This is a genomic window from Bosea sp. Tri-49 (assembly GCF_003952665.1).
Classification (GTDB): domain Bacteria; phylum Pseudomonadota; class Alphaproteobacteria; order Rhizobiales; family Beijerinckiaceae; genus Allobosea.
Genome location: NZ_CP017946.1, coordinates 4,341,544 through 4,396,474, shown reverse-complemented (window position 1 = coordinate 4,396,474; position 54,931 = coordinate 4,341,544). Strand labels below are relative to the sequence as shown.

Below are 54,931 nucleotides of genomic sequence, written 5' to 3'. Positions count from 1 at the left end.
CGAAGGCCTTGAAGACGACGTCGCCGCGCGGCAGCAGATAGCCCATCTCGCCATATTGCAGCGGCTCGTCCGGGTTGATCGCGCACAGACCCGGCTTGCTCTTCTCCTGAACCTTTGTCTCGATCGATTCGGCGATCATGATGTCGGCCTTGCCGGCCAGGATCTGGTCGAAGATCGTGACGTTGTCGGGGTAGACCTCGATCTTGGCCTGCTTGAAGTTGGCGCGGACGAAACGCTCATTGGTACCGCCGGGATTGACGATGACGCGGATCTCCGGCTTGTCGATATCGGCGACGGTCTGGAACTTCGCTTTGTCGGCGCAGCGCGCGATCGGCGCCTTGCCGTTGATCAAATAGGGCGCGGAGAAGAAGGCGCGCTTCTGCCGGTCGAGCGTCACCGAGATGCCGCCCATGGCGATGTCGCATTTGCCGCCGGTGAAATCGTTCATCAGATCGGACCATTTCGTCTGCACGAACTTGGCTTCGACGCCGATGGCCTTCGCCAGCGATTTCGCCAGCTCGATGTCGATGCCTTCGAAGCTGCCGTCCTTGGCCAGCGTGAACGGCTTGTAGTCGCCGGTGGTGCAGACCTGCAGCGCGCCGCGGCTCTGGATCGCCTCGAGCTGGCTGGCGGGGGCCTGCGCCAGTGCGGCGGCGGTGAGGCCGAGCCCGGCAGCGGCGCTCAGCGCCGCGAGCTTCAGGACCTTGAAGGACGATGTGATCGTCATGGAAATCCCCCTCGATTTTGCTTATGGCGCGCAAGAGAGCAGGGATCGTGCCGGCGATCAATCCGGCCGGCGCGTGCCGCGTTTGCGTGCAGTGCAGCGGCAGCGCTATATGCGCCCGATCGCTTTGTCGTTCCGCTCCGGGCAGGCCCGCCGATGACCCTGAAGACCCGCATCATCCCCTGCCTCGACGTCAAGGACGGCCGTGTCGTCAAGGGCGTGCAGTTCCTCGATCTCGTCGATGCCGGCGATCCGGTCGAGGCGGCCAAGGCCTATGACGCGGCTGGCGCCGACGAGCTCTGCTTCCTCGACATCACCGCCAGCAGCGAGGACCGCGGCATCCTGTTCGACGTGGTGACGCGCACCGCCGAAGCCTGCTTCATGCCGCTCACCGTCGGCGGCGGTGTGCGCTCAATCGAGGATATCAGGCAATTGCTGCTGGCCGGGGCCGACAAGGTCTCGATCATGACCGAGGCTGTGAAGCGCCGCGAGTTCGTGCGCGAAGCGGCGCAGAAATACGGCGCGCAATGCATCGTCGTCGCGATCGACGCCAAGCAGGTTTCGCCCGAGCGCTGGGAAGTCTTCACCCATGGCGGGCGCAACCCGACCGGGCTCGACGCCATCGTCTATGCCCGCGAGGTCGCCTCATTGGGAGCAGGCGAGATCCTGCTGACCTCGATGGATCGCGACGGCGCCAAGACCGGCTTCGATCTCGATCTCACCCGTCGCGTCGCCGATGCGGTCTCGATCCCGGTCGTCGCCTCGGGCGGCGTCGGCACGCTCGACCATCTCGTCGAAGGCGTGCGCGAGGGGCGCGCCTCGGCCGTGCTCGCGGCCTCGATCTTCCATTTCGGCACTTTCACCATTCCGCAGGCCAAGGCGCATATGGCGGCTGCCGGGCTGGCGATGCGGCTGGATTGACGTGATGACGGCTTTCTCGCTGACCGATCTCGAACGCATCGTCGCCGAGCGCGCGAGCGCCTCGCCGGAGGAATCCTGGACGGCGAAGCTCCTCGCCGCCGGTCCTGAGCGCGCCGCCAAGAAGCTCGGCGAGGAAGCCGTCGAGGCGGTGATCGCCGCTGTGAAGGGCGATCGCGACGAGCTGATCGCCGAGAGCGCCGATCTGCTCTATCATCTTTTGGTCGTGCTCAAGGCCCGTGATGTTGCATTGCGGGACGTCTTGAGCCAGCTTGAGGCCCGTACCGCGCGTTCCGGCCTGGCCGAGAAGGCGGCGCGGCCCCGTTGAAGTCGAGGCGAGTGTCGCGTTGAACCTCGAAGCCTGGAAGACGGGGGGCATCATGGATCAGCGTCCGATCACGGCGCCATCCGCCCCCGATCTGGTCTCGCCCTATCGCACCTTCTCGCGCGACGAGTGGGCGCATCTGCGCGCCGATACGCCGTTGACGCTCTCGGTCGACGATCTGACGAGGCTGCAATCGATCAACGATCCGATCTCGCTCGACGAGATCGTCGCGATCTATCTGCCGCTCTCGCGCCTGCTTTCGCTCTACGTCGCCGCGACGCAAGGGCTGTTTAAGGCGACGCAGCGCTTCCTGATGGCCGAGGCCGAGGTCAAGGTTCCCTATGTCATCGGCGTCGCCGGCTCGGTCGCGGTCGGCAAGTCGACCACGGCACGCGTGCTCCAGGCTCTGCTCTCGCGCTGGCCGAACACCCCCAAGGTCGAGCTCGTCACCACCGACGGCTTCCTTCTGCCCAATGCCGAGCTCGAGCGCCGCGGCCTGATGCAGCGCAAGGGTTTTCCGGAGAGCTATGACAGCGCCGCGATCCTGCGTTTTCTCTCCGAGGTGAAGGCCGGCAAGCGCGCCGTCAGCGCTCCGGTCTATTCGCATCTGGTCTATGACGTGGTGCCGGGCGAGCAGGTCACGGTCGAGCGGCCAGACATCCTGATCCTCGAAGGTCTGAACGTGCTGCAGCCGAGCCGGATGCCGCGCGACGGCACGATCATCCCGTTCGTCTCGGACTTCTTCGACTTCTCGGTCTATCTCGACGCCGACGAGAACGACCTGCACCGCTGGTACGTCAACCGCTTCATGACGCTGCGCCAGACTGCCTTCCGCGATCCGCGCTCCTTCTTCCGCAAATATGCCGAGATCGGCGAGGAGGAGGCGCTCTCGATCGCCGAGCGGCTCTGGACTGGCATCAATCTGCCCAATCTGCGCGAGAACATCGTGCCGACCCGCCAGCGCGCGGGCCTGATCCTGACAAAGGGCGCCAGCCACCGCATCCAACAGGTGGCGCTGAGGCGGTTGTAGCGCGGGCGTGAAATCGCCGGTTCTGACATCGCCATGACGACCTATGTCGCCCTCCTGCACTCGATCGTGCTCGGCCCCGGCAAGCGCCTGGTGATGGTGGACCTGAAGGCCATGGCGGCCGAGCTCGGCTTTGGCGACCCGCGCACCTGGGTCGCCACCGGCAATCTGATCTTCGAGGGCGACGATGCGCCCCTCCCAGCGATCGAGAGCCGATTGGAAGCGGCTTTCCACGCCCGTTTCGGCAAGCATGTCGATATCATCTTGCGTAGGGCGCAGGACTGGCGGCGGCTCACCGCCCAAAATCCCTTCCCGCACGGGAACGGCGCCGATGTCGGTATCCGCGTCATGCGAAAGCCACTTGGCCCGGACACCTTGGCCATGCTCGGCAGGATCGCCACGCCCGATATTGCGCTCGCCCTCGCCGACGGTGATCTATGGATCGATTTCAGCGGCAAACCGAGTGAAACGAAGCTGCTCTCGCATCTGACGACCAAGAAGCTCGGCATCGGCACGCTGCGCAATGCCAATACCGTCAATGCCCTTGCCGCGATGCTCGATTGATGCCCCTCGATCTTTCCGCCCTCGGCCTGATGGCCGGCGCCGCCTTCGTCGCTGCGACGCTGCTGCCGGCGCAGTCGGAGGCCGTCTTCGTCGGGCTGCTGGTGGCGAAGACCGTCGATCCGACGCTGCTCTTCATCGTCGCTTCGCTCGCCAATACGGCGGGGTCGGTCGTCAACTGGTGGCTCGGCCGGCTGATCGCGACGGGCGGCGTCGAGCGCCTGCCGGCGCGGCTGCGCCCGGATCCGGTGCGCTTCGCCAAGGCGCAGGGCTGGTTCGCCCGCTTCGGCTGGCCTTCGTTGCTCTTCGCCTGGCTGCCGATCGGTGGCGACCCGCTCACCTTCGTCGCAGGGTCGCTGAACTATCCGCTTCTGCGTTTCGTCCTGCTGGTGTTCGCCGGCAAAGCAGCCCGCTATGCCCTGCTCTGGGCCGGTTGGGCGGCTGCGTCATAAGCATTTGCGCACCTTCGCCTATCGGGCTACCAGCAAAGCCCATTCTGATGGAGACCAGATCATGAGCATCAAGCGCATTGCCCCCGGCCCCCGCATGTCGAAGGCCGTCGTGCATGGCAATACGGTCTATCTCGCCGGTCAGGTCGCCGACAAGGCGGCCGGCAAGAGCGTCGGCGAGCAGACCAAGGACATCCTCTCGATCATCGACGGGCTCCTTGCCGAGGCCGGCACCGACAAGTCGAAGCTGCTGATGGTCAATATCTGGCTCTCCGACATCTCGACCTTCGCCGAGATGAACGCTGTCTGGGATTCTTGGGTCTCGGCTGGCAACACGCCCGGCCGCGCCACGGTCGAGGCCAAGCTTGCCGGCCCGCAGTACACCGTCGAGATCGCGGTCATCGCCGCGGTCTGACCACGATTGCGCAGGGGTGGCGGGCTCGAAACGTGAATCCGGAACTCGCCACCATCCTGGCCCGTGTCTCGCAGCGCGAGGGCGTCCCCCCCGCGCTGCTGCTCGGCGTTCTCGCCTCGATGGCAGCGCCCGGCAAGACCGATTTCAGCCGCATCGAGCACGATCTCATCCGCAAGGCCGGCGACTACAAGGCCTTGCATGCCCGCCTGCTGAAGCCGTCCGGCGTCGATCCGGAACTCGACCGCCTGCGCACGGAGGCGGCGCGTCTGCTCGCCGAAGGGCGCCTTGCGGAGATGGATCGCATCCTGGCTCAGGCCGAGCAGCGAAACCTCGACGGCACGATCGCACTCGACAAGATGTCGAAGGAGCGGCTCCTGGCCGCCGCGGCTGGCCGCGGCGATCGCGCTGCCGCCGCGATCCTGCAGCTCAACCCGAAGGCCTATGGCGAGGCGGCGGAGCGCTTCGCGGAAGCGGCTCTGATCGCAGCTTCGGCCGACGCCGAGAGCGGGCGCGGCTATGCCTGGATGCAGGCCGATGCGCTGGCGCGCAAGGGCGCCGACTTTTCCGACAGGACCGCTTTCGTCGCGGCGATCGAGCAATTGCGCGGCATGCTCGCAAAGCTCGACAATTTCGATGAAACCGTGCCTTGGGCCGAGACGCAACTCAGGTTGGCGCGCTCGCTGACCGGCCTCTCGCATTTCGACGATGGCGGCAGGCTGCTGCGGCAGGTGGTCGAGATATATCGCATCACCCTCGACGATCTGACCCGCGCCAAGGCGCCGCGGCTCTGGGCCACCTTGCAGACCAGGCTCGGCGAGGCCTTGCTGCGCCTTGGCGAGACCGAGGACGATGCGACGCTGCTCGATGAGAGCGTCGCCGCCTTTCGCGCCGGGCTGTCCGGCCTGACGCGTGCGGATATGCCGCGCGAATGGGCGAGGCTGCAATGGGAGCTCGGCAAGGCGCATGTCGCGCTCGGCTTGCGCGCCAGCGGCGTCGCCGCATTCGAAGCGGCCGTGAACTGCTTCAAGCTCGTGCTCGAAGACCGTCCCCGCGAGAGCGTTCCGCTCGATTGGGCCGAGGTGCAGGATCGGATCGGCGCTGCGCTGGCTGGCCTCGCCGCGTATTATCGCGAGCCGGTCGTGCTGGAGGAGGCGATCGCTGCCTTCGACGCCGCACTGGAGGTCCGGCGTCGCGAGATCGTGCCCTCGCTCTGGGCACAAAGCGCGGCCAATCGGGCCGAGGCGCGGCTGGAGCTCGCAGACCGCACGCGCGAGCGCGCCGAGGCCGAGAAAGCGACCACGGAGCTCGTCATGGCGATCGAGACGCTGCGCGGTCATGGCCTCGCCGCCGAAGCCAAGCGACGCGAACCGAAGCTGCTGCGGGCCGCAGCCTTGGTCGAAGCCCTTCGGAAGGCCTGATCAGGCCGGAATCCGCAGCGCTGCGAGCCGCTCCAGCGCCTTGTCCAGCGTCGCGTCGTGCTTGGCGAAACAGAAGCGCACGACATTGCGTACCGCGCCCTCGGCATAGAAGGCGCTGACCGGGATCGCGGCCACGCCGTGCTCGCTTACCAGCCGCTGGCAGAAGGCGACGTCGTCGCTTTCGCCGAGCGGGCCGATGTCGACATTGAGGAAATAGGTGCCGGCACTCGGCAGCACGCTGAAGCCGAGATCTGTCAGGCCGGACGCGAAGCGGTCACGCGAGCGCTGGAAATCGGCGCGCATCCCCTCAAAATAGGCGTCGTTCTTGCCCAAGCCATAGGCGACGGCCGCCTGCAGGCTCGGCGGTGTCGTGAAGGTGATGTACTGGTGCGCCTTGGCCAGCACGCGCATCAGCTCGGGCGCCGCCATCACCATGCCGACCTTCCAGCCGGTCAGCGAGAAGATCTTGCCGGCCGACGAAATCTTGACCGTGCGCTCGCGCATGCCCGGTCGGCTCATCAGCGGCGCGTGGCGGTGCCCGTCGAAGACGACATGCTCCCAGACATCGTCGCAGATCGCGACCGCGTCGTGCCGCACGCAGAAATCGGCGAGCAGATCGAGATCGGCCGCGCTGAAATTGGTCGCGGTCGGGTTGAGCGGGTTGTTGAACAGCACCACCTTGGTCTTCGGCGAGAAGGCCCGCGCCAGCGCGTCTTCGCTGAGCCCGAAGGCGGGCGGTGTCAGCGTCACGAATTTCGGGACGCCGCCGGCGCGGCGGACCAGCGGCAGATAGGCGTCGTACATCGGCTCGAACAGCACGACCTCGTCGCCGGGGGAGACCAGCGCCATCAGCGCGCCGGCGATCGCCTCGGTCGCGCCGGAGGTGATCATCACCTCGGTTTCCGGATCGAGTTCGAGGCTCTGCCAATGGCGAAAATGCGTGGCTGTCGCCTGGCGCAGCTCCGGCAGGCCCATCATTGGCGGATACTGGTTCCAGCCATCGAGCACGGCCTCCGCCGCCTTGCGACGCACATCCTCCGGGCCGGGATCGTCGGGAAAGCCCTGGCCGAGATTGACGGCCTGGTGCTCGCGCGCGCGCCGCGACATTGTTTCGAAGATCGTCGTCGGAAGGGCGGAGAAGATCGGATTCATCGCGGCACTTCGGCTGGCTCAGGAACGGTGGGAGGCCGCCATAGCACGCGCAACGGCCGCGCGCATCGTCTCCGAAAAGCGATAGAATCTGCGGAGTGATGAATATTGACATTCGTCAGCAGTCAGTATTCTCTACCCCTCAGCCGGTTCACGCCAGCTTCTGCTGCTTCTTCGCCCCTTTGGAGCAGTGGGACGCTGACGTGGATCGGTGAGCTTTTTCTGAGGCTGGAACAGCATCAGCCGTTTCCGGCCATGCCTGAAGCGCGCTAGGCAGGGCCCATGCGTTCCTCCCGCCCAACCCCTGCGCTAATGCTGCTCGGCACCGGCTCCAATGTCGGCAAATCGCTGCTCGTCGCCGGCCTGTGCCGGCTCTTCGCCGATCGCGGCCTGAAGGTGCGTCCGTTCAAGCCGCAGAACATGTCGAACAACGCTGCCGCCACCGCGCATGGTGAGATCGGCCGGGCCCAGGCGCTGCAAGCGCGGGCGGCCCGGGTCGCGCCACATGTCGACATGAATCCGGTGCTGCTCAAGCCCGAGAGCGAGCGCGGCAGCCAGATCATCCTGCAGGGCCGCGTCGCCGGCCATCTCTCCTCGGGCGATTTCAGCCGGCGCGGCGATTTCATGCCCAAGGTGCTGGAGAGCTTCGCGCGGCTGAGCGACGGCGCCGACCTGATCCTGGTCGAGGGGGCGGGCTCGCCGGCGGAAACCAATCTGCGCGCTCGTGACATCGCCAATCTCGGTTTCGCGCGGGCGGCGGGCGTTCCAGCCGTGCTGATCGGTGACATCGACCGCGGCGGCGTCATAGCGAGCCTGATCGGCACGCATGCCGTGCTCGATGCAGACGATCGCGCCATGATCCGCGGCTTCGCGATCAATCGCTTTCGCGGCGATGTCGGACTATTCACGCCGGCGCTCGACACGATCACCATGGCTACCGGCTGGCCGAGCTTCGGCGTCGTACCCTGGTTCGCCGATGCCGTGCGCCTGCCGGCCGAAGACGGGCTCGATCTGATGCGCGACACGCCCGTTCGCGAGGGCGCGTTGAAGGTTGCGGTTCCGGTCCTGCCCGGCATCGCCAATTTCGACGATCTCGACCCTCTGAAGCTCGAGCCGGGCGTCGAGTTCGTCTTCGTCGGCCCCGGCGCGCCCATCCCGGGCGATGCCACCCTGGTGATCCTGCCAGGTTCGAAGACGACGCTGCGCGACCTCGCCCGACTGCGAGAGGAAGGCTGGGATATCGACATCCTCGCCCATCGCCGTCGCGGCGGCCATGTGCTCGGCCTTTGCGGCGGCTACCAGATGCTCGGCAAGACCGTGCGCGACCCGCTTGGCCTGGAAGGGCCGGCCGGGTCAGCTCCCGGCCTCGGCCTGCTCGATATCGAGACCGAGCTGACGCCGGACAAGACCGTGCGGGAGGTTGCGGTCGAGCATCCCGACAGTGGCACTATCGGCCGCGCTTACGAGATCCATCTCGGCACCAGCGACGGGCCGGACAGGGCACGGGCGCCGTTTCGCGTCGACGGTAGGCCGGAAGGCGCCCGCAGTGCCGACGGCCGGGTGGTCGGGACCTATCTCCATGGCGTCCTGACATCGGACCCGCTGCGACGTGCCTGGCTCGAAAATCTGGCGGGGAAATCGCTCGCGGCCGGAGAGGCCTACGAGCCCGCGGTCGAGGCGGCGCTCGACCGGCTGGCCGAGCATCTGGAGCGCCATCTCGACACGGAAGCGTTGCTCGAACTGGCCCGGTCGCGATCCCAATGTTGAAGGGCGGTTGGCGAAAAATTGTCAGGAGCGCACAAATAAAGCTTTGCCGTTCAATTTGTTGACGACTGACGAAATTCGTCATACTCAACAATGGCGTCCGCAGACGGCCTATGGGAACAAGTCACCAGACCGGGAAGTTGCCCCTGGCATGAGCACAATAGAGCGCGATACACGGCACGACATCATCGACGTCGCCGAGCGGTTCTTCCGCCAGATCGGCTACCAGAAGACCACTGTCGCCGACATCGCCAAATCGCTGCGCATGAGCCCGGCGAACGTCTATCGTTTCTTCGACTCCAAGAAGGCGATCAACGAGGCTGTCGCCGAGCGCTCGATGACCGAGCTCGAGGCGACCGTTGCCGCGATCGCGGCTGAAAAGCGCCCTGCCGCCGAGCGTTTGCGCGACATTCTGGCTGCGACCTGCCGCATCAACACGGCTCGTTATCTTGACAATCACCGCCTGCACGAGATGGTCGCCTGCGCCATGGAAGAGAGCTGGGACGTCATCCGTGGCCATATCGAGCGCTATGACGCCATCCTGCGCGCCGTCGTCGCCGACGGCATTGCCAAGGGCGAGTTCACCGCCCGTGATCCGATCACGGCGACCCATTGCGTGCGCATGGCGATGCTGCGCTTCTGTCACCCGCTTCTGCTCGGTCAGTGCGCCGAATTGCCGGGTCCGAGCATCGAAGAGATGATCGACTTCATCCTCGCGGGACTAGGTGCGAGCCGCCCTGCGGTCTGAGCGAGCGCTTCCAGCTGCGTTGACAAGGCGGCGAGGGAGCGAGATACCCCGCCGCACATGCTGACCCTCTCCAAACAGAGCGCCAAGAAGCTCGCCGTCATCGTTCATGACCTGGCGATGACCGCACTCGCGATCGTCTTCGTCTTCGCCGTGCGCTTCGACGGCTGGCTGTTCGACGAGCGGATGCGGCAATTGCCGACGATCCTGCCCTTCTTTGTCGCCTATGCCGGAGCGGTTTACTGGTTTTTCCAGCTCTATCGCTCGAAATGGCGCTTCGCCTCGCTGCCGGACCTGTCGAACATCGTCCGGGCGGTCACGGTTCTGACCCTGACCTTGCTGGTCGTTGACTACGTGCTCGTCGCGCCGAACCTCTACGGCTATTTCTTCTTCGGCAAGATCACGATCGTCCTTTATTGGCTGGTCCAGATCGCGCTGCTCGGTGGCCCGCGCCTGGCCTATCGTTATTTCAGATACTCCCGCACCAAGCACCAGGCGGCGCGCGAAGCGACGCTGCCAGCCCTGCTCCTGGGCCGTGGCGTCGATATCGAGATGGTGATCCGCGCCATGGAATCGGGGACCATGGGCAAGATGCGTCCTGCCGGTATTCTCTCGCCGCGCAGCGACGATCTCGGGCAATCCATTCGGGGCGTGCCGGTGCTCGGCCTGCTCTCGCAGATGGAGATCGTTGCGACCGACGCCAGTGAGCGCGGCGAGCCGTTCCGCCGCATCGTCGCAACACCGAGCGCCCTGGCGCCGGAGGCCGAGCCGGATAAGTGGCTGGCGAAGACGCGCAAACTCGCCATCCCGATTTCGCGCCTCGATACGCTCGGCGAGAGCATACGTGGCAGCGAGCTGGCGCCGCTCGAGATCGAGGATTTGCTGGTGCGCCCTTCGGTCAAGATCGACCGCGAGCGGCTCGAAGGCCTACTCAAGGGCAAGCGCGTCATCGTCACCGGTGGCGGCGGCTCGATCGGTTCCGAGATTTGCCTGCGTTGTGCCGCCTTCGGCGCGACGGAGCTGCTCGTCGTCGAGAATTCCGAGCCGGCGCTGTTTCACGTCACCGAGGCGCTGGCGGTGCAGGACTTGCCGATGCGGGTCACCGGTGCACTTGCCGATGTCCGCGATGAAGCCCGCATCGGCCCGCTGTTCAAGGCGTTCGCGCCCGACATCGTGATCCATGCCGCGGCCTTGAAGCATGTGCCCTATCTCGAAGCCGATTGGGGCGAAGGCATCAAGACCAATATCTTCGGCTCGGTCGCCGCCATCGAGGCGTCGATCGCCGCCGGCGCCGGCATCTTCGTGATGATCTCGACCGACAAGGCGATCGAGCCGGTCTCGATGCTGGGCGCAACCAAGCGCTTCGCCGAGATGTATGCCCAGGCTCGCGACGCGGAATTTGCCGCCGGCAATCGTGGAACGCGTCTCGTTGCGGTTCGCTTCGGTAACGTGCTTGGATCGGTCGGCTCGGTCGTGCCGAAATTCAAGGCGCAGATCGAACGCGGCGGGCCGGTCACCGTGACCAGCCCGGACATGATTCGCTACTTCATGACCATCCGCGAGGCCTGCGACCTGGTGTTGACCGCAGCCTCGCACGCGCCCGAGCACGAGGCGCAGGATGAACGCGCTGCCGTCTATGTGCTGAAGATGGGCCAGCCGCTCAAGATCATCGATCTCGCCGAGCGGATGATCCGCCTCGCCGGCTATGAGCCCGGCGTCGACATCGAGGTCGCGATCACCGGCGTCAGGCCAGGCGAGCGTCTGAACGAGATTCTCTTCGCCAAGGATGAGCCGATGGCCGAGACCGGGCTGGACGGCGTCATGGCGGCCAAGCCAATCTTCGCCGGCCGCGCCCGCTTGCAGAGCTGGCTCGACGAGCTGGAGCGGGCGCTCGCGGCGCAGGACCGACTCGGCGCCGAGGCAGTGCTCGAAGCGGCGATCCCGGACTTCAGCCGGCGCCAGCCGGGTCCGCCGCCAATCGCGCCAGAGCAGCCTTCGTCTCCGAAGGCGGTCGCCAGCCAGCGCTGAGCAAAGCGGTGGGCGAGGCGACGAGCCCGTTCGCCAAGCGCTCATAGGCATCTGCACGCCCGGCGAGTTGCGCTGCCAGCGCGAGCAGAGGCGGCGGAACCGCGATCAGCCCAGGCCCGCGTCCAAGGCCGGCCCGCATCGCGGCGAGCATCTCGGCGACCGACAGAGGCTCCGGATCAGCGGCGATGTAGCTGCGCCTTGCCGGGCAGGCTTCGCTCAGTGCGAAGGCGACCGCCTCGGCGAGATTCTCGACTGCCAGCAGCGAGCGCTTGGCCGAAAGCGCGCCAAGCGGCAGCGGCAGGGGAAGGTTCGCCAGCCTTAGCAGCGCCGCCATATTGGCCTTCACACCCGGCCCGTAGACCAGCACCGGCCGCAGCGCGACCCAGTCGATGTCGAGCCCGGCGAGGCCTTGTTCGGCTGCGAGCTTGGAGCGGCCATAGGCATCGGTCGGTGCCAGCGGATCAACTTCACTCAGCGGCTGATTGCTGATCGGCCCGCTCTGCGCCCGGATCGAGGACAGGAAGACGAAGCGCCGGACGCCTGCCGTTTGCGCCGCCTGCGCCAGCGCCAGCGTTGCGTCGGTGTTGACCGCCCGGTAGCGCTCTTCGGGGATCGTGCCATCTGCGTGGGCTAATCCGGCGCTGTGGACGACGAGATCGACGCCGCCGAGCAGAGGCCGCCAGTCGATCGGCGCGCCGAGATCGCCGATGGTGACATGCTCCATGCCGGAAGCGCCGATAGCTGCATAACGGCCGGCCGTGCGCAGCCGATAGCCGCGGGCGGCAAGGTCATGCAGGAGGTGACGGCCCACGAAGCCGGTCGCGCCGGTGAGCAGGATGCGTTCGCCACTCACGGCCGCGCCCGCTTGCGCGAGAAGCGGTAAAGCAGGCTGGTGGTCAGCACCAAGGCCGCCAGCAAGCAGGCGAGCTGGACCCAGAATCCAGATACGGTGATGCTGATCGCCGCAAGTGCAACCAGGCCGAGATTGAGCAAGAAGACCTGCGTGACGATCTCGATGACCCGAAAGCCGTTATCGGTCGCCTGCTGGTAGAAATGCGAGCGGTGCGCCTGCCAGACCTTCTCGCCACGCGCGAGGCGGCGCAGCAGCGTGATCGTCGAGTCCATGACGTGGTAGAGCGGCAGGATCAGCGCTGCGGTCAGCGCGCCGGTGCCGGCGAGGCGGTAGAGCAGATAGGCGCCGAGCAGTCCTAGCGGCAGCGCTCCGACATCGCCGAGGAAGATGCGCGCCACAGGCTTGTTGAATGGAGCGAAGCCGAGCAGCCCGCCAAACAGCGCCGCGGCGAGGAGGCTGGTGGCGGGGTCGATGACGCCATAACTCCCCCCGAGCGCGAGCGCGCCGGTCAGTGGTACCAGCCCCGCGAGCGTGATCCAGTCGATCCCGTCCATGAAGTTGAGGAGATTGACGAACCAGACGCCGGCGATCAAAGCGAGACCGCGTTCGGCCCAAAGCGGTAGCACTTCCGGCAGCAGGCGCACCTCAGGCGCGGCGTAGAAGACGACGATCCCGACACAGAGAAATTGCAGCGGCAGGCGCAGGCCGGGCGAGAGCGGCCTGATATCGTCCCAGGCGCCGACGAGCGCTAGCAGGGTGGTCGCCGCCATCACCAGGATGAGGCCTTGCTTTGCGCTCGCTTCCATCGGGATGAGGGCCAGCGCGAGCCCCAGTTCCAGGAAAGCACCGGCGAGCACGGCGATGCCGCCACCCTGCGGCGTCGGCGTGCGGTGGCTGGAGCGCGCATTCGGCCGCGCCAGCGCATAGCGCATCATCAGGGGCCGCAAAACCAGGCACAGCGCAAAGGCGAGGCCGGCGGAGAGGGCGATCAGCAGAATGGGAGCGAAGGGTTCCAAGGCGCGCGGACCATAGCCATACGGAGCCTTGCTGCAAGCGGCACTTGCATCGGCGAGCACAAAAAGAGAACATGGCGGGCATGGTCGTCGCCGATTCCGTCCTCAATCCGACGCCGGCTCGGCCGGAGATCACCCGTGCCGTCTGCCGCGGCGCCTCGCGTCATCTGCGCGAGCGCGGCTACGCCATCGTCAAGGAGATGACCTTCGCCAACGGCAGGCGCGGCGATATTGTTGCGCTCTCGCCCTCCGGCGAGCTCCTCGTCGTCGAGGTCAAGTCCGGGATCGAGGACTTCCGGGTCGACGGCAAATGGCCTGATTATCGCGATTATTGCGACGGCTTCCTCTTCGCGGTCGCGCCCGAATTTCCGTTGGAGATCCTGCCCGAGGATGTCGGCCTGATCGTCGCCGATGCCTTTGGCGGCGAGATGTTGCGCGAGCCGCCGCGCCATCAACTGGCGCCGGCACGCCGTAAGATGCTGACCATCGCCTTCGCCAGGCTTGCGGCGGGGCGCTTGGCGCTGCTGGAGGACCCTGGAGCCTAGCTCGCTGCGCGCTGCGGCAGGTTCAACGCCTTCGGGCCGATATTCAGGCTGATCTGCAGGCTGTCAGCGATGCGATGGGCGCGGTCGATGAACAGGAACTTGGCCGGGCCGGTGCAGAGCTCGGCGACCGTCGCCTCGAAGAGCGAAAGCCAGCGCTCGAAGTGCTGTATCTCGAGCGGGAGCGGCATATGGACCTGCTGCGGCTTGCCGCGATAGCGCCCGCTCATCAGCGTCACCGACGACCAGAAGTCCAGAGCTTGGCGAGATGCGGTCCCCAGTCCTCACCGAGCTTGGCGAGGAAGATCGGGCCGATCAGCGGGTCCTGCCGGACGCGGCCGTAGAAGGCCTCGACAAGCTCTGCGATCAGCTCTTCCGAAATCCGCTCCGGCAGCGGACTCCCTCTCATCGCGGGGCGCGCTTTGCCAGGATGCGCTGGAGGGTGCGCCGGTGCATTCCGAGCCGGCGCGCCGTCTCGGAGACATTGCGGCTGCAGAGTTCATAGACGCGCTGGATATGTTCCCAGCGGACGCGATCAGCCGACATCGGGTTCTCAGGCGGCACCGGGCGTGCATTCGGCCCGGCGGCCAGTGCCGAATGGATCTCATCGGCATCGGCGGGCTTGGCCAGGAAGTCGAAGGCGCCGAGCTTCACTGCGCTCACCGCGGTCGCGATATTGCCGTAGCCGGTCAGGACGACGCCACGTGCATCCGGGCGCTTTTCCTTGAGGCGGGCGATCACGTCGAGCCCATTGCCGTCGCCGAGGCGCAAGTCGATCACGGCGAAGGCTGGTGCTTCCTCCTCGACGGCCGCGAGCCCGGCCTGGACGGATTCGGCGATCCGCACCGAATAGCCCCGCCCTTCCATGGCGCGGGCGAGGCGATTCAGGAACGGCTTGTCATCGTCGACGAGCAGGAGGGACATATCCCTGCCGGCATTGTCGGTGAGTTCGCCTGTCGTCGGCGCCGTGTCCATCGCCATCATCTCCTCCGGGCGGACCTGCCCGGCTCACTATCCACTGTACCGATTGCGCGACGCGTTGAAACGCCGCAACGCCTCATTCTGTCGCATATGGGGCCAAAAGCTCCGGGTTTGAAGGTCCAGCCGGTCGATCGTCGCGCTCGAAGACCGCGCGCAGCCAGGTGATCCGGATGCTGGCGCCGGTCGCCGGCAGCGGCAAATTGGAGAATTCGAGCGTCGCGCCGCTGCGCTCCAGCAGTGTCTTGGCGATGAACAGGCCCAGCCCGAGGCCGCCGCCGGCGCGTGATTCCTTGTCATGCGAGCGCGAGAGATAGGGGTCGCCAGCTCGCATCAGCACTTCCGGCGTGAAGCCTGGGCCGTCATCGGCGATAGTCAGGATGACCGCCCCTTCCGTCCACTGCGCCGTGATCGTCACCTTGGAGCGGGCGAAGTCGACGGCATTGTCGACGATGTTTCCGAGCCCATAGTTCATGCCGGGATTGCGTCGGCAGACCGGCTCCGGCTTTTCGCCGATGAGTGCGATCTCGAAGGGCACGCCGAAGGGCCGCTGCGGCCCGGCCGCCTCCTCGATCAGCAGGCTGAGCGAGAGCTGGTCGAGCGGGCCGGCATCGTCGTCCTGCAACGAGGCGAGCTTGCCCAAAATGCCGCGGCAGCGCTCGACCTGCTCGCGCAGCAAGGTGATGTCTTCCGCCATCTCGCCCTCGGCCGGGGCGAGCCGCGACAGCTCGCGGGCGACCAGCGCTATCGTCGCGAGTGGCGTGCCGAGTTCGTGCGCAGCCGCGGCCGCGAGCCCGTCCAGCTGGGAAAGGTGCTGCTCGCGCGCCAGCACCAGCTCGGTTGCGGCCAGCGCTTCCGAGAGGTCGCGCGCCTCCTTGGCGACACGCCAGGCATAGATGCCGGTGAAGCCGAGCCCGAGCAGCAGCGCGATCCAATTGCCGACCTGATATTGCGGCGGCAGCACCGGCCGCCCCGTCCCGGCCCAGGGCAAAGGCCAGTGCAGAATGGTGAGCAGTGTCGCCAATCCGGCGGCGAGCAGACCCAGCGCCAGCGTGTGCCGCGGCGGCAGCGCCGTCGCCGAGATCATCACCGGTGCCAGGAACAGGATCGCGAACGGATTTTGCAGGCCGCCCGTGAGGTAGAGCAGCGCCGCGAGTTGGAGGATGTCGAAGCCGAGCAACGCCGTCGCCGCGCCCTCGCGCAGCCTGTGGCTCAGCGGAAAGCGGATGCGCAGCGCGATGTTGAGCCAGGCCGAGACCGCGATGACCAGGAAGCACCAGCCGAAGGGCAGGGAAAAGCCGAGGCCGAAATGGACGCCGGCGACGGCGACGCTCTGGCCGGCGATCGCCAGCCAGCGCAAACGCACCAGTGTGTCGAGCCGCAGATGCCGCGGCATGCCTCCGGGGGCGGATGGAATGAGGTCGGCGATCGTCACGGCGCGCAATCTTCGTAAAGCGCCTGGCGCATGGGGAGTAAGAAGCTGTGGCTAATCGGCATCACAAGGAAATCTTAGCCCTTTGAACGATTGAATGAGAACAAATTCCACTTAGGCTGCGTTCTCTGTTGCGGTGCATCGTGAATGCGGCGCTGCGAAAGAGCGAAAGGGCCACCATGTCGTTCGCCTATCACGCCTATGAAGCGGTTCATATGATGGTCAGCCCGGCGCGGGCTTTGTCCGACGCCATGCAGCTCGCCTTCAAGAACCCGGCGAATCCGCTGACCTATACCCCGTTCGGCCGCTCGGTCGCCGCCTCCTGCGAACTGTTCGAACGCAGCACGCGCCGTTATGGCAAGCCGGCCTTCGGGCTCGACGAGACGACCATGAACGGCGTCAAGGTGGCGGTCGAGGAGCGGGTCGTCTGGCAGCGCCCCTTCTGCAACCTGATCAATTTCGACCGCAAGATCGAAGGCCGGCGCAAGCCGCAGCCCAAGATCCTGCTGGTCGCGCCTATGTCCGGCCACTACGCGACCCTGCTGCGCGGCACCGTCGAGACCTTGCTGCCCGACCACGAGGTCTACATCACCGACTGGATCGACGCGCGCCTCGTGCCGCTCGCGGCCGGTAGCTTCGATCTCGACGATTATATCGACTACGTCATCGCCATGCTGCAGAAGCTCGGTCCGGACACCCATGTCATGGCCGTCTGCCAGCCTTCCGTGCCGGTGCTCGCCGCGATCGCACGCATGGAGGCCGAGGGCGATCCGTCTTCGCCGCGCTCGATGACCCTGATGGGCGGTCCGATCGACACTCGCCGCTCGCCGACCGCGGTCAACCAGCTCGCCATGGAGCGCGGTACCGACTGGTTCCGCCGCAACTGCATCACCCGCGTGCCCTTCCCGCATCTCGGTGCTTTCCGCGAGGTCTATCCCGGCTTCATGCAGCTCTCGGGTTTCATGGCGATGAACTTCGATCGCCATCTCACCGCGCATTACGACATGTACAAGCATCTCATCGAGGGCGACGGTGATTCGGCTGAGAAGCACCGCGATTTCTATGACGAGTATCTCGCCGTCATGGACCTGACCGCCGAGTTCTACCTGCAGACCGTCGACACCGTCTTCGTCAAGCACGCTTTGCCCAAGGGCGAGATGATGCATCGCGGCAAGCCGGTCGATCTCAAGGCCATTCGCGGCGTCGCGCTGATGACGGTCGAGGGCGAGAACGACGACATCTCCGGCGTCGGCCAGACCAAGGCGGCGCACGATCTGTGCGCCAACATCCCTGCCGACATGCGAGTCGAGTATATGCAGAAGGGCGTCGGCCATTACGGCGTCTTCAACGGCTCGCGCTTCCGTTCGGAGATTGCGCCGCGCATCTCCGACTTCATGCTGACGCTCGACATGAAGGCGGCCAAGGAACGCCGCAGCGAGACCGCGGAGACGGCGCGCAAGGCGCTGAAGGTCGCGAGCTGAGTTAAGCTCGCCCTCTTCCGCTCCCGCTGCGAATCCCGCACAATCGCCGGGATGCGGTTCTCCCTGTTCAGGCGCAAGCCCGATCCCGACCGGATCGAGGTCGGCCATGCCGGCCTTCTCTATCCGGTCACCGTCAGGCGGCGCTCGACGGCGCGGCGGCTGACGCTGCGCGTCTCGCAGGCGACCGGTGAGATCACCCTGACGTTGCCCGAGCGCGTCGACTTCGCGACCGGCCGCATCTTCGCCGAGAAGCATGGCGGCTGGATCGCGGCGCGCCTCGCCAAGCGCCCGCAGGGCGTGCCGTTCGAGCCCGGCGCCGTCGTGCCGCTACGTGGAGTGCCGCACCGCATCGTGCACTGGACCAGAGTGCGTGGGCTGACCCGCGCCGCGCTCTCGGCCGAGGGCGAGCCGATCATTGCGGTCTGCGGCGAGGCGGGCCATGTCGCGCGCCGGGTCAAGGACTTCCTGCGCCGCGAGGCCCTCGCCGATCTCGAGAAATCGGTGCGCGCACATACCGCCGTGCTCGGCATCCCGGCGCGCAAGATCACGCTGCGCGACACCACCAGCCGCTGGGGCTCATGCTCCTCGAAAGGGCATCTCAGCTTCTCCTGGCGGCTGATCCTGGCTCCGGCTTCGGTGCTCGACTATCTCGCCGCCCATGAGGTCGCCCATCTCAAGGAGATGAACCATTCGCATCGCTTCTGGGCGCTGACGCACAAGCTCTGCCCGCGCACTGACGATGCGGAGGCCTGGCTCAAGCGCCATGGTGCGAGCCTGCACGGCTATGGCTGATCGCCCGCCGTCATTGCGCCTGGCAGGACACCGCGCCCTTTGGCGCTGAGCCCCGCGCGAAGATCACGAAGCTCGCCGCCGCGAGCAGCCAGACGCCGATCCCGCCATAGAGCATGACCGCCCCGAAGCCGTCAGCGAGCGCCTGACGCGCCAGCGCTGTCGAGAGCCCGGTCTCGGGAGAGACCGGCGTGCCAGCCGCTACCTTTTCCGCCAGATCGCGCAATGTAGCCGCATCGATGCTGGCTGTGAGCCTGGTCGTGAGCGAAGCGCGCACGCCTTCGACGAGGATGAAGCCCATCAGCGCGATGTTGATGGCGAGTGAGATCATCCGGGCACTGAGATCGATGCCGGAGGCCATGCCGGCGCGCTCGGCGGGCACGGCAGCGGTCGAGGTGTTGGTGACCGGGGTGTTGGCGAGGCCGATGCCGATGCCGGAGAGAAGGCAGCCCGGCAGCATGGTCAGCCAGCTCGGAGCGGCGACGGAGGTGCCGAGCTTCATTGCCATGAAGCCGAGCCCTATGGTGAAGAGCCCTGCGGGGATGACGACGCCCGCCCGATAGCGCCGCGCCAGCTGCTCGGCCAATGGCGGCACCGCCAAGGTCGGCAGCGTATAAGCGAGCAGCACGAGCCCTGCAGTGAGGCCGTCATAGCCAAGCCCGGCCTCAAACCAGATCGGCAGATAGATCATGAACGGCCAATAGCTGACGTTCATCGCCGCGGCGCCGATGATCGCGCCGGAGAAGGCGCGAATCCGGAAGACCGAGACATCGATCATCGGCCGACTGACCGTTCGCTCGATCAGGAGGAAGGCAATGAAACTCGCCGCCGCGATGGCAAGGATGGTCAAGGCCAGCGGGCTGGTGAAGCCGAGATCGGGGCCTTGTGTGATGAAATAGGCCAGGCAGAACACCGACAATGACAGCGTCGTGATGCCGCCGATATCGAGGCGCTCCGCGTCGGGGTCGCGTGATTCCCGGATCGAAGCCAGCGCCAGGAGCGCCGTCCCGACAGCAATAGGCGTATGGACGAGAAAGACCCATTGCCAGCCCGAGAGCGCGACGATGGCACTGCCGATGATCGGCCCGAAGCCGAGGCCGATGCCGAAGACGACCCCCCAGACGCTGAAGGCCATCGCCCGTTCGGCCGGCTCGCGGAACTGCTGCGACAGGATGGCGACACTGCAGATGAGACCCGCCCCGCCGCTCAGGCCCTGAAATATGCGGGCGACGATGAGCACCGTTGCGTTGGGCGCGAGGCCGCAGGCCAGCGAAGCGATGGCAAAGGCCATGATTGCGATCAGGAAGACCCGCTTGCGGCCGTAGCGATCGGCCAATGTGCCGGCCGCCATCAGCACGCCCGTCACCGCGATGGTGTAGGCGTTCATGATCCACTGCATCTCCTTGAAGTCGGCCGGCAGTGCCTTTTCGAGTGTCGGCAGGATCGCCGGCACACTGGAGATCTCGAGGCCGAACATCAGCGCCGTCAGGCAGGCGGCAATGAGGGCCGGCATGCCGCGCGAGCGCGACGCTGGTAGCGTTTGGGGGATGTCCATAATGTCGGGTCTTTCCTGTCGGCGGGCGCGCAAGCAGCCCTGCGGCGAGTTGCGGGCAAGCTAGCGGGCGCTTGGCAACAACAGAACCGAATGCATTGCTATTTCAGCAATAATGATTTGATATGGCTGTTGCCATGACACTCGACATCGATGCCGTCAGAGCCTTCGTTGCGATTGCGGAGCAGCGCAGTTTCACCCGCGCCGCTACGGCGCTGGGCAGCCATCAGGCCGCTGTCAGCCTCAGGCTGAAGCGGCTGGAGGAGCGTCTCGGCCACCGCTTGATTGAGCGGACGCCGCGGCTCGTGCGCCTATCGGCGCAGGGGGCGATGTTCCTCGACGAAGCTCGCGCCTTCCTCGCCGCGCACGATCGCGCGTTGTTGGCGCTTAGCAATGCGCGCCGCCGTTTCTGTCTTGGCATCGCCGCGCATGTCTTCGGGCCGGAGGTGCCGACGCTGCTGGCGCGGCTCAACGCGCACGACCCCGGCCTGATGATCGAGGTGCAGCTCGGTCATTCCCGCGCCTTGCTCGAGGCCTTCGACAAGGGCGAGCTCGATGCGGCGATCGTCCGCCGCGACGATGATCGCCGGCCGGCCGAGGTCCTGGCGCCGGAATTGTTCGGCTGGTTCGCCGCTCCGGATTTCGAGTACCGCCAGGGCGAGCCGCTGCGGCTCGCGACGCTCTCGTCGACCTGTGGCGTGCGCGACATTGCCACCAAGGCGCTCGACGCCGCCGGCATCCCCTGGGTCGAGGTCTTCATCGGTGGCGGTTCGATCGCGGTCGATGCGGCGGTCGCCGCGGGCCTGGCCGTCTCGGCCTTCTCCTGTCGGCTCGCTCCCGCCGGCACGGTCGAGGTCAGCCGCCGTTTCGGCCTGCCTGACCTGCCGGCATCGGAGATCGTTATGGTCTCGACTCTCACCGACGCCAGATCGCGTGCGGCCCTGCGCACGCTCGCTGCCGCGTTCCGCGAGCATCGGCCGATCGTTTGCTGAGGGCCTGAGCCTCAGTTCCGTGCGTTCGGCACGCCCGTGCGGATGACGCGGGAGAATTCGGGGCTGTCGGGCGGAAGCGCGCGGGCCTTGTCACCGATCCGGCCGAGCTTGACGAGCTCGTCGAGCGGCAGGTCCTGGCGTATCGCCCCGATATCCTTGAGATAGCCTGCCAGGTAGCCCGAAAGCAGCACGCGAGGGTCCAGGGGCAGCGAGAACTTCCAGCCGGGCGCGACCTGACCGACGAGGTGGTAGACGACTGTGGTACAGTTCGTCGTCAGCGTGTTGTACCAGCGCGGCTTCTGCGCCAGCTCGTTGATATCCGTGGCATAGGCGAGCAGCAGGTCGCGCGCCTGCTGCGGCGTGGCGGCCAGTCGGAACAGGCGGGTGTCCTCGCCACGCGCCTGGGTCCTGAGGCCGATCAGGTCGCGCTCGTCGGCAGCGACATAGGCCATCTCATAGCTGCGGAAGAAGCCGGCCAGCGCCGACCATTCCTCGCCCTGCTCGCGCCGGACCTCGATCGACATCGTCAGCGGTTGGCTGTCGGCGAAGGTGAAGCTCACCAGGAGATGCGCGATCGCCTCGCCCGACCAGTAGGACAGGAAGAGATCGGCACCCTGGATCCGTGACAGGTCGTAGCTGCGGGTTTCCCAGCGCTGGTCGTAGTCGCTCTCGGTGCGCCAGGTGAAATGACGCAGATTGGTCACCGTCAGGCGTCCGTCCGCCACGCTCATCTGCGGCAGGCGCGCCAGCTCGGGGATCCAGTTGCGCTCATGCGAGGGCTTGAGGCTGCCCCACCAGCCGAGCAGACCGACGAAGAGCACGGCGAAGGCGAGCGGCAGGCGCGGCGCGCCGGTCCAGAGCCCGACGGCGCCGGCGAGCCCGGCGAGGCCAAAGCCTATTGCAGCAGCGATGCCGGTCGCTCCCGGCAACCGGAAGGCGAGCAGCCCGGCGCCCCAGCTGGCAGCGCCGAGAACGACGAGGGTCAGGAGAAGCTGGAGCAAGACGAGAAGGAGGCGGCGCATCGCCGCCTCCCATAGCACGCTTCTGCGCCGATTGCGCTCAAGCCGCGAGCGAGCTCGTCGGCGCCGCCGCCTTCACCGCGTCGTCGACATGAGGCTCGAACTTCGCGAAATTCTCCGCGAACATGCCGATCAGCTTCTTCGCTGTCTCGGCGAAGGCGGCTTTGTCAGCCCAAGTCTTGACCGGGTAGAGGATGTGCGGCTCGACGCCGGGCACCGAAGTGGGAACGGCGAAACCGAAATACGGATCCCGGCGGAAATCGGCGCGGTTGAGCGAACCGTCGAGCGCCGCGGTCAAAAGCCGCCGCGTGACGCGGATCGGCATGCGCCGGCCGGTGCCATAGCCGCCGCCGGTCCAGCCGGTGTTCACCAGCCAGCAGTCGACATGGTGCTTGGCGATGAAGTCACGCAGCAAGTTGGCGTATTCCGACGGGTGGCGCGGCAGGAAGGGCGAGCCGAAGCAGGTCGAGAACTCCGGCTGGACGCCGACGAGCCCGCGCTCGGTGCCGGCGACCTTGGCGGTGTAGCCGGAGAGGAAGTGATACATCGCCTCGGCCGGGGTCAGCTTGGCGATCGGCGGCATCACGCCGAAAGCGTCGGCGGTCAGCATCACGATGTTCTTCGGCGTGCCGGCACGGCCCGAGCGCGAGGCGTTCGGGATGGCGTCGAGCGGATAGGCCGAACGGGTGTTTTCGGTCTTGCTCTCATCGTCGAAATCGACCTCGCGCGAGATCGGATCCATGACGATGTTCTCGAGCACGGTGCCGAAGCGCTGCGACGCCGCATAGATCTGTGGCTCGGCCTCGGCCGAGAGGCGGATCGTCTTGGCGTAGCAGCCGCCCTCGAAGTTGAAAATGCCGTCCTTCGACCAGCCATGCTCGTCGTCGCCGATCAGGGTGCGGTCGGGATCGGCCGAGAGGGTGGTCTTGCCGGTGCCGGAGAGGCCGAAGAAGATCGCCGGATCATTCTTGGAGCCGACATTGGCTGAGCAGTGCATCGGCACCACGCCCTTGGCCGGCAGCGTGTAGTTCAGATAGGTGAAGACCGATTTCTTCATCTCGCCGGCATAGGCAGAGCCGCCGATCAGCACGATCTTGCGGGAGAAGTCGATCGCGATGACAGTCTCGCTGCGGCAGCCATGGCGCTTCGGAGCCGCCCTGAAGCTCGGCAGGTCGACGATCGTCAGCTCGGGCACGTAACCCGCGATCTCGCCGGCCTCGGGCCGGATCAGGAGGTTGCGGATGAAGAGCGAGTGCCAGGCGAGTTCGGTAAAGACCCGTGCCTTCACCCGGTGAGCCGGATCGGCGCCGCCATAGAGGTCTTGTGCGAACAGCTCCTTGCCTTCGGCATGCTTTAGGAAGTCGCCGAGCAGGGTCTCGAACTGCTCCGACGAGATCGCGCCGTTGTTCTCCCACCAAACGCTCTTCTCGGTCAGCGCGTCCTTGACGACGAACTTGTCCTTGGGCGAGCGGCCGGTATGGGTGCCGGTATCGGCGCAGAGCGCGCCGCCGCGGGCGAGCTGTGATTCGCCGCGCCGCAGCGATTCCTCGTAGAGGCGCGCCGCCTCGAAGTTCCAGTAGACGGCCTTAAGCCCACGGAAGCCGAATTTATCGGCGCCGCTATTCGGGTTGACGTGACCGATGGTCTCCACTGGCAATTCCTCCTGCCGAGAAGCCGCCGCCTGACAATGCCGGCGTCGTGATTGGAGTGGGGTACGCCCCACTATGGGCCCGATGGGCCGGTGAAGTGGAGCGCTCTTTAGGCGGATGACGACGCCGGCTCAAGTCATGACGATAGCCCGGGCATGAGGATCGCGAACCTAAATCGTTTGAAAATTCAGCTGTGGTGAATGGCCGCGTTCAGGTCGCGCTACGTGCCCTCCCGGCGAGCGTCACGAGTGTCTTGCGGAGTGCGTCCGGTGTGGTCACTGGCTCGTCGAAAGGAAGACGCAGCGCCCTGTCGCCGAGCATCAGGTCGGCGCCATCCGGGTCGACGCCGGAGAGGCGCCAGGCTCCGTCCTCGCCGCCGAGGAGCTTGGTGGCGTAGAGTTCGATCGCCTCGGCATGGTCCTCGTTCATATGCTCGACCGCGCCTTCCTCGGCTTCGATCAGGGCCCCAGCCTGCGAGCAGTCGCTGAGCACGTCGCTGGCCTCGAGCTCATAGGCGCGACCGAAACCGCCATTGAGGCTGGCGCGCTGGAGCCTGAGCGCGAAGAAAGAGAAATCGGGGAAATCGACATAGAGCGAGGCTTTCGGCTGGCGCGCCAGGAAGCGGCGCCGCACGCGCTGGCCGAACTCTGTCTCGCGCTCGATCGTCTCGGCCGTGGCGATGAGCGTGATCCGCGCATGGGCGAGCGGGTCGCCCTTGCCGCCGGGCGCGATCAGGAGCGAGCAGCGCGGATCGGCGATGAGATTGCCCGTGTGCCCCGACAGCGAGGAGACCAGGATCAGTGGCGTCCCGTCGATATCTGTCGCCAGGCTGGTCAGGCTGGCGAAGGGGTGTCCGTCCGGCGTCAGCGTCGCAAGGGAAGCCGAGCGTGCGCTGCGCAGCAGTCCTCGTGCAAGTCCGCGCGCACTGGCATCGGTCGGCCTGATCGGATCGGTCGCCATGGCACTTTTCGCTGTCTTAAGTGTTTTCGAAGGCGAGACGTAGCGAAACCGCCTTGGCTTGGCTAGATTGCAGCCATGCTTTGGCCGCTCTCGCGCGAGAGTGACCCTTTTGATTGCAACGCCAGAACACAAAGAGCTGGAAAAGCTTATGCCAACCATTGCGCTGGTCGACGACGACCGCAACATCCTGACCTCGGTTTCGATCGCATTGGAAGCCGAGGGCTATCGCATCCAGACCTATACGGATGGCGCCTCCGCCCTCGACGGGCTGAAGCAGAATCCGCCCGACCTCGCCATCTTCGACATCAAGATGCCGCGCATGGACGGGATGGAGCTGCTGCGCCGCCTGCGTCAAAAATCCGACCTGCCGGTGATCTTCCTGACTTCCAAGGACGAGGAGATCGACGAGCTCTTCGGCCTGAAGATGGGTGCCGACGACTTCATCCGGAAGCCGTTCTCGCAGCGCCTGCTGGTCGAGCGCGTCAAGGCGATCCTGCGCCGCGCCGGCGGCAAGGACGCGAGCGCGCCTGCCCGCTCGGAGGACGCCAAGGCGCTGGAACGCGGCTTGCTGCGCATGGATCCGGAGCGGCACACCTGTACCTGGAAGGGCGAGCCGGTGACGCTGACCGTCACCGAATTCCTGATCCTGCAGTCGCTGGCGCAGCGGCCGGGCGTGGTCAAGAGCCGCAACGCGCTGATGGACGCGGCCTATGACGACGAGGTCTATGTCGACGATCGCACCATCGACAGCCACATCAAGCGCCTGCGCAAAAAATTCAATCAGGTCGATGTCGAGTTCGACATGATCGAGACGCTCTATGGCGTCGGCTACCGCTTCAAGGAAGGCTGAGACGCGCCCCGGCGCGGCCCAAGACCGCGTTTGCGCGGGCGCCGGGACAGGATATGAGCCGTTCATGGCTACGATCGAACAGGAAGGGGCTCGCGCTGGCGGGCCGCGGACGGGGCTGACGCTGCGCCGCCGCGCCGCGCTGTTCGGTCGCCGTGTCTGGCGCGCCATCTCCGGTCGGGCCGCCTCGAGCCTGACCCGGCGCATCGTCGTCCTCAATCTCGCCGGCCTCGTCGCCCTCCTCGTCGGGTTCCTTTATCTCAACCAGTTCCGCGAGGGCCTGATCGAGGCGCGCGTGCAGAGCCTGCTGACGCAGGGCGAGATCATCGCCGGGGCCATCGCCGCCTCCGCTACGGTCGAGACCGACACGATCGCGATCGATCCGGACAAGCTCTTGCAGATGCAGGCTGGCGAGAGCGGCGCCATCGCCGAGGACCCTCTGGATTTCTCGATCAACCCGGAAAAGGTCGCCCCGCTTCTGCGTCGGCTGGTGACGCCGACCAAGACGCGCGCCCGCATCTACGACAAGGACGGAATGCTGACGCTCGATTCGCGCAATCTCTATTCGCGCGGCGACATTTTGCGGCTCGACCTGCCGCGCATCGGCGAGAGTGACGAGCCGCCGCTGCTCGAGCGCACCTGGAACCTGTTCCGCAACCGGCTCGGCCGTGCCGATGTGCCGGCCTACGACGATTTCGCCAATGCCAACGGCAGATCCTACACCGAGGTCGCCCGCGCGCTGGCCGGCTCGCCGGCCAGCGTGGTGCGGGTCAACACCCGCGGCGAGACGATCGTCTCGGTCGCCGTGCCGGTGCAGCGCTTCCGGGCCGTGCGTGGCGCGCTGCTGCTCTCGACGCAAGGCGGCGACATCGACGCTGTCATCGCGTCCGAGCGCTATGCCATCTTCCAGGTCTTCGTGGTCGCGGCCGGCGTGATGATCGTGCTCTCGGTGCTGCTTGCCGGCACCATCGCCGAACCGATCCGCAAGCTGGCCGATGCAGCCCAGCGCGTCCGCCGCGGGGTCAAGTCGCGCGAGGAGGTCCCGGATTTCTCAAGTCGCCATGACGAAATCGGCCATCTCTCCGGCTCGTTCCGCGAGATGACCCAGGCACTGTACAATCGCATGGAGGCGATCGAGCGCTTCGCCGCCGATGTCGCTCATGAACTCAAGAACCCGCTGACCTCGCTACGCAGTGCCGTCGAGACCTTGCCACTTGCAAAGAACGACGACTCGCGCAGCCGTCTGCTCGCGGTGATCCGCCACGATGTGAAACGGCTCGATCGGTTGATCACCGACATCTCGGAGGCGTCGCGCCTCGATGCCGAGCTCGCACGCGACGATGCCGCTCCGCTGGACGTGGCGCAGCTCGCCGAAGCGGTCGTCTCGGTCCAGAACCAGATTCGCCGGGAAGGCCAGCCGGTCGTCGAGCTTTCGGTCGACCGGCGCGGCCAGCGGCCGGGCGGCGACCCCTTCCGGGTGTTCGGCCACGATTCCCGCCTCGGCCAGGTCCTCGTCAACCTGATCGAGAACGCCCGTTCCTTTTCGCCGAAGGACAAGCCGGTCAGGGTCAAGCTATCGCGCGTCGCCGGCGATGTGCTGATCGCGGTCGAGGACGACGGTCCGGGCATTCCGCCACATGCACTCGAGCGGATTTTCGAGCGCTTCTACACCGACCGGCCGGAGAGCGGCTTTGGCCAGAATTCCGGCCTCGGCCTCTCGATTTCACGTCAGATCGTCGAGGCCCATCGCGGTACGATCCGGGCCGAGAACCGCTACACCTCGGAGCAATCAGAGGGCGAGGACCAGCGTCTGGGTGCCCGCTTCATCGTGCGTTTGCCGGCGGCGGCGCAGCCGGCATGAGCTCTGTTCCCCCGCTCCGCCTGCATGCCGACGCCGTCGTCGTCGGCGAGGCCGGCATCCTGATCCGTGGCCCCTCGGGGGTCGGCAAGTCGAGCCTCGCTTTGGCGCTGATCGGCCTGGCGCAGCTCCAGGGCCGCTTTGCTCGGTTGGTTGCCGATGATCGCACTGAAATCACCGTCCGGGCCGGCCGCGTCGTCGCTGGGCCGGTATCGCCGCTCGAGGGGCTGGTCGAGCGGCGCGGCCTCGGCCTGACTCCGGAACCGCATCTCGCCGCTGCGGTGATCCGGCTCGTGATTGATTGCGGCTCGGAACCCGAACGCATGCCGGAGCCGGAGGCGCTGGTCGAGACCATTGCAGGCGTCACCCTGCCGCGTCTCTTCCTGCTTCCGACGGCTGGCGACGAACGTCTAGTGCTTGCAGCGCTTGCGCTCTTTGCCGGACCGGGGTGAATTGGTTTCGAGGAGTTCGAGACAAGCCTTGCCTATCTTTCGCACCTGCCGCATAAACCGCGACCTTGTCCGGGCGCCGTTGGCGCTCTCCGGTGGTACTGAATGATCGGACTCGTGCTTGTCACGCATGGGCACCTGGCGACGGAATTCCGCGCCGCGCTCGAACATGTCGTCGGCCCTCAGGCCAACCTCGCCACCATCGCCATCGCTCCCGATGACGATATGGAGGGTCGCCGACGCGACATCATCGCGGCGGTGGAGCAGGTCGAGAACGGCAATGGCGTCATCGTCCTGACCGACATGTTCGGCGGTACGCCCTCCAACCTCGCCATCTCCGTGATGGAGCCGGGCCGGATCGATGTCGTCGCCGGCGTCAACCTGCCAATGCTGATCAAGCTCGCCAGTGTGCGCGAGGAAAAGACTCTCGACGAAGCTGTCAGTAGCGCGCAGGATGCCGGCCGCAAGTATATCACGGTCGCCAGCCGCGTACTGGCGGGCAAGTGAGGTCCGGCGTGCAGGACATGCGCGAAGAAGACGTCCGCGACGAGGATTGCGATTGCTCTGAGGTCGAGATTCCGGCCGGCGCCGTCTATGGCGAGTTCCAGATCATCAACAAGAAGGGCCTGCACGCCCGCGCCACGGCGAAATTCGTGCAGTGCGCCAGCCAGTTTGATGCCGATATCACTGTCAGCCGCTGCGGCGAGACGGTCGGCGCCACCTCGATCATGGGTATCCTGACGCTGGGGGCCGGCATCGGCTCAAGCATTACCGTGGTCGCCAAGGGCGCTGATGCGAAGGAAGCGCTTCAGGCGCTCAGCGCGCTGGTCGCCGACAGGTTCGGCGAGGGCGAGTAGGCCTCTCGGCCATGTGGGGCTCCATCGTCGCATCGATGGCTTTCGCCAAAGCCATTGGCTCCGTTGCCATGCTGCTCTGTTTTTTCGTGCTTCTCTTCAGAGGGCGGATGTCCCTGCGCGCCATGCGGGAACGACGATGGCGGTGGTAGCCGTAGCCAATGCCTCGTCATGGTCGGCTTGTCCGACGACCGTCACGTCTTCCTTGATCACGGGCAGTAACGTGGGTGTTCGCGACGAGGGCGAGCATGAGGGCTGAGTCAGGCTCAGGCGCCAGCCACATAAAGACATCTTTATATCTTTGATTGCCTTCCGACGGGCACCCTGCTAGAGAGCCGCCGTCATTCAAAGCACGATCGATTGGAGCGCCCCCGTGTCGAAGCAGGATTACGTCGTCAAGGACATCAGCCTTGCGGATTACGGCCGCAAGGAAATCAACATGGCCCAGGACGAGATGCCGGGCCTGATGGCGATCCGCGCCGAGCACAAGGGCAAGGCCCCGCTGAAGGGCGCCCGCATCGCCGGCTGCCTGCACATGACCATCCAGACCGCCGTGCTGATCGAGACGCTGACCGAGCTCGGCGCCGATGTGCGCTGGTCCTCGTGCAACATCTTCTCGACCCAGGACCACGCCGCCGCCGCGATCGCCGCGTCCGGCGTGCCGGTCTTCGCCATCAAGGGCGAGACGCTGGAGGACTATTGGGAATACGTCCTGCGCACCGCGACTTGGGGCGATGGCGGCACGCCGAACATGATCCTCGACGATGGCGGCGACCTGACCATGCTGGTCATCCTCGGCGCCGAAGCCGAGGCCGGCAATGCCGCCTTCCTCGACAAGCCGGGCAATGAGGAAGAGACGATCTTCTTCAAGCTGATCAAGCGCGAGCTCAAGGCCAATCCGGGCTGGTTCACCAAGACCCGCGCCGCGATCAAGGGTGTCTCGGAGGAGACCACCACCGGCGTGCATCGCCTCTACGATCTCGCCAAGGCCGGCCGCCTGCCCTTCCCGGCGATCAACGTCAACGATTCCGTCACCAAGTCGAAGTTCGACAACCTCTATGGCTGCCGTGAATCGCTGGTCGACGCCATCCGCCGCGGCACCGACGTGATGATGTCGGGCAAGGTCGCGCTCGTCGCCGGCTATGGCGATGTCGGCAAGGGCTCGGCCGCCTCTCTGCGCCAGGCTGGCTGCCGCGTGCTTGTCACCGAGATCGATCCGATCTGCGCGCTGCAGGCGGCGATGGAGGGCTACGAGGTCGTCACCATGGAGGACGCCGCTCCGCGTGCCGACATCTTCGTGACCGCCACCGGCAACCTCGACGTCATCACCGTCGACCATATGCGCGCGATGAAGCACCGCGCCATCGTCTGCAATATCGGCCATTTCGACTCGGAGATTCAGGTCGCCGGCCTGAAGAACTTCAAGTGGGACAACGTCAAGCCGCAGGTCGACGAGGTCGAGTTCCCCGATGGCAAGCGCATCATCCTGCTCTCGGAAGGCCGCCTGGTGAATCTCGGCAACGCCACCGGCCACCCGTCCTTCGTGATGTCCTGCTCGTTCTCGAACCAGACGCTGGCCCAGGTCGAGCTCTGGAACCACCACGCCAAATACGAGAACAAGGTCTACACCCTGCCCAAGCATCTCGACGAGAAGGTCGCGGCGCTGCATCTCGCCAAGGTCGGCGCCAAGCTGACCGTGCTGAACGATGCGCAGGCGAAGTATCTCGGACTGGCGCCGACCGGCCCGTTCAAGCCGGAACTCTACCGCTACTGATCCGCGTTCTGGTCGGCAGCGGCCGGCCGAGTGACGCCATACCGCGCGGAGCCTGCCTTCGGGCAGCGGCTGCAATGATGAGAAAGCCCGGCCTCGTGCCGGGCTTTGTCGTATTCGAAGCACAATAGGGTACGTCGGGCACTACTAATAGACGTCGACTGTTGAGTGGCCTCTACTTGTTGTTTGCCGCGAGGACGCGTCGGTCGCGGCCATCGCCATTCGGCCTTTACTATCGATTAAGCACTTCCTGACGGAGTCCTGCGGTGATTACAGTGGCACTGATTCGGGCTGCCGGCAGACTTCGCATGCGGCGTCCGGTTTCGTGCAGCGGTGGCTTTGCGCAGGTTGCGGGCGTGGGTCCTTCAGGGGAGCCATGACCGGCTGCCGTGCCGATAGCACCTCGCCAATTGCGGCCACAGGCTGGCCTGGAACAGGACGGACGCAGGAATGAGACGGGCAAGGCAGGTCGGGCGGGAGATGAACGGAGCGGTCCGCTTTCTCCTGCCGGGTCTTGCCGGCGTAGCGCCGGCCCCCGCCCTCGCTCAGGTCGAGGCCATCCTGCCCGTGCGAGCCGAGTGGCTCAACGCCGGTGGTCTCTCGCTGATCTTCGTCGGACTTGTGGTCTTCGCCACGACCACCTCGGTTCTCTACGTCCGCGAGCGCTCGCGCTGGACCCGGCGGGAAGGCGAGCTCGCTGCTGGTCTAGAGGCGACGCGTGGCCACCAGGAGCGCCTCGGCGCACTGCTTGCGGCGGATCGACAGGTCGTGCTGAGCTGGAACGGCCCGAAGGCGAGCCCGGTGATCGAGGGCGATAGCGGCTTTCTCGGCATTGGCGGGTCCGCTCCGGCGCTGGCCTATGGCACCTGGGCCCCGCCGGCCGACGCGAAGCGGCTCGAACTCGCGACGGAAGCTCTCAAGGAGCATGGCGAAGCCTTTGCCTTCACCTTCAAGGCCAAGATCGGACGCTATGTCGACGCCGAGGGTCGGCCCGTGGTTGGCCGCGCCGTGATCCGCCTGCGCGAGGTCGACGGTGAGCGCGCCCGGGCGCTGGCGCTCGAGGATGAACTCGGCAAACTCGCCAGTGACCATGCCGCGTTGACGAGCTTGCTCGCCGGCGTGCCGCAGCCGGTCTGGACGCGCGCCACCGATGGTCGCCTGACCTGGGTCAATGGGGCTTACGCTCGGGCGGTCGAAGCCGCAGATGGCCAGCAGGTGGTCAAGGCTGGGCTTGAGCTCTTCGATCGCAGCGAGCGCGAGGCGGCCACGAAGGCCCGCAAGGATGGCCGCGTCTTCCAGCTGCGCGCACCCGTCGTCATGGCTGGCCAGCGCCGGATCGTCGATATCCTGGAAACACCAACGCCCTCGGGTTATGCCGGCATCGCCACCGACATGAGCGAGCTGGAGGCGGTCCGCGCCGATCTGCAGCGTCAGATGGATGCGCATGTGCGCACGCTGGACCGGCTGAAAACCGGCGTCGCCGTCTTCGACGCCTCGCAGCGTCTAGTCTATCGCAATAGCGGCTACGAAGCGCTCTGGTCGCTCGATCCCGGCTTCCTCGACAGCGCTCCGGGCGACGGCGAAATCCTTGATCGCCTGCGCACCGAGCGCCGCCTGCCCGAGCTCGGCGACTACCGGACCTGGAAGGCGCAGGTGCACGCCGCCTACACCGCGACGCGCGCCAGCGAGGATTGGTGGTATCTGCCCGATGGCCGTACCATCCATGTCGTTGCCAGCCCGAATCCGCAGGGCGGCGTCACCTATCTCTTCGATGACGAGACCGAGCGCTTCACCCTGGAATCGCGCTTCAACGCCCTCTCGCGCACCCAGCGCGAGACGCTCGATTCATTGCGCGAAGGCGTCGCCGTGTTCGGCTCGGATGGCCGCCTCAAGCTCTCCAACCCCGCCTTCGCTCAGCTCTGGAAGCTCTCGCCCGAGCGCGCCGCGTCTGCGCCGCATATCGACGAGGTTGTCAGCTTGAGCCGACCGCTCTTCCCGGACGATGCAGTCTGGACTGAGATCCGCAGCGCGGTCGCTGGCGTGCGCGATGCGCGCGAGGATTATCGCTGCCATATGGAGCGCCGCGACGGCATGGTGCTCGACTGCACCGCCGCGCCGCTGCCCGATGGCGCAACGCTGATCACCTTCGCCGATGTCACCGCCGGCGTGAACGTCGAGCGGGCGCTGACCGAACGCAACGACGCCTTGGAGCGCGCCTCGCGGCTGCGCGAAGAGTTTGTCCATCACGTTTCCTACGAATTGCGCTCGCCGCTGACCAACATCATCGGCTTCGCCCAATTGCTTGGCGAGGAGACGGTCGGCCCGCTGAACGACAAGCAGCGCGACTATTCCGGCCATATTGTCCGCTCCTCCGGGGCGCTGCTTGCCATCATCAACGACATTCTTGATCTCGCCTCGATCGACAATGGTGCGCTCGCGCTCGATCTCGAGGAGGTCGACGTCGCCAAGAGCATCGCCCAGGCTGCGACCGGGCTGCAGGACCGCCTCACCGACAGCAAGCTCAGGCTCCAGGTCGACATCGCCCCCCAGACCGGGCCGCTGCGCGCCGATCCCAAGCGCCTGCGCCAGATCCTGTTCAACCTGCTCTCGAACGCGATCGGCTTCTCCCAGCCGGGCCAGACCATCCGCGTCAGCGCCGGCCGGATAGGCGGCGAGATTCGGATCACCGTCGCCGACGAGGGCCGCGGCATCCCGGACGAGGTCAAGGAGAAGGTGTTCGACCGTTTCGAGAGCCATTCGCTGGGATCGCGCCATCGCGGCGTCGGGCTTGGCCTGTCGATGGTGCGCTCGATCGTCGAATTGCATGGCGGCCGCGTCGAGCTCGACTCCGCCCTCGGTCAGGGCACGCGTGTCACCGCGGTCTTTCCGCCTGAAGGCATGCGCATCTCGGATGCGGCGGAATGAGCGACGAGGCCGCGCGGACGGGCAGCCATGTTGTTGTCCTGTCGACCGAGGCCGCGACGGTGCGGCTGGCTCAGGATATCGCCGACATTCTCAAGACTGGCGACATCGTCGCGCTCTCGGGCCATCTCGGCGCCGGCAAGTCGCTACTGGCCCGCGCCATGCTGCGCCGCCTCACCGGTGATCCCGCTTTGGAAGCGCCGAGCCCGACCTTCACTTTGGTACAGAGCTATGACAGCCCGCCCGGGCTCCTGCTGCACGCGGATCTCTACCGCGTCCGCAGTTCCGACGAGCTCGACGATATCGGCCTGGTCGAGGATCTCGATCTCGCGATCACGATCGTCGAATGGCCGGACCGCGCCGGCACGCGCCTGCCGGCGGGCCGGCGGCTCGACATTGTGCTCGAGGTCGATCCCGAGAACCCCGAGCAGGGCAGGATCGCGACGCTCTCCGGCGGCGTGCTCTGGCGCCAGCGGCTGTCGCTCGCCATCGGCGCGCGGCAGCTGATCGACGAGGCCGGCTGGAGCGAGGCGCGGCGCGAGTTCATGCTCGGAGATGCCTCGAGCCGTGCTTATGAGCGCCTGATCAGGCCCTCGGGCGAGACCGCCATCCTGATGATCTCGCCGCCGCGGGCCGACGGGCCGGCGATCCGCCAGGGCAAGCCCTATAGCGCCATCGCCCATCTCGCCGAGACCGTCGACGCCTTCGTCGCCATGGACAAGGGTTTGCGTTCGCTCGGCCTCTCCGCGCCGGCGATCCTGGCGCAGGACCTCGTCACTGGCCTGCTGCTGATCGAGGATCTCGGCTCCGAGCCGGTCGTCGGCGAAGACGGCCCGATCCCCGAGCGTTACGAGGCCGCCGCCCGCCTTCTCGCCGAGCTGCACCGGCATGCTTTGCCGACGATCCTGCCGGTGGCGGAAGGCCGCGACCATGTTCTGCCGGACTACGACCGCGAGGCGCTCGCAATCGAGACAGAGCTGGTGCTCGACTGGTATGCCCCGCATATCGCCGGCGTGACCTTGCCGGCGGTGACGCGAGCCGAGTTCAGCCGCATCTGGGACAAGCTGTTCGACGAGCTTTTCGAGACGCCGGCGACCTGGACGCTGCGCGACTATCATTCGCCGAACCTACTCTGGCTGCCCGAGCGTGTTGGTCATGCCAGGCTCGGCCTGATCGATTTCCAGGACGCGGTGCTCGGGCACCCCGGCTATGACCTCGTCGCGCTCGGGCAGGATGCCCGCGTCGATGTGCCGGCAGCGCTGGAATTGCGACTGCTCGCCGCCTATGCCGGGGCGCGGCGCGGCACCGATCCAGGCTTCGACCTGCCGGGCTTTGCCCGCGCCTATGCGATCCTCGGCGCGCAACGCAACGCCAAGATCGCCGGCATCTTCGCGCGGCTCGACCGGCGCGACGGCAAGCCGGGCTATCTCAAGCATTTGCCTCGGATCGAGGCCTATCTGCGCCGCAATCTCGAGCATCCGGCCCTTGCCGAGCTCAAGTCCTGGTACGAGACCTACCTGCCCAAGCTCTATGCGGATCAGCCGAAGCCGGAGACGGAGGCCGACCCTGCGGAGCAGGATCGGCCCAAGCAGGACGAGGCCTGAGCCGGCTTCAGGCTGGCCCGGCGCCTTGCGTGCCGAGATAGACCGCGTAGAGCGACTGGCTCGCCGCCATGAACAGCCGGTTGCGCTTTGGTCCGCCGAAGCAGACATTCCCGCAGACCTCCGGCAGGCGGATACGGCCGATCAGCTTGCCCTCGGGGTTGAAGCAGAGCACGCCATTGTAGCCGACGGCACGGCCGGCATTGCTGGATGCCCAGAGATTGCCCTGCACATCGCAGCGCAGCCCGTCCGGCCCGCATTTCACCCCGTCGACCATGCAGTCCGCGAACAGCTTGCCGTTCGAGAGCTTATTGTCGGTACCAACGTCGAAGACATGGATGTCGCCCTTACCGCCGGGACCGGTATCGCCCGGACCCTTGCCGGTCGAGGCGACATAGAGCTTCTTGAAGTCCGGCGAGAAGCACAGGCCGTTCGGGTCGGGCACCTGTTGCTCGGTGACGACGAGGTCGACCCGGCCGCTCGGATCGATGCGGTAGCAGTTCGTCGGCAGTTCGCGCTTGTAAAAGCCGATCTCGGGTGGCTGGCCGAGCCGGGGATTGACCTTGCCGCTCGCATTGCTCGGCCCGCCGGCCGCGTCGGGCGCGCCCTCATAGAGCTGGCCGCCATAGGGCGGATCGGTGAACCAGTAGCTGCCGTCAGGATGCTGGACGACGTCGTTGGGCGAGTTCAGCCGCTTGCCGTCGAACTTGTCGGCGAGGATCGTCACCGAGCCGTCGAGTTCATAGCGCACGACGCGGCGGTTCAGATGCTCGCAGGAGAGCTGCCGGCCCTGGAAGTCGAAACTGTTGCCGTTGCTGTTGCCCGAGGGCGTCCGGAAGACGCTGACGCGGCCATCGTCCTCGAGCCAGCGCAATTGCCGGTTGTTCGGGATGTCGCTCCAAACGAGGTAGCGCCCCTGCGCGTTCCAGGCCGGCCCTTCTGCCCAGAGCGCGCCGGTCCAGAGCCGCTGGATCGGCGCATTGGGCTGGGCCAGGCCCTCGAAGGCCGGATCGACCGCGATGACATCTGGATCCCAGAAATAGGTGGTAGGCGCGCCACCGCGGCTGAAATCGCGCGGCGGGCTGGTGATCGTGCTCGGCGGCCCGGGGCGGGCCGCCGGGGCTTGCGCCAAGGCCGTGTCGGCGGCAGCGGCAAGCGCGCCTGCCCCCGCGACCTGCAACAAGCGGCGGCGCGACAGCGCCGGGCGCGTTTCGTCGATCTTGTTCTGCTGCATCGTGACCTCCCTGAGCCGGACTGTCCCGTCCTTGCGGTTAGCATCGGGAGCGCTGATTGCGGCGGTGACGTGGCGGCAAGCTGACGTTTCGTCATGGCAAGCCCTGTCCGAGCAGGGCTTCTCATCGACCTAAATCGGTTTAATGATATCGAGTCCGGAGATCGGCGCCGCGATCCGTCCTCAGGCCGCCAGATCGGCGACGAGCGCGTCGAGCAGCAATGCGCCTTCCGGCGTCGCGGCGAGCCGGCCATTCGGCTTGCGGGTGAGGAAGCCTTCGGCGATTAGGCTGCCGATCCGGTTCCCGTTGAGCTTCCGGCCGGCGAGCCCCTCGAACACGTCGAGATCGATGCCTTCGATCAGTCTAAGGCCCATCAGCAGGTATTCGTCACCCTGTGCCTCGGCCGAGAGACGCTCGTTCTCGACCAGTGCGCCGGTGCCGGCCTCGATCCGCTCCAGCCAGGTTTCGGGACGTTTCTCGGTCGATTGGGCATAGCGACCATCGGCGGTCACCAGCCGGCCATGGGCGCCCGGGCCGATCCCGGCATATTCGCCATAGTGCCAGTAGACCAGATTGTGCCGGCATTCCGCGCCCGGCCGGGCATGGTTCGATATCTCGTAGACCGGCAGGCCATGCTTGGCCGTGATCTCCTGCGTCAACTCGTAGAGCGCGGCCCCCGCATCGGGGTCGGGAATGGCGAGCTTGCCGGCCTTGTAGAGCTGCTCGAAGGCCGTGCCGGGCTCGATGGTGAGCTGGTAGAGCGAGAGATGCTCGGCGGCGTGGCTGATCGCGAGTTCGAGCTCGGCCTGCCAGAACGCCGGCGTCTGCTCCGGCGAACGGGCATAGATCAGGTCGAAGGAGTAACGCTCGAAATAGCGGCGCGCGATCGCAACCGCATCGAGTGCTTCCTGCGCCGAATGCATCCGGCCAAGGGCTTTCAGGTCGGCATCGTTCAGTGCCTGCACGCCGAGCGAGACGCGGTTGACGCCGGCCGCGCGGAAATCGCGGAAGCGCCCGGCCTCGACGCTGGTCGGATTGGCTTCCAGCGAGACCTCGCAATTGGGATCGACGGCCCAGTGCTCGCCGATCGCATCGAGGATCGCGCCGACGGTCGCGCCTTCCATCAGCGAAGGCGTGCCGCCGCCGAAGAAGATCGAGGACACCGTGCGCCCTGGCGCGAGCTGCGCCCGCTGGGCGATCTCGCGGCGGAAAGCTGCGATATAGCGCGCCTGATCCGGAGGCTGATGCCGGACATGAGAGTTGAAGTCGCAATAGGGGCATTTAGCCAGGCAGAACGGCCAATGCACATAGACGGCGAAGCCGGCATCCGCGGTCGGATGCGCCGGCACGCCGGGCCGCGCGGCAAGGGCGGCCGGAGGGCTCAAGCGGGCTGCCTCAGGCAGGCGGCAGCCAACACATGGAAGGCGCGGGCCCGGTGCGACAGGCCGGGCGAGCCGTCCTGGGGAATGCCGTGCTTCTCCTGCGCGCTCATCTCTCCAAAGGTCTTGGCATAACCGGTCGGTTGGAAGATCGGGTCGTAGCCGAAGCCGGACAACCCGCGCGGTGCATCGACGATCGTGCCGAAGACGCGCCCCTCGAACAGTTCCTGATGCCCGTCCGGCCAGGCGATCACCAGCGCGGAGACGAAATGCGCCTTGCGCTGCTCGGGCGTGGTCGCACCGCGCTTGTCGAGCTCCATCTGGACCCTGGCCAGCGCCGGGGCGAAATCCCTGCCCGGCCCGGCCCAGTTGGCCGAGAACAGGCCGGGGGCACCGTCCAGCGCATCGATGCAGACGCCGGAATCGTCGGCGAGCGCCGGCAGGCCGGAGGCTTCTGCCGCCGCCACTGCCTTGATCGCGGCGTTCTCGGCGAACATGTGGCCGTTCTCGTCGGGCTCCGGCAGGCCGAGCTCGCCGGCCGAGACCAACTCAACCCCATAGGGCGCCAGAAGCTCACGCATCTCGCGCAATTTGCCCTGGTTGTGGGTCGCGATCACGACCTTGCCGGTGAGGAGGCGGTTCGCACTCATGACGTCAGGCCACCGTCGCCTTCTGCAGGGCGACCAGCTTGCCGATGCCGCCCTTGGCGAGCTTGAGCAGCGCCATCAGCTCGTCCTCGCTGAAGGGAGCGCCCTCGGCGGTGCCCTGTACCTCGACGAGGCCGCCCGCACCGGTGATGACGAAATTCGCATCGGTCTGTGCGCCGGAATCCTCGACATAGTCGAGATCGATGACGGGATTGCCGGCGACGATGCCGCAGGAGACCGCGGCGACATGATCCTTCAGCGGATTGGCGCCCTTCAGCAGGCCGCGCCCTTCCATCCATTTCAGCGCGTCGTGCAGCGCGACCCAGGCGCCGGTGATCGAGGCGGTGCGGGTGCCGCCATCGGCCTGGAGCACGTCGCAGTCGACAACGATCTGGCGCTCGCCGATCGCGGTTAGGTCGACCACGGCGCGAAGCGAACGCCCGACCAGGCGCTGGATCTCCTGCGTCCGGCCCGACGGCTTGCCGGAGGTGACCTCGCGGCGGGTGCGCTCATGGGTGGCGCGCGGCAGCATCGAATATTCGGCTGTGACCCAGCCCTTGCCGGTGCCGCGCAACCAGGGCGGCCCCTTTTCTTCGACGGTGGCGGCGCAAAGCACCTTGGTCTCGCCGAAGCTTACCATGCACGACCCTTCCGCATAGCGGACCACGCCGCGTTCCAGCGTGACCTTGCGCATCTCGTCGGCTGCGCGCTTCGAGGGTCTCATCGTGCCATCCTGTCTTCTGAATTCGCGGCTTGTAGGCGCTTAGCGCAACAGCGGCAAGGCGAGCCGGCATGAGGACTTGATCCGGCCGCCCGCGCCGGGGACAATAGGGTATGGTCACGAGGCTGTTCACTCCGCGATGAGCGCCCATATCCGCCCGGAATCGCCCGGCGGTCTGGTCGAGATCGATCAGCGCTCGCGCGAGATCTTTCGCCAGATTGTCGACGGCTACCTGACGACCGGCGAGCCGGTCGGCTCGCGCAATATCGCCCGCCTGCTGCCGGTCGCGCTCTCGCCGGCGACGGTGCGCAATGTCATGACCGACCTTGAAATGGCCGGGCTGATCTATGCGCCGCATACGTCGGCGGGCCGTCTGCCGACAGAGCGGGGCCTGCGCTTCTTTGTCGACGGCATGATGGAGGTCGGCAATCTCACCTCGGACGAAAGATCCCGCATCGAGGTGCAGATCAGGGCGGCCGCCAGCAACCGCTCGCTGGACCAGACGCTGACCGAGGCGTCCGCCTTGCTCTCCGGCCTGTCGCGCGGCGCCGGCGTCGTCGTCACCACCAAGGCCAATGCCCGCCTGCGCCATATCGAGTTCGTCCGGCTCGATGCTGCCCGGGCGCTCGCCGTACTCGTCGCCGATGACGGCACGGTCGAGAACCGCATCCTGGCGCTGCCGCCGGGGTTGCCCGCTTCGGCGCTGGTCGAGGCCGGCAACTTTCTCAATGCCCGCATCGTCGGCAAGACGCTGGATGAACTCCGGCGCGAGATCGCCGACAGCCGCACGCTGATGGAGCGCGAGCTCGACGAACTGACCGCCAGGCTGGTCGAGACGGGCATCGCGACGAGCTCCGGCCCCTCCAGCGACCGGCACCTCATCGTGCGCGGCCAGGCCAACCTGCTCGAGGATTTGAAGGCGCAGGAAGATCTCGAGCGCATCCGCCTGCTCTTCGCCGATCTGGAGACCCAGACCGAGCTGATCGATCTGCTCTCGCGTGCCGAGGCCGGCGACGGCGTGCGTATCTTCATCGGCTCGGAGAACAACCTGTTCTCGATGTCGGGCTCGTCGATCATCGCCGCGCCATTCCGCGACGGCGGCCAGCGCATCGTCGGCGTCGTCGGCATCATCGGCCCGACCCGGCTGAACTACGCCCGCATCGTGCCGATGGTCGATTATACCGCCAAGGTGGTCGGGCGCCTGCTCGATGGCGGACGATGAGGTGGCTGCTGCGCGCCGCCGCGGTCCTGGCGGGAGTGCTGCTGATGACGGGAACAAGCGAGGCGCGGACAGGGCTGCTCGACGCGGCCGGCCGTGGCGATCTTGCGGCGGTGAACCGCCTGATCGCGGCCGGCGCCGATCTCGAAGCGCGCGACGGCCAGAGGCAGACACCGCTCCTGCTCGCTGTCGCCGGCAACCATGTCGCCATTGCCAAGGCATTGCTCGCTGCAGGCGCCAGTCCGAACGCCCAGGCCGCTAATCAAGATACGCCCTGGCTGCTCGCCGGCGCCAGCGGCCGCACCGAGATCATTGCGGCGATGTTGCCGCTCAAGCCTGATCTGACGATCCGCAATCGCTATGGCGGTAATGCCCTGATCCCGGCCTGCGAGCGCGCCCATGTCGAGACGGCAAAGCTGCTTTTGACCAGCGGCATCGACGTGAACCACGTCAACAACCTCGGCTGGACCTGCCTGCTGGAGATCGTGATCCTCGGCGATGGCGGCCCGCGCCATCGAGAGGTGGCCAGGCTCGTGCTCGATGCGGGCGCCGATCCCAACCTCGCCGACAAGGATGGCGTCAGCCCGCTCCAGCACGCCCGCAAGCGCGGCCAGAGCGAGGTCGCCAAGCTGATTGCCGCGGCGGGCGGGCGCTGAGCGCTACTCCAGCCAGTCTGTGACGAAGCGCTCGCTGGCGTGGATGTCGATCGATTCCAGCACCTCCGGCCCGAGGCTGCGGAACTTGTGCGGCACGCCGGCCGGTACGACCAGGATCTGCCCGGGGCCAGCTTCGATCTCCTGATCGCCGATCGTGTAGAGCGCCCGGCCGGAGCGCACGATGAAGGTCTCGGGATAGGGGTGGCTGTGCAGCCGCGGCCCCTTGCCCGGCTCGGCCCGAACGAAGATCAGCGAGACCTCGCCGCCGAAGCCCTGGACCTCTCCATGCCATTCGCCGGGCGTCTCGGACCAGTCCTCGCGGCGAATGGCACGCGGTTCTGCTGTCGTGCCTGCCATCTCAGCCACGCACCGCGATCGCTGCCGCGGCACCCGCCATCACGCCGCCGGTGACGCGGTTGATCCGGCGCATGGTGCGCGGGCTCGCCACCAGACGCCGCGCCCGATCGGCGGCGAAGGCATAGCCGAGCAGGGTGGTGTTGATGATCAGCATGGTCAGCACCGCGACCTCGACGAAGGCAAGCGGCGTGATCGCCTGCAGGTCGACGATAAGCGGCAGGATCGAAACGAAGAACACCATCACCTTGGGATTGCCGAGCGTCAGCGCGACGCCGCCGAGGAAGAGTCGAATGCCCTCGCCGCGCATTGCCGGTTGGTCTTCGAGGCTCTTCACCGGCGCGGTCCAGAGCTTCCAGGCGAGATAGATCAGATAGGCGCAGCCGGCGTATTTGATCGCCAGGAACAGGCCGTGGAAACTCTGCATCAGCAGCGACAGGCCGAGTACCGAAAAAGTCAGCCAGACCAGGTCGCCTGCCGCGATGCCGAGGACGAAAGGTACCGCCCGCCGGAACCCGGTCGAGAGCGAGCGGGCCACGATCGCCGCGATGCCCGGCCCCGGCGAGGCGACGGCGAGAAAATAGACACCGGCGAAAACCAGAAGCCCGGCGAGATCCATCGGCGCTCATCCCTGATGATGACGTTCTTCACGCCATGCTAGCAGCAAGCAAGCTCAGCGTCCCATCGGCATGCGTGATGGCGCGGATCAGCCGAGTTGACCAATCATGGACCGCGGCTGCTTTCAGGATACGGCACGAACCTCGCCCGGCGTAACCAGGAAGCGTTGCGCCCCATCGGGGAGATCGCCGAACAGGGCCGGGTCGGCGCCAGTCATCCAGACCTGGCAGCCAAGCTCGGCGAGCGTCGCGTAGAGCGCGGCGCGCCGGCGCGGATCGAGATGCGCGGCGACCTCGTCGAGCAGGACGAGCGGCGGTAGATCGCTCATTGTTGCGACGAGACGCGCATGAGCGAGTACGAGCCCGATCAGCAGCGCCTTCTGCTCGCCGGTCGAGCCTTGGCCCGCCGGGATGTCCTTGGCGGCATGGCGCACGGCGAGGTCGGAGGCCTGCGGCCCGGTGAGCGTGCGCCCGGCCGCCTTGTCGCGCGGGCGCATCCCAGCCAGCAGCTCGCGATAGCGGTCCTCGGCATCGAGCGCCGGCAGGCTTGCGACCAGCGCATCGATCTCGCCTTCCAGCGCGATCTCGGCCTGCGGGAACGGTGAGGCGTCATCGTGATTCTGGGCGATGATGGCGGAAAGCCGCGCTACCGTCTCGGCCCGGGCAGCGGCGACGGCGACGCCGAGCTCGGCGATCTCGCGCTCGACCGCGTCGAGCCAACGCTGCTGATGCGGGCTTTCCTCGAGGATGCGGTTGCGCGAGCGCAGCGCCTTTTCGAGCGCGTTCGAGCGCGTGCCGTGGCCGGGATCGACTGCGAGCACCAGCCGGTCGAGGAAGCGGCGGCGCTCGCCGGCCGAGCCGCGGAACAGCCCGTCGAGATCGGGCGTCAGCCAGACCAGGCGCAGATAATCGCTGAAGGCGAGCGCCGAACCGGCCGAGACGCCGTCGATGCGGGCGATCCGTGCCCGGCGCCCCTCGGCATCCGGCGGCTCCAGCCCGATGCCGAGCCTTCCCCCGTCATCGGTGAGCGCGATCGAGACAGCAAAGCCGCCATCGCCGGGCTGGCGCGCCATATCCGAAAGGTCGGAGCGTCTCAGGCCGCGGCCGGGCGCGAACAGCGAGAGGGCTTCGAGCAAATTGGTCTTGCCGGCGCCGTTCTCGCCGCACAGCGCAACGAGCCGGCCCTCGATCGCAAGATCGAGGGCCGGATAGGAGCGGAAATTCTGCAAAGTGAGGTGGGCGACCGCGGTCAAGACGCTCTGCCGGGATCAGACCCGCATCGGCATCAGCACATAAAGGGCCGAAGCGCCTTCGCGGTCCTGGATCACCGTCGGCGAGCCCGGATCGGCGAGCTTGAGCAGGGCGGTGTCACCGTCGAGCTGGGCGGCGATGTCCATCAGGTAGCGCGCGTTGAAGCCGATATCGAGCGGGCCGGCATCGTAGTCGACCTCGATCTCCTCGGTCGCCGAGCCGGAATCGGGATTGGTCACCGAGAGCGTCATGCGGCCATCGGCCATGGAGAGCTTTACGGCGCGGCCACGCTCGGACGAAATCGTCGAGACGCGGTCGACGGACGCGGCGAAATCGCCCCGGTCGACGGTCAGCAGCTTGTCGTTTCCGGACGGAATGACGCGCTGATAGTCGGGGAAGGTGCCGTCGATCAGCTTCGAGGTCAGCACGACCTCCGCCGTGGCGACCCGGATCTTCGTGGCCGAGAGCTCGATCTGGACTTCACTCTCGCCATCTTCCAGCAGCTTCTGGATCTCGGACACCGCCTTGCGCGGCACGATCACCCCGGGCATGCCGAGCGAGCCCTGCGGGGCAGCCGTGTCGACGCGGGCGAGGCGATGGCCATCGGTCGCGACCGCGCGCAGCACCGGGCGCCCATCGACATCGATGGCGTGCAGATAGATGCCGTTGAGATAGTAGCGCGTCTCCTCAGTCGAGATCGCGAACTGGGTCTTGTCGATCAGGCGCTTGAACTCGCCGGCCGGCAGCACGAAGCGATGCGCCATCTCGCCGGCGGTGATGTCCGGGAAGTCGCTCTCCGGCAAGGTTTGCAGAGTGAAGCGCGAACGGCCCGAGCGCAGCAGCATCTGGCCGGTCTCGCCGGTGGTCTCAAGCGAGACCTGGGAGCCGTCCGGCAGCTTGCGCACGATGTCGTAAAGCGTGTGCGCCGGCACCGTGGTCGCGCCGGGCTCGATCACGTCGGCCGGCACGGTCTCGACGACCTCGATGTCGAGATCGGTGGCTTTCAGCTTCAGCCCGTCCTCGCTGCCGCGCAGCAAGAGGTTGGACAGGATCGGGATCGTGTTGCGCCGCTCGACCACACGATGGACATGCCCGAGCGACTTCAGGAGCGTGGAGCGTTCGACCGTAACCTTCATGGGCGTCTTCTGGCGTGCTGGCGCCCGCGCGGCAAGGCGCGCGGGCGAGAGAATGGCCCGCGACATTGCCGGAGGGCCGGTTCCCGCGCAAGGGCAGGAATGCCCGCAATCACAGCTAACACGAGAGGTGGGCTCACTCCTGCAGCATGCGCTTCAGCAGGTCGACCTCGTCATGCAGCAGCCGGTCCTCGACGATCGCCTTCTCGATCTTGCGCACGGCATGCAGCACGGTGGTGTGATCGCGCCCGCCAAAGCGCCGGCCGATCTCCGGCAAGGAACGCGGCGTCAGCGCCTTGGCGAGGTACATCGCGATCTGGCGCGGCTTGACTACTGCTGCGGTGCGGCGCTCCGACAGGATATCGGCGCGGCTGACATTGTAGCGGGTCGCGACCAGCTTCTGGATGTCCTCGATCTTGACGCGGCGCGGCTCACGCGTCCGCACCAGATCGCGGATCGCCGCCTCGGCGGTCTCCATTGTCACCGTCGCCCCGGTCAGCGTCGCATGCGCCAGGATACGGTTGGCGGCGCCGTCGAGGTCGCGGCCATTGGTGGCGACCGCCCGGGCGACGTAGGCAATCACATCCGGGTTGACGTGGAAGCTCGGATGGGCAGCTTTCAGCCCGTCGAGCCTGGTCGTCAGGATCTTGACGCGCAGCGCCTCGTCGAGTTCGCCGATCTCGACGACGAGGCCGCCGGCGAGCCGCGAGCGGATGCGCTCGTCGAGCGCCTCCAGATCTGTAGGCAGCCGGTCGGCGGCGACGACGATCTGCTTGCCGGCGTCGATCAGCGCGTTGATCGTGTGGCCGAACTCCTGCTGGATCGAGCGGCCCTGGATGAACTGAACGTCATCGACGATCAAGAGGTCGATGCCGCGCAGCTTCTCCTTGAAGGCGAGCGCCGTCTGCGACTTCAGCGCCGCGACGAAGCCGTACATGAAGCGGTCGGCGGTGAAATAGGCGACACGCTTGCCGTGCTGACGTGCATCCTGGGCGATGGCCTGGATCAGGTGCGTCTTGCCGAGGCCGACACCGGCATGGAGGTAGAGCGGGTTATAGGGCGTCGAGCCGGCCGGCGCGGCCGAGATCCGCTCGGCCGCGGCGAAGGCGAGCGCATTCGACTTGCCGACGACGAAGCTCTGGAAGGTCATGCGCCGGTCGAGCAGCGTGCCATTGGCGTCCATGGCATCGCGCTCGCCGGACTGATGGGTCGCAGAGGCGGGAGCAGTCTCTGCGACGGGAGCAGTGGCACGGGGCTGAGCCAGGCGTGCTCGCTGTGCCGAGGTGTCACGGCAGGGCTCGGAGCTATCCCGCGCCACCTGGCGCACCGAGAGGGCGATCCCATGGAGGGCATCGAGCTCCGCCATGCAATGCGCCCGCAGGCGCTCTGCATAGTGTGCTTCGAGCCAGCTCTTCAGAAAGCGGGTCGGGACGGTGAGATGGGCGACGCCTTCGACGATCGCACCGATCTCGACGCGGGCGAACCAGCTGGAGAAGACGTCTTCGCCGAGCTCGGCGCGCAGACGCCGGCGGACCCTGTCCCAGCGATCCTTGATCCCGGCAGCACCCGTCGGTTCGCTCAGGACAAGTCCCGTCAGCACCGTGGTGGTGGTTGCGTCGGTCAAGTTGCCAGTCTCCATCCGCTCGAACATTCCAATTGCCCCGTTTCAGTGCCACGCACTTGACCACCCCGTTCTGGGGTTGGTTGTGCAATATTTTCGGTTTTAGAAAAAGCATCGCTCTCCTCGTCGGCGAAAAACGCCGCGAAGCGAGGTCATCCCAACGCTTTTTCGGGTAGTGCCGCGCGCTCTGAAAGTTCAGTTGCGGCTGCGCTTCATTTCAAGGAATTTAAATCTTTGAGACATAAAAGCTCATTCTTCCAACCCCGCCTGGTTGTAAGCCAAAACCATCAACAATTCTTAGGAGAGCCGGCCGTACATCTCTGTCCGCCCGGCGATGAAAAAGACCTTACAGGGCCGTCTCGAACGGGAGCAATATCCCCCTCAGCCGGCTTCGCGGATCAGGGGGCAATGACCCCCTCTCTGACCTACCGGTAAGTGCCTCGCAATCAGTTGGGGAAGTTAAGCTTTTCTTTACCGGCGAGGTCTCGCGCCGGCTCCGAATCTTTTTTTTTGAAGGGGGTGGTCTACCCCTTCCGGGGGAGGGTGATTCCTCAAGGCGAATTGCTTTGCCCACTAAGGTCATGAAAAATATGGAGGAATTTTGTGCGGTCAAAAGCTCGAAACGGGGTGGTTTGCGACCTCTAAAACTACATCGAAGTCAAGCTGGTAAAGCAGTGGAAAGATTGCGGAATCTGCGTTGACAGCTGGTGTTGCGCCGCAGCATCGGGGACGCCTTCCGCCAGCGATCCGGCAAACAAAAAACCCGGCCTCGCGGCCGGGTCGAAATCAGCTGAAAGCCGTTCTACGGAACGGTGATCAGGAAGCCAGCGCGCTCACGCGATGAGCCAGACGCGAAACCTTGCGCGAAGCGGTGTTCTTGTGAACCACGCCCTTCTGCGCGGCCCGCATGATCTCCGGCTGAGCGGCCTTCAGCGCGGCTGCGGCAGCAGTCTTGTCACCGGAAGCGATCGCCTCCTCGACCTTGCGCAGGAAGGTGCGCACGCGGCTGCGGCGCGCCTTGTTCACTTCGGTGCGCCGCACGATCTTGCGCGCGGCCTTCTTGGCCGAAGTCGTGTTGGCCATGGTCTGTCCTCGTCCTCATCGCGGTGAGCGCCTGGCTATCCGCCGGCTGGCACGACCACGAACCTTCGATTGAAAATGCGAGCGACGGTCCTGCCGGAGCAAGACCGCCGCGAGGCCCGACCCTATAGTTCCTGCCGCGCTTGGCGTCAACGGTGGAATCGCTGGCGGTTTCAAACCGCCTTGCGGCGGACCGCCACGGCCTCGATCTCGATGAGATAGCCATGGTGCAGCTCCGGCACCGGAACGACGGCGCGTGCCGGCTTATGCGAGCCGAAAACCTCGGCATAGACAGCGTTGAAGTCAGGCCAATGCGCGGCGCCGACCAGATAGGCGGTGACCTTCAGCACATCGGCCGGGCCGCAGCCGGCGGCGGCGAGCACGGCGAGGAGATTGTCGAGCGCCTGGCGCGCCTGCGTCGCGAAGGGCTCGCCGACGGTGTGGCTGCCATCGGGACGCGGCGCGAGCTGGCCGGAGACGAAGACGAGGTCCTTGTAGGCCACCGCCTGCGAATAATGCCCGGCCGGCGCCGGCACATCAGGCGACAGGATCGTCTCGATCTCGCTCACGCGCCCTCACCGACGAAACGGGCGAAGCTGGCGAGGTCGACATTGCCGCCACTCAGGATGACGCCGACGCGCTTGCCTTCGACCGGCACCGCCCCGGTGAACGCTGCGGCCGCGGCGAGGCAACCGGTCGGCTCGACCACGAGCTTCATCCGTTCGGCGAAGAAGCGCATCGCCGCGACAAGCGCTGCATCCGGCACGGTGACGATGTCCTCGACGAGATCGCGGATGATCGGGAAGGTGTAGTTGCCGAGGAAGGGCGTCTGGGCGCCGTCAGCGATGGTCTTGGGCACGTCGATCTTGACGATCTCGCCCTTGCGCAGCGACTGCTGGCCGTCATTGCCGGCCTCCGGCTCGACGCCATAGACCTTGCAGCCGGGGTTGAGCGCCCTGGCCGCCAGCAGTGCACCGGAAAGGAGCCCGCCGCCGCCAAGGCAGACCAGCAAGACGTCGAGCTCGCCGGCCTCCTCGATCAATTCCTTGGTCGCCGTCCCCTGGCCGGCGATGACCTCGGGATGATCATAGGGCGGAATCAGCGTCAGCCCGCGCTCGGCCGCCAGCCGGTCGCCGAGCGCGAGCCGGTCCTGGGTATAGCGGTCATAGGTCACGACCTCGGCGCCATAGCCCTTGGTCGCCGCGACCTTCGCCGCGGGTGCATCCAGCGGCATGATGATCGTCGCCGGCGCGCCGAGCAATTTGCTGGCATAGGCGATCGCCTGGGCATGATTGCCGGAGGAATAGGTCAGCACGCCGGCCTTGCGCTGCTCCGGCGTCAGCGCCGCGATCGCATTGTAGCCGCCGCGGAACTTGAAGGCGCCCATGCGCTGCAGATTCTCGGCCTTGAAGACGAGATTGGCGCCGGTTCGCTCATTGGCCGTGCGCGAGGTTAGCGCCGGCGTGCGATGGGCGACGCCGGTGATGCGTTTCGCCGCCGCCTCGACATCGGCGTAGGTCGGCAGTGCGATGCCGTCGGTGAGGGAGCGGGCTACGGCGGTCATGGCAATTCCTGCGTGCTTGCGATCAGCATGCATGGTGTCAGCAGCGGAGCCGGCCATTCAAGTGAAAGAACGTGACCCCGGCCATGCACGGCGCTGATCGGCCGGGGTCTCCCGTCTCAGCGGTTCTTGAACTCGGGCTTTCGCTTCTCGATGAAGGCGGCCATCCCTTCCTTCTGGTCGTGCGTGCCGAACAGCGCCGAGAAGACGCGGCGCTCGAAGCGCAGCCCCTCGGCCAATGTCGTTTCGAAGGCCCGGTTGACCGATTCCTTGGCTGAAAGCAGCGAGGGCAGCGACTTTGAAGCAATCTGGTCGGCCGCCTTGAGCGTCTCGGTCATCAGATCGGCGAGCGGAACGATGCGGGCGACGAGCCCGGCGCGCTCGGCTTCGGTCGCATCCATCAGCCGGCCGGTGAGGCAAAGATCCATCGCCTTGGCCTTGCCGATCGCATGGGTCAGGCGCTGGGTACCGCCGGCGCCGGGGATGACAGCGAGATTGATTTCGGGCTGGCCGAACTTGGCGTTGTCGGCGGCGATGATGAAATCGGCCATCATGGCGAGCTCGCAGCCGCCGCCGAGCGCAAAGCCCGCGACCGCGGCGATGATCGGCTTGCGGCGCTGGCCGATCCGGTCCCAGTCGGCGAACTTGTCGTCGAGATAGGTGCCGGGATAGCTGCGCTCCTGCATCTGCTTGATGTCGGCGCCGGCGGCGAAGGCCTTCTCCGAGCCGGTCATGACGACGCAGCCGATCTCGTCATCGCGCTCGAAACCATCGAGCGCCGCATTGATGTCGGCGATCAGCTGGACGTTCAGCGCATTCAAGGCCTGTGGCCGGTTCAGCGTGATGATGCCGACCTTGCCCTTCACCTCGACGAGAATGGTCTCATAAGCCATGGCGGCCTCCCGGATGATCCTGTCGCCGCAGCTTTAGCGGGTGGTGGTGCGGCAAGTCCATGCGCGCCGGTGCAAGCCGGGATGGGGCTGCGCGTGCGCGGACCAAGCGCGAGGAAACCTGCTGCCCGGTTCGGGCGTTTTATTCCGTTAGCCTTCGCGTAGCCGTCCAGGGAGCCTGCAATGCCAGCCGAGACGAGAACCGACACGGCCTCGCGGCTCATCAAGGCTTCGCCGGGCGCGATCTACAACGCCTTCGTCGATCCCGCCACTCTGAGCCGATGGCTGCCGCCGCAGGGGATGCGGGCCCGGATCGAGCGTTTCGAGCCGCATCCTGGCGGCAGCTACCGCATGGTCCTGACCTATGACGATCCGGCCGGTGCGCCTGGCAAGGCCAGTGCCGACAGCGATATCGTTGAGGGTCGCTTCGTCGCGCTCGAACCGCGCGAGCGCATCGTCTGGGAGGTTGGCTTCGTCTCAGATGATCCGGCTTTCGCCGGCACGATGACGATGAGCTGGCGCTTCAAGGAGGTCCGTGACGGGACCGAGGTGACGATCCTGTGCGAGAATGTGCCGATCCGCATCGGCAAGGCGGATCACGATGCCGGCTTGCGTTCGACGCTGGAGAACCTCGCCCGCTTTATCGAGACGGCCTGATCCGCCAGCCTTCAGTTTGCCGGTCCGGCCTCGGCAAGAAGACGACGGAATGCCGATGGCGTTGTGCGCGCACGCCAGGCGGAGATCAGCCTGTCCGCATTGACCTCGGGCTGAACTGCCGAATCCAGCTCGGCGTCATAAAGGCAGTAGCTATGGATCTGGTGATAGTCGCGGCGGGCATCGCCGACCTTCCGGTCGCCGCGCGCGATCTCGCGGCGCTCCAGCTCGGCGAGGTCGCAATGCAGGCCGACAAAGAAGACGTCTTCGTTTGCGAGCAGGCATACCAGCCGCAGCAGCCAAGCGCGGCTCTCCATGATGTGCTCGACGATCAGGTTGTTGCCGCAACGGATATAGGCCAGCAGCGACTGTTCGAAGCCCTCGAAGAAGGCGTCGCGCATCGCGGCCCACTGGAACTCGCCGCTGCGGATGCGCGCGGTCGGCAAAACACCCGCATCGCGCAAATGGTCGATCGAGATATGCCAGAACGGTTCCTCGATCTGGGCCTGGACGGCCCGTGCCAGCGAGGACTTGCCGCTACTCGAGGCGCCGTTGAGCAGGATGATCTTGCCGGGCGGGCGAACGGCGTCGGGCATGTCGTGTCCTCAAGCCCGCTTCTGGCAGCTCTCGCAATAGAAGGTCGAGCGACCCGACTGCACCAGCCGCTTGACCACATGCCCGCAGCCCGGCGTGACGCAAGGGTCGCCCTCGCGGTCATAGACCTTGAAGCGATGCTGGAAATAGCCGAGCGAGCCGTCGGCATGGGCGAAGTCGCGCAAGGTCGAGCCGCCGGCGGCGATCGCCTCCTCCAGGACGTCGCGGATGATCTGCGCCAGGAGATGGGCCTTGTCGCGCGGCTTGCCGGTCGGGGTCGCCAGCGAGCCGGCCTCGGCCTCCGGATGCAGGCCGGCGCGGAACAGCGCCTCGCAGACATAGATATTGCCGAGTCCCGCGATCAGGCGCTGGTCGAGCAGCGCGGCCTTCAGCGGCGCGATCTTCCCGGAGAACAGTTTGGCCAGCAGTTCGCCCGACAATTCGTTGCCGAGCGGCTCGATGCCCATCCCGGCGAAGTGTTTCGACGTTTCCAGCCCGGCGCGCGGGACGAGATCCATGAAGCCGAAGCGGCGGACGTCGTTATAGGTGACCCGCGCGCCAGAGCCGAGATGGAAGACGACATGGTCGTGGACGAGATGCCGGCCGATCTCGTTGTAATAGGCGCCGGGCTCGGTCGGTGGCGTTCCCGGTGCTTCGACGATGAAGCGCCCGCTCATGCCGAGATGCATCACGAGCGCCTGCCCGTCGTCGAGATCGGCAATCAGGTATTTCGCCCGCCGCGACAGGGCTTCGATGCGCCGCCCGGTCAGGCGCTCGACGAAGCGCTCGGGCAGGGGGAAGCGCAGATCGGGCCGGTTCTGCTCGATCTTGGCGAAGCGCTCGCCGAGCATGGCGGGCTCCAGCCCGCGCCTGACGGTTTCGACCTCGGGAAGTTCAGGCATGGCATCGGCTCTTCAGCATGCGTCGAGAGGGCCCGCGACAACGGCCCAGCCTTTCGCTATTCATCGCCTCACCCGAACACAAGAGCGGCCCAACCGTGACAGCAGCCTCCGACACCACTCATTTCGGCTTCGAGAACGTGCCGCTCGGCGAGAAGCAGGCCAAGGTCGACGACGTCTTCCACAAGGTCGCGGGCCGCTACGACCTGATGAACGACCTGATGTCGGCCGGGCTGCATCGCGCCTGGAAGGAGGCGCTGCTGACCGCGCTGAAACCGCCGCGCGACCGGGCCTTCCACCATCTCGACGTGGCCGGCGGCACCGGCGATGTCGCCTTCAAGGTGCTGGAGGAGGGCGGGCCGCAGACCGAGGTCACCGTGCTCGACATCAATGCCGAGATGCTCGCCGTTGGGCGCGAGCGGGCGCAGAAGCGTTTTCCCGACGATGAGCGCATCCGCTTCGTCCAAGGTAATGCCGAGGAGCTGGCGCTGCCGGACGCGTCCTTCGACACCTATACGATCGCCTTCGGCATCAGGAACGTGCCGCGCATCGAGAAGGCGTTGGCGGAGGCCTATCGCGTGCTGAAGCGCGGCGGCCGTTTCCTCTGCCTCGAATTCAGCCATGTCGACGTGCCGCTGCTCGACAAGGTCTACGAGGCCTATTCCTTCAACGTCATCCCACCGATGGGCAGGATGGTGACCGGCGAGGCCGAGCCCTACCAGTATCTGGTCGAGTCGATCCGTAAATTCCCGCGCCCGCAGGTCTTCGCCAACATGATTGCGGACGCTGGCTTCCACCGCGCCAGCTTCACGCCGATGACCGGTGGCGTCGTGGCGCTGCATTCCGGCTGGAAGCTGTGACGGGCGCTGCCGCCGCATGATCTCCGCGCTCGCCCATCTCGCCCGCTCGGCGCGGGTCGGTTTCGTGCTGGCGCGCGAGGGCGCCCTGGCGCTCGTCGATCCTTCGGTGCTGCCGCCGGCGGCGCGTGGCCTGATCGCGCTTGGCCGCCTGATCGAGCGGCGCGGCGCCGGCTCATCCGCGACGCGTCTTGCCGCTGCGCTGACGCGGCTCGGCCCGTCCTATGTCAAATTCGGCCAGTTCCTGGCGACCCGGCCCGATGTCGTCGGCATGAAGATCGCCGAGGACCTCTCGGCGCTGCAGGATCGGATGGCGCCCTTCCCGATGGCGCAGGCGCGCGCCGCGATCGAAGCCGCCCATGGCGAGCCGGTCGAGGCGATCTTCGTCGACTTCAGCGAACCGGTGGCGGCCGCCTCGATCGCTCAGGTTCACCGCGCGCGCCTCAAGGACGGCTCCGAGGTCGCGGTCAAGATTCTCCGGCCCGGTATCCGCGACCGTTTTCATCGCGACCTCGCTTCCATGCGCTTCGGGGCGCAACTGGCGGAAGCGCGTTCGCCCGAGGCGCGCCGCCTGCGTTTCGTCGCCATCGTCGAGACGCTGGCACGCTCGGTCACCATGGAGATGGATCTGCGGCTGGAGGCGGCGGCGCTCTCGGAGTTCACGGAGAATACCAAGGAGGATGCCGATTTCCGCGTGCCGGCGCCGGACTGGCAACTGACCGCGCGCGAGATGCTGGTCGACGAATGGATCGACGGCATCCGCCTATCCGATGTCGAGGCGCTCCGCGCCGCCGGCCATGATCTGCCGGCGCTCGGCCGCAACGTCATCCAGTCCTTCCTGAAGCACGCCATCCGCGACGGCTTCTTCCATGCCGACATGCACCCCGGAAACCTGTTCGTCGATGCTGAAGGCCGGCTGGTTGCGGTCGATGGCGGCATCATGGGCCGGCTCGGCCACAAGGAGCGGCGCTTCCTCGCCGAAATCCTGTTCGGCTTCATCACCCGCGATTACCGGCGCGTCGCCGAGGTACATTTCGAGGCGGGCTATGTCCCGGCCCATCATTCGGTCGACGATTTCGCCCAGGCGATCCGCGCCGTCGGCGAGCCGATCCACGACAAGCGCGCCGATGAGATCTCGATGGCGAAGGTGCTGACGCTCCTGTTCGAGATCACCGGCCTGTTCGACATGGCGACGCGCACCGAGCTCGTCATGCTGCAGAAGACCATGGTGGTCGTCGAAGGCGTCGCCCGCACGCTCGATCCGCATCTCGACATGTGGACCACGGCCGAGCCGGTCGTGCGCGATTGGCTGACCCGCAATCTCGGGCCGATCGGCAAGCTCGAGGATGCCGGCCGCAGCGTTCGCACCCTCGTCGGCAGCCTCGCCAACCTGCCCGAAACGGTCGGCCGGGCTGAGCGCGTCCTGGGACAGCTCGAGGATTCCTCGCGTCATGGCTTCTCGCTCGACGAGGCCAGCGTGCAGGCGATCGGCCGGGCGGAAGCCGCGCGCAATCGCTGGGGCAACTGGGCGCTCTGGCTGATCGCAGCGCTACTCGCCTGGATCGTGTTCTTCGACTAGCGGTCGAGAGACACCTGCTCGGGCGCGATTGGAAACCATTTTAGCGGTTTCAACTTTACAAGCGCCGACCCCTCGGGATTCCTTTAGGGCAAGGCCGGGGCTGACTTCGCATGGCGCACGCGCCCGAGCGACAGCAACCAAAGAGCCGCTTTCCTCAGGTTGCGTCGTTCAGGAGTCGCGTCATGTATCGCCTTCTCGGCATTCTGGCCTTTCTATGCGCGTCATTCGCCGGCCTCGCTTCGGCTGAGGCCAAGCTCGACGTCCGCGTCGACATCGTCGCCCAGCGCATGAGCGTCGCCACAAGCGATGGCGAGGTCTACAATTGGGCGATCTCGTCTGGCCGCAAGGGTTTCCGCTCGCCCAACGGCGTCTATCGCCCGACGCGACTCGAGCGCAGCTGGTATTCGCGCAAATATGGCGGGGCGATGCCCTATTCGGTGTTCTTCCGCGGCGGCTATGCCATCCACGGTACCACCGCCGTCGGTGCACTCGGCCGCCCGGCCTCGCATGGCTGCATCCGCCTGCATCCGGCCAACGCCGCCAAGCTCTTCGCGCTGGTCAAGAAGCACGGCGCCGGCAGCACCCGCATCGCCCTGAACGGCGCTGCGTCGGACAATCTCTCGCGCTTCGCCAAGGCGTCCTCGGGCACGAAGCACACCATCGCCAAGGCCAAGATCAAGACGCAGAAGGCCGTGCTCACGGCCAAGCAGCAGCGCCAGGGTCCGGCCTGGGGCGAGGCCCGCGAGCAGATGCTGCTCAGGCCGGCTATCCCTGCCGGTGCGATCGGCTTTCAGCCACTCTCGGGGACGGGCTGGCGCTAGCTAGATCGCCTCAGCGGCGATCCGCACCCAACCTGCCAGGGTCTCGCCCGGCTGAAGCCGGGCGAGCGGCGAGACCTCGCG

57 protein-coding genes (2 of these 57 running past the window's edge) are annotated in these 54,931 nt (G+C 66.4%); 29 read left to right on the top strand and 28 right to left on the bottom strand.

From position 1 onward, the window contains the following. Positions 1-727, bottom strand: partial view of a transporter substrate-binding domain-containing protein gene (locus BLM15_RS21250; RefSeq protein ID WP_126114625.1) — the 5' portion only. Its footprint begins 71 nt before the window's first position; only the first 727 of its 798 coding nucleotides appear in the window; it begins with the start codon at positions 725-727; its stop codon lies beyond the left edge, outside the window. Between BLM15_RS21250 and BLM15_RS21245 the strand changes: the two genes are divergently transcribed. The 8 genes from BLM15_RS21245 to BLM15_RS21210 all read left to right on the top strand — a co-directional run bounded on the left by BLM15_RS21245 (position 705) and on the right by BLM15_RS21210 (position 5,837). After that, positions 705-884: a hypothetical protein gene (locus BLM15_RS21245; RefSeq protein WP_126114624.1), complete on the top strand. Its 180-nt coding sequence runs from the start codon at positions 705-707 to the stop codon at positions 882-884. The two genes, BLM15_RS21250 and BLM15_RS21245, sit on opposite strands and share 23 nt — an antisense overlap. Continuing rightward, a complete protein-coding gene (gene hisF, locus BLM15_RS21240; protein WP_126114623.1) occupies positions 881-1,645 on the top strand; it encodes an imidazole glycerol phosphate synthase subunit HisF in 765 nt (254 codons plus the stop codon). Before BLM15_RS21245 ends, hisF begins: the two co-directional genes overlap by 4 nt. Before the next feature lie 4 nt (positions 1,646-1,649). Next, positions 1,650-1,970 (top strand): phosphoribosyl-ATP diphosphatase, encoded by a 321-nt coding sequence (locus BLM15_RS21235; RefSeq protein WP_126114622.1) that lies wholly within the window; start codon positions 1,650-1,652, stop codon positions 1,968-1,970. Positions 1,971-2,022: 52 nt separating this feature from the next. Further along, positions 2,023-2,997 (top strand): type I pantothenate kinase, encoded by a 975-nt coding sequence (coaA, locus tag BLM15_RS21230; protein WP_126114621.1) that lies wholly within the window; start codon positions 2,023-2,025, stop codon positions 2,995-2,997. Positions 2,998-3,030: 33 nt separating this feature from the next. Next, a complete protein-coding gene (locus BLM15_RS21225; RefSeq protein WP_126114620.1) occupies positions 3,031-3,558 on the top strand; it encodes a DUF1697 domain-containing protein in 528 nt (175 codons plus the stop codon). Continuing rightward, on the top strand, positions 3,558-4,007 hold the full coding sequence (locus BLM15_RS21220) for a YqaA family protein (protein ID WP_126114619.1): 450 nt from the start codon (positions 3,558-3,560) through the stop codon (positions 4,005-4,007). The genes BLM15_RS21225 and BLM15_RS21220 overlap by 1 nt, the downstream gene beginning before the upstream one ends. A 61-nt stretch (positions 4,008-4,068) precedes the next feature. Further along, positions 4,069-4,419 (top strand): RidA family protein, encoded by a 351-nt coding sequence (locus BLM15_RS21215; protein WP_126114618.1) that lies wholly within the window; start codon positions 4,069-4,071, stop codon positions 4,417-4,419. A gap of 32 nt (positions 4,420-4,451) precedes the next feature. Then, positions 4,452-5,837, top strand: a complete 1,386-nt coding sequence (locus BLM15_RS21210; RefSeq protein ID WP_126114617.1) for a hypothetical protein — start codon at positions 4,452-4,454, stop codon at positions 5,835-5,837. Here the strand turns inward: BLM15_RS21210 and BLM15_RS21205 are convergent, their stop codons facing one another. Continuing rightward, a complete protein-coding gene (locus BLM15_RS21205) occupies positions 5,838-6,989 on the bottom strand; it encodes an aminotransferase (RefSeq protein ID WP_126114616.1) in 1,152 nt (383 codons plus the stop codon). A 279-nt stretch (positions 6,990-7,268) separates the two neighbouring features. Between BLM15_RS21205 and BLM15_RS21200 the strand changes: the two genes are divergently transcribed. The 3 genes from BLM15_RS21200 (at position 7,269) to BLM15_RS21190 (ending at position 11,523) form a co-directional block, all read left to right on the top strand. Further along, positions 7,269-8,753 (top strand): cobyric acid synthase, encoded by a 1,485-nt coding sequence (locus tag BLM15_RS21200; RefSeq protein ID WP_126114615.1) that lies wholly within the window; start codon positions 7,269-7,271, stop codon positions 8,751-8,753. Between the two features lie 148 nt (positions 8,754-8,901). Beyond that, positions 8,902-9,498, top strand: coding sequence for a TetR/AcrR family transcriptional regulator (locus tag BLM15_RS21195; protein WP_126114614.1), 597 nt, complete (start codon positions 8,902-8,904; stop codon positions 9,496-9,498). 57 nt (positions 9,499-9,555) lie between these two features. Next, the gene (locus BLM15_RS21190) at positions 9,556-11,523 is read left to right on the top strand and encodes an SDR family NAD(P)-dependent oxidoreductase (RefSeq protein ID WP_126114613.1); all 1,968 of its coding nucleotides are present in this window, start codon (positions 9,556-9,558) and stop codon (positions 11,521-11,523) included. On the opposite strand, the gene BLM15_RS21185 is transcribed toward BLM15_RS21190, so the two are convergent. Both BLM15_RS21185 and BLM15_RS21180 read right to left on the bottom strand, forming a co-directional pair. After that, positions 11,444-12,376 (bottom strand): NAD-dependent epimerase/dehydratase family protein, encoded by a 933-nt coding sequence (locus BLM15_RS21185; RefSeq protein ID WP_126114612.1) that lies wholly within the window; start codon positions 12,374-12,376, stop codon positions 11,444-11,446. The two genes, BLM15_RS21190 and BLM15_RS21185, sit on opposite strands and share 80 nt — an antisense overlap. Further along, complete coding sequence (locus tag BLM15_RS21180) at positions 12,373-13,392, bottom strand: MraY family glycosyltransferase (protein ID WP_236846370.1); 1,020 nt, start codon at positions 13,390-13,392, stop codon at positions 12,373-12,375. The genes BLM15_RS21185 and BLM15_RS21180 overlap by 4 nt, the downstream gene beginning before the upstream one ends. 71 nt (positions 13,393-13,463) lie before the next feature. Between BLM15_RS21180 and mmcB the strand changes: the two genes are divergently transcribed. Beyond that, complete coding sequence (mmcB, locus tag BLM15_RS21175; RefSeq protein WP_269467519.1) at positions 13,464-13,934, top strand: DNA repair putative endonuclease MmcB; 471 nt, start codon at positions 13,464-13,466, stop codon at positions 13,932-13,934. On the opposite strand, the gene BLM15_RS31960 is transcribed toward mmcB, so the two are convergent. The 4 genes from BLM15_RS31960 to BLM15_RS21160 all read right to left on the bottom strand — a co-directional run bounded on the left by BLM15_RS31960 (position 13,931) and on the right by BLM15_RS21160 (position 16,305). Beyond that, positions 13,931-14,161 (bottom strand): group III truncated hemoglobin, encoded by a 231-nt coding sequence (locus BLM15_RS31960; protein ID WP_236846369.1) that lies wholly within the window; start codon positions 14,159-14,161, stop codon positions 13,931-13,933. The two genes, mmcB and BLM15_RS31960, sit on opposite strands and share 4 nt — an antisense overlap. A 5-nt stretch (positions 14,162-14,166) precedes the next feature. Beyond that, the gene (locus tag BLM15_RS31955; protein ID WP_236846368.1) at positions 14,167-14,340 is read right to left on the bottom strand and encodes a globin family protein; all 174 of its coding nucleotides are present in this window, start codon (positions 14,338-14,340) and stop codon (positions 14,167-14,169) included. Beyond that, positions 14,337-14,912: an ActR/PrrA/RegA family redox response regulator transcription factor gene (locus BLM15_RS21165; protein WP_126114611.1), complete on the bottom strand. Its 576-nt coding sequence runs from the start codon at positions 14,910-14,912 to the stop codon at positions 14,337-14,339. The genes BLM15_RS31955 and BLM15_RS21165 overlap by 4 nt, the downstream gene beginning before the upstream one ends. Positions 14,913-14,988: 76 nt before the next feature. Beyond that, positions 14,989-16,305 (bottom strand): ActS/PrrB/RegB family redox-sensitive histidine kinase, encoded by a 1,317-nt coding sequence (locus tag BLM15_RS21160; RefSeq protein ID WP_126116283.1) that lies wholly within the window; start codon positions 16,303-16,305, stop codon positions 14,989-14,991. Positions 16,306-16,520: 215 nt separating this feature from the next. Between BLM15_RS21160 and BLM15_RS21155 the strand changes: the two genes are divergently transcribed. Both BLM15_RS21155 and BLM15_RS21150 read left to right on the top strand, forming a co-directional pair. Next, on the top strand, positions 16,521-17,822 hold the full coding sequence (locus tag BLM15_RS21155) for a polyhydroxyalkanoate depolymerase (RefSeq protein ID WP_126114610.1): 1,302 nt from the start codon (positions 16,521-16,523) through the stop codon (positions 17,820-17,822). Positions 17,823-17,873: 51 nt separating this feature from the next. Next, positions 17,874-18,614, top strand: a complete 741-nt coding sequence (locus BLM15_RS21150) for a M48 family metallopeptidase (RefSeq protein WP_126114609.1) — start codon at positions 17,874-17,876, stop codon at positions 18,612-18,614. Between the two features lie 10 nt (positions 18,615-18,624). Here the strand turns inward: BLM15_RS21150 and BLM15_RS21145 are convergent, their stop codons facing one another. Continuing rightward, on the bottom strand, positions 18,625-20,166 hold the full coding sequence (locus tag BLM15_RS21145) for an MFS transporter (protein WP_126114608.1): 1,542 nt from the start codon (positions 20,164-20,166) through the stop codon (positions 18,625-18,627). A 122-nt stretch (positions 20,167-20,288) separates the two neighbouring features. Here BLM15_RS21145 and BLM15_RS21140 point away from each other — a divergent pair, with 122 nt between their 5' ends. Beyond that, entirely contained in the window at positions 20,289-21,155 is an 867-nt protein-coding gene (locus BLM15_RS21140; RefSeq protein WP_442859386.1) for a LysR family transcriptional regulator, read from the top strand. An 11-nt stretch (positions 21,156-21,166) separates the two neighbouring features. Here the strand turns inward: BLM15_RS21140 and BLM15_RS21135 are convergent, their stop codons facing one another. The 3 genes from BLM15_RS21135 to BLM15_RS21125 all read right to left on the bottom strand — a co-directional run bounded on the left by BLM15_RS21135 (position 21,167) and on the right by BLM15_RS21125 (position 24,783). Continuing rightward, the gene (locus BLM15_RS21135) at positions 21,167-22,177 is read right to left on the bottom strand and encodes an Lnb N-terminal periplasmic domain-containing protein (protein ID WP_126114606.1); all 1,011 of its coding nucleotides are present in this window, start codon (positions 22,175-22,177) and stop codon (positions 21,167-21,169) included. 37 nt (positions 22,178-22,214) lie between these two features. Continuing rightward, a complete protein-coding gene (locus tag BLM15_RS21130; protein ID WP_126114605.1) occupies positions 22,215-23,825 on the bottom strand; it encodes a phosphoenolpyruvate carboxykinase in 1,611 nt (536 codons plus the stop codon). Positions 23,826-24,033: 208 nt separating this feature from the next. Beyond that, positions 24,034-24,783, bottom strand: a complete 750-nt coding sequence (locus tag BLM15_RS21125; protein WP_126114604.1) for a HugZ family pyridoxamine 5'-phosphate oxidase — start codon at positions 24,781-24,783, stop codon at positions 24,034-24,036. A 148-nt stretch (positions 24,784-24,931) separates the two neighbouring features. Here BLM15_RS21125 and BLM15_RS21120 point away from each other — a divergent pair, with 148 nt between their 5' ends. The 8 genes from BLM15_RS21120 to tsaE all read left to right on the top strand — a co-directional run bounded on the left by BLM15_RS21120 (position 24,932) and on the right by tsaE (position 35,088). Then, positions 24,932-25,633, top strand: a complete 702-nt coding sequence (locus BLM15_RS21120) for a response regulator transcription factor (protein ID WP_126114603.1) — start codon at positions 24,932-24,934, stop codon at positions 25,631-25,633. A 64-nt stretch (positions 25,634-25,697) separates the two neighbouring features. Continuing rightward, positions 25,698-27,491 (top strand): sensor histidine kinase, encoded by a 1,794-nt coding sequence (locus BLM15_RS21115; RefSeq protein WP_126114602.1) that lies wholly within the window; start codon positions 25,698-25,700, stop codon positions 27,489-27,491. Then, on the top strand, positions 27,488-27,940 hold the full coding sequence (locus BLM15_RS21110; protein ID WP_126114601.1) for an HPr kinase/phosphorylase: 453 nt from the start codon (positions 27,488-27,490) through the stop codon (positions 27,938-27,940). The genes BLM15_RS21115 and BLM15_RS21110 overlap by 4 nt, the downstream gene beginning before the upstream one ends. Before the next feature lie 102 nt (positions 27,941-28,042). Continuing rightward, positions 28,043-28,444 (top strand): PTS sugar transporter subunit IIA, encoded by a 402-nt coding sequence (locus tag BLM15_RS21105; RefSeq protein ID WP_110491842.1) that lies wholly within the window; start codon positions 28,043-28,045, stop codon positions 28,442-28,444. Between the two features lie 17 nt (positions 28,445-28,461). Further along, positions 28,462-28,794 carry an HPr family phosphocarrier protein gene (locus tag BLM15_RS21100; RefSeq protein WP_126114600.1) on the top strand — a complete coding sequence of 111 codons (333 nt, stop codon included), beginning with the start codon at positions 28,462-28,464 and terminating at the stop codon, positions 28,792-28,794. A 370-nt stretch (positions 28,795-29,164) separates the two neighbouring features. Next, on the top strand, positions 29,165-30,565 hold the full coding sequence (ahcY, locus tag BLM15_RS21095; protein WP_126114599.1) for an adenosylhomocysteinase: 1,401 nt from the start codon (positions 29,165-29,167) through the stop codon (positions 30,563-30,565). 447 nt (positions 30,566-31,012) lie between these two features. Next, positions 31,013-33,487, top strand: coding sequence for a sensor histidine kinase (locus BLM15_RS21090; RefSeq protein ID WP_126114598.1), 2,475 nt, complete (start codon positions 31,013-31,015; stop codon positions 33,485-33,487). Continuing rightward, complete coding sequence (gene tsaE, locus BLM15_RS21085; RefSeq protein ID WP_126114597.1) at positions 33,484-35,088, top strand: tRNA (adenosine(37)-N6)-threonylcarbamoyltransferase complex ATPase subunit type 1 TsaE; 1,605 nt, start codon at positions 33,484-33,486, stop codon at positions 35,086-35,088. The genes BLM15_RS21090 and tsaE overlap by 4 nt, the downstream gene beginning before the upstream one ends. Before the next feature lie 7 nt (positions 35,089-35,095). On the opposite strand, the gene BLM15_RS21080 is transcribed toward tsaE, so the two are convergent. The 4 genes from BLM15_RS21080 to rph all read right to left on the bottom strand — a co-directional run bounded on the left by BLM15_RS21080 (position 35,096) and on the right by rph (position 39,067). Further along, a complete protein-coding gene (locus BLM15_RS21080; RefSeq protein ID WP_126114596.1) occupies positions 35,096-36,319 on the bottom strand; it encodes an SMP-30/gluconolactonase/LRE family protein in 1,224 nt (407 codons plus the stop codon). A 180-nt stretch (positions 36,320-36,499) separates the two neighbouring features. Further along, entirely contained in the window at positions 36,500-37,702 is a 1,203-nt protein-coding gene (hemW, locus tag BLM15_RS21075) for a radical SAM family heme chaperone HemW (RefSeq protein WP_236846366.1), read from the bottom strand. Further along, positions 37,699-38,346: an RdgB/HAM1 family non-canonical purine NTP pyrophosphatase gene (gene rdgB / locus BLM15_RS21070; protein WP_126114595.1), complete on the bottom strand. Its 648-nt coding sequence runs from the start codon at positions 38,344-38,346 to the stop codon at positions 37,699-37,701. Before rdgB ends, hemW begins: the two co-directional genes overlap by 4 nt. A gap of 4 nt (positions 38,347-38,350) precedes the next feature. Beyond that, complete coding sequence (rph, locus tag BLM15_RS21065; protein WP_126114594.1) at positions 38,351-39,067, bottom strand: ribonuclease PH; 717 nt, start codon at positions 39,065-39,067, stop codon at positions 38,351-38,353. 136 nt (positions 39,068-39,203) lie between these two features. Between rph and hrcA the strand changes: the two genes are divergently transcribed. Continuing rightward, positions 39,204-40,286, top strand: coding sequence for a heat-inducible transcriptional repressor HrcA (gene hrcA / locus BLM15_RS21060; RefSeq protein WP_126114593.1), 1,083 nt, complete (start codon positions 39,204-39,206; stop codon positions 40,284-40,286). Further along, entirely contained in the window at positions 40,283-40,939 is a 657-nt protein-coding gene (locus tag BLM15_RS21055; RefSeq protein ID WP_126114592.1) for an ankyrin repeat domain-containing protein, read from the top strand. Before hrcA ends, BLM15_RS21055 begins: the two co-directional genes overlap by 4 nt. 3 nt (positions 40,940-40,942) lie before the next feature. On the opposite strand, the gene BLM15_RS21050 is transcribed toward BLM15_RS21055, so the two are convergent. The 9 genes from BLM15_RS21050 to BLM15_RS21010 form a co-directional block, all read right to left on the bottom strand. Beyond that, on the bottom strand, positions 40,943-41,296 hold the full coding sequence (locus tag BLM15_RS21050; RefSeq protein ID WP_126116281.1) for a cupin domain-containing protein: 354 nt from the start codon (positions 41,294-41,296) through the stop codon (positions 40,943-40,945). Between the two features lies 1 nt (position 41,297). Then, a complete protein-coding gene (locus tag BLM15_RS21045; RefSeq protein ID WP_126114591.1) occupies positions 41,298-41,912 on the bottom strand; it encodes a LysE family translocator in 615 nt (204 codons plus the stop codon). A 123-nt stretch (positions 41,913-42,035) separates the two neighbouring features. After that, the gene (gene recF, locus BLM15_RS21040) at positions 42,036-43,163 is read right to left on the bottom strand and encodes a DNA replication/repair protein RecF (RefSeq protein ID WP_126114590.1); all 1,128 of its coding nucleotides are present in this window, start codon (positions 43,161-43,163) and stop codon (positions 42,036-42,038) included. Positions 43,164-43,178: 15 nt separating this feature from the next. Beyond that, positions 43,179-44,297: a DNA polymerase III subunit beta gene (gene dnaN, locus BLM15_RS21035; protein WP_126114589.1), complete on the bottom strand. Its 1,119-nt coding sequence runs from the start codon at positions 44,295-44,297 to the stop codon at positions 43,179-43,181. A 133-nt stretch (positions 44,298-44,430) separates the two neighbouring features. Continuing rightward, complete coding sequence (dnaA, locus tag BLM15_RS21030; RefSeq protein WP_126114588.1) at positions 44,431-45,933, bottom strand: chromosomal replication initiator protein DnaA; 1,503 nt, start codon at positions 45,931-45,933, stop codon at positions 44,431-44,433. Between the two features lie 798 nt (positions 45,934-46,731). Then, positions 46,732-46,998: a 30S ribosomal protein S20 gene (gene rpsT, locus BLM15_RS21025; protein ID WP_126114587.1), complete on the bottom strand. Its 267-nt coding sequence runs from the start codon at positions 46,996-46,998 to the stop codon at positions 46,732-46,734. A 170-nt stretch (positions 46,999-47,168) separates the two neighbouring features. Then, positions 47,169-47,564, bottom strand: coding sequence for a RidA family protein (locus tag BLM15_RS21020; RefSeq protein WP_126114586.1), 396 nt, complete (start codon positions 47,562-47,564; stop codon positions 47,169-47,171). Next, complete coding sequence (locus tag BLM15_RS21015; protein ID WP_126114585.1) at positions 47,561-48,559, bottom strand: threo-3-hydroxy-L-aspartate ammonia-lyase; 999 nt, start codon at positions 48,557-48,559, stop codon at positions 47,561-47,563. Before BLM15_RS21015 ends, BLM15_RS21020 begins: the two co-directional genes overlap by 4 nt. A gap of 116 nt (positions 48,560-48,675) precedes the next feature. Continuing rightward, the gene (locus tag BLM15_RS21010) at positions 48,676-49,449 is read right to left on the bottom strand and encodes an enoyl-CoA hydratase (protein ID WP_126114584.1); all 774 of its coding nucleotides are present in this window, start codon (positions 49,447-49,449) and stop codon (positions 48,676-48,678) included. Between the two features lie 180 nt (positions 49,450-49,629). Here BLM15_RS21010 and BLM15_RS21005 point away from each other — a divergent pair, with 180 nt between their 5' ends. After that, complete coding sequence (locus tag BLM15_RS21005; RefSeq protein ID WP_126114583.1) at positions 49,630-50,103, top strand: SRPBCC family protein; 474 nt, start codon at positions 49,630-49,632, stop codon at positions 50,101-50,103. 11 nt (positions 50,104-50,114) lie between these two features. Here BLM15_RS21005 and BLM15_RS21000 read toward each other — a convergent pair whose 3' ends face one another. Continuing rightward, complete coding sequence (locus BLM15_RS21000; protein ID WP_126114582.1) at positions 50,115-50,696, bottom strand: chloramphenicol phosphotransferase CPT family protein; 582 nt, start codon at positions 50,694-50,696, stop codon at positions 50,115-50,117. Between the two features lie 9 nt (positions 50,697-50,705). Next, positions 50,706-51,596: a bifunctional DNA-formamidopyrimidine glycosylase/DNA-(apurinic or apyrimidinic site) lyase gene (gene mutM / locus BLM15_RS20995; protein WP_126114581.1), complete on the bottom strand. Its 891-nt coding sequence runs from the start codon at positions 51,594-51,596 to the stop codon at positions 50,706-50,708. A 95-nt stretch (positions 51,597-51,691) separates the two neighbouring features. Here mutM and ubiE point away from each other — a divergent pair, with 95 nt between their 5' ends. From ubiE to BLM15_RS20980, 3 genes are all read left to right on the top strand, one after another. After that, positions 51,692-52,453 (top strand): bifunctional demethylmenaquinone methyltransferase/2-methoxy-6-polyprenyl-1,4-benzoquinol methylase UbiE, encoded by a 762-nt coding sequence (gene ubiE, locus BLM15_RS20990; protein WP_236846365.1) that lies wholly within the window; start codon positions 51,692-51,694, stop codon positions 52,451-52,453. A 16-nt stretch (positions 52,454-52,469) separates the two neighbouring features. After that, positions 52,470-54,029, top strand: coding sequence for a 2-polyprenylphenol 6-hydroxylase (gene ubiB, locus BLM15_RS20985; RefSeq protein WP_126114579.1), 1,560 nt, complete (start codon positions 52,470-52,472; stop codon positions 54,027-54,029). A 182-nt stretch (positions 54,030-54,211) separates the two neighbouring features. Then, positions 54,212-54,850: a L,D-transpeptidase gene (locus BLM15_RS20980; RefSeq protein ID WP_126114578.1), complete on the top strand. Its 639-nt coding sequence runs from the start codon at positions 54,212-54,214 to the stop codon at positions 54,848-54,850. Here the strand turns inward: BLM15_RS20980 and BLM15_RS20975 are convergent, their stop codons facing one another. Beyond that, positions 54,851-54,931: the 3' end of an aldose epimerase family protein gene (locus BLM15_RS20975; RefSeq protein WP_126114577.1), read on the bottom strand. 804 nt of this gene lie beyond the right edge of the window; the window shows 81 of its 885 coding nt (coding positions 805-885); the start codon falls outside the window, past its right edge; its stop codon occupies positions 54,851-54,853. It lies immediately after the preceding gene.

What these genes read in the sequence shown, in the direction of transcription:
- BLM15_RS20980 (WP_126114578.1), top strand. Translation starts at nt 54,212, where the DNA reads ATGTATCGCCTTCTCGGCATTCTGGCCTTTCTATGCGCGTCATTCGCC.
- BLM15_RS21090 (WP_126114598.1), top strand. Translation starts at nt 31,013, where the DNA reads ATGAGACGGGCAAGGCAGGTCGGGCGGGAGATGAACGGAGCGGTCCGC.
- BLM15_RS21190 (WP_126114613.1), top strand. Translation starts at nt 9,556, where the DNA reads ATGCTGACCCTCTCCAAACAGAGCGCCAAGAAGCTCGCCGTCATCGTT.
- BLM15_RS21220 (WP_126114619.1), top strand. Translation starts at nt 3,558, where the DNA reads ATGCCCCTCGATCTTTCCGCCCTCGGCCTGATGGCCGGCGCCGCCTTC.
- BLM15_RS21140 (WP_442859386.1), top strand. Translation starts at nt 20,289, where the DNA reads ATGGCTGTTGCCATGACACTCGACATCGATGCCGTCAGAGCCTTCGTT.
- dnaA (WP_126114588.1), bottom strand. Translation starts at nt 45,933, where the DNA reads ATGGAGACTGGCAACTTGACCGACGCAACCACCACCACGGTGCTGACG.
- tsaE (WP_126114597.1), top strand. Translation starts at nt 33,484, where the DNA reads ATGAGCGACGAGGCCGCGCGGACGGGCAGCCATGTTGTTGTCCTGTCG.
- dnaN (WP_126114589.1), bottom strand. Translation starts at nt 44,297, where the DNA reads ATGAAGGTTACGGTCGAACGCTCCACGCTCCTGAAGTCGCTCGGGCAT.
- BLM15_RS21135 (WP_126114606.1), bottom strand. Translation starts at nt 22,177, where the DNA reads ATGCGCCGCCTCCTTCTCGTCTTGCTCCAGCTTCTCCTGACCCTCGTC.
- BLM15_RS21235 (WP_126114622.1), top strand. Translation starts at nt 1,650, where the DNA reads ATGACGGCTTTCTCGCTGACCGATCTCGAACGCATCGTCGCCGAGCGC.
- BLM15_RS21225 (WP_126114620.1), top strand. Translation starts at nt 3,031, where the DNA reads ATGACGACCTATGTCGCCCTCCTGCACTCGATCGTGCTCGGCCCCGGC.
- BLM15_RS31960 (WP_236846369.1), bottom strand. Translation starts at nt 14,161, where the DNA reads ATGAGCGGGCGCTATCGCGGCAAGCCGCAGCAGGTCCATATGCCGCTC.
- BLM15_RS21145 (WP_126114608.1), bottom strand. Translation starts at nt 20,166, where the DNA reads ATGGACATCCCCCAAACGCTACCAGCGTCGCGCTCGCGCGGCATGCCG.
- BLM15_RS21010 (WP_126114584.1), bottom strand. Translation starts at nt 49,449, where the DNA reads ATGGCTTATGAGACCATTCTCGTCGAGGTGAAGGGCAAGGTCGGCATC.
- rpsT (WP_126114587.1), bottom strand. Translation starts at nt 46,998, where the DNA reads ATGGCCAACACGACTTCGGCCAAGAAGGCCGCGCGCAAGATCGTGCGG.
- BLM15_RS21155 (WP_126114610.1), top strand. Translation starts at nt 16,521, where the DNA reads ATGTCGTTCGCCTATCACGCCTATGAAGCGGTTCATATGATGGTCAGC.
- BLM15_RS21150 (WP_126114609.1), top strand. Translation starts at nt 17,874, where the DNA reads ATGCGGTTCTCCCTGTTCAGGCGCAAGCCCGATCCCGACCGGATCGAG.
- BLM15_RS21110 (WP_126114601.1), top strand. Translation starts at nt 27,488, where the DNA reads ATGAGCTCTGTTCCCCCGCTCCGCCTGCATGCCGACGCCGTCGTCGTC.
- rdgB (WP_126114595.1), bottom strand. Translation starts at nt 38,346, where the DNA reads ATGAGTGCGAACCGCCTCCTCACCGGCAAGGTCGTGATCGCGACCCAC.
- BLM15_RS21080 (WP_126114596.1), bottom strand. Translation starts at nt 36,319, where the DNA reads ATGCAGCAGAACAAGATCGACGAAACGCGCCCGGCGCTGTCGCGCCGC.
- BLM15_RS21205 (WP_126114616.1), bottom strand. Translation starts at nt 6,989, where the DNA reads ATGAATCCGATCTTCTCCGCCCTTCCGACGACGATCTTCGAAACAATG.
- BLM15_RS21195 (WP_126114614.1), top strand. Translation starts at nt 8,902, where the DNA reads ATGAGCACAATAGAGCGCGATACACGGCACGACATCATCGACGTCGCC.
- BLM15_RS21115 (WP_126114602.1), top strand. Translation starts at nt 25,698, where the DNA reads ATGGCTACGATCGAACAGGAAGGGGCTCGCGCTGGCGGGCCGCGGACG.
- BLM15_RS21050 (WP_126116281.1), bottom strand. Translation starts at nt 41,296, where the DNA reads ATGGCAGGCACGACAGCAGAACCGCGTGCCATTCGCCGCGAGGACTGG.
- coaA (WP_126114621.1), top strand. Translation starts at nt 2,023, where the DNA reads ATGGATCAGCGTCCGATCACGGCGCCATCCGCCCCCGATCTGGTCTCG.
- hrcA (WP_126114593.1), top strand. Translation starts at nt 39,204, where the DNA reads ATGAGCGCCCATATCCGCCCGGAATCGCCCGGCGGTCTGGTCGAGATC.
- rph (WP_126114594.1), bottom strand. Translation starts at nt 39,067, where the DNA reads ATGAGACCCTCGAAGCGCGCAGCCGACGAGATGCGCAAGGTCACGCTG.
- BLM15_RS31955 (WP_236846368.1), bottom strand. Translation starts at nt 14,340, where the DNA reads ATGAGAGGGAGTCCGCTGCCGGAGCGGATTTCGGAAGAGCTGATCGCA.
- mmcB (WP_269467519.1), top strand. Translation starts at nt 13,464, where the DNA reads ATGGCGGGCATGGTCGTCGCCGATTCCGTCCTCAATCCGACGCCGGCT.
- BLM15_RS21005 (WP_126114583.1), top strand. Translation starts at nt 49,630, where the DNA reads ATGCCAGCCGAGACGAGAACCGACACGGCCTCGCGGCTCATCAAGGCT.
- BLM15_RS21100 (WP_126114600.1), top strand. Translation starts at nt 28,462, where the DNA reads ATGCGCGAAGAAGACGTCCGCGACGAGGATTGCGATTGCTCTGAGGTC.
- BLM15_RS21105 (WP_110491842.1), top strand. Translation starts at nt 28,043, where the DNA reads ATGATCGGACTCGTGCTTGTCACGCATGGGCACCTGGCGACGGAATTC.
- BLM15_RS21165 (WP_126114611.1), bottom strand. Translation starts at nt 14,912, where the DNA reads ATGGCGATGGACACGGCGCCGACGACAGGCGAACTCACCGACAATGCC.
- BLM15_RS21200 (WP_126114615.1), top strand. Translation starts at nt 7,269, where the DNA reads ATGCGTTCCTCCCGCCCAACCCCTGCGCTAATGCTGCTCGGCACCGGC.
- BLM15_RS21160 (WP_126116283.1), bottom strand. Translation starts at nt 16,305, where the DNA reads ATGCCGCGGCATCTGCGGCTCGACACACTGGTGCGTTTGCGCTGGCTG.
- BLM15_RS21000 (WP_126114582.1), bottom strand. Translation starts at nt 50,696, where the DNA reads ATGCCCGACGCCGTTCGCCCGCCCGGCAAGATCATCCTGCTCAACGGC.
- BLM15_RS21015 (WP_126114585.1), bottom strand. Translation starts at nt 48,559, where the DNA reads ATGACCGCCGTAGCCCGCTCCCTCACCGACGGCATCGCACTGCCGACC.
- BLM15_RS21125 (WP_126114604.1), bottom strand. Translation starts at nt 24,783, where the DNA reads ATGGCGACCGATCCGATCAGGCCGACCGATGCCAGTGCGCGCGGACTT.
- BLM15_RS21120 (WP_126114603.1), top strand. Translation starts at nt 24,932, where the DNA reads ATGCCAACCATTGCGCTGGTCGACGACGACCGCAACATCCTGACCTCG.
- hisF (WP_126114623.1), top strand. Translation starts at nt 881, where the DNA reads ATGACCCTGAAGACCCGCATCATCCCCTGCCTCGACGTCAAGGACGGC.
- BLM15_RS21045 (WP_126114591.1), bottom strand. Translation starts at nt 41,912, where the DNA reads ATGGATCTCGCCGGGCTTCTGGTTTTCGCCGGTGTCTATTTTCTCGCC.
- BLM15_RS21215 (WP_126114618.1), top strand. Translation starts at nt 4,069, where the DNA reads ATGAGCATCAAGCGCATTGCCCCCGGCCCCCGCATGTCGAAGGCCGTC.
- mutM (WP_126114581.1), bottom strand. Translation starts at nt 51,596, where the DNA reads ATGCCTGAACTTCCCGAGGTCGAAACCGTCAGGCGCGGGCTGGAGCCC.
- BLM15_RS21055 (WP_126114592.1), top strand. Translation starts at nt 40,283, where the DNA reads ATGAGGTGGCTGCTGCGCGCCGCCGCGGTCCTGGCGGGAGTGCTGCTG.
- ubiB (WP_126114579.1), top strand. Translation starts at nt 52,470, where the DNA reads ATGATCTCCGCGCTCGCCCATCTCGCCCGCTCGGCGCGGGTCGGTTTC.